Genomic DNA, 57671 nt, shown 5'->3' with positions numbered 1-57671 from the left:
GGCCCGCATCTCCTGGCAGAACGTGCGGGAAGTCCCGCTTCATCTGCACCTCGTAGCCGGACGGGCCCGTCACCCGCACGGTGATGGAGAACGACGCAGGCTCTCTCGACGTGTTGGCCGCATGGATCGCGGTGTAGACGCCCAACTCGTTCGATGTCAGCCGGACCTCGATATCGCCGAATGCGTACACCTTGGTGTCCCCGTCCATGGACGGCTCCACGGCCGGAGCGGTCGCCACAGGGGGAGACGGCATAGGGATCGTCGCAGATGGCTCCAGGGAGCGGGACGGCGTGGCCTGTGTGTGCGCCTGATCGGATACAGAGCCACCGCTCTCGGTTGGTGAAACGGTGGGGAGAGGCGGCGAGGCGGTATTGGCCTGTGACCTGCTGCATCCTGAGAGAATCAGGGACGCCACCATGAGAACTACGGCGGCTGTCGGCACATGGCGCGCTCTCACTAGTTGCACGACCCGACCGTGTGGACGCGGTCGACGACGACCCTGCCGTTCGAGTCCTTCATGTAGGAGTAGACCGTCCCGCAGTAGCCCCGGTTCTGATACACGGGGCCCGCGTAGGTGCTGTAGCGGCCGAAGTCTTGCTTGGATGCGTCGGAGGTGTAGTTGGAGCTCAGGCGTACGCCCATGTACCGAGTGGCTCCCGTGTCGTTGAAGAACACGCCACAGATCGGCTTGTCGTAGTACGAGGATCCCGTGGTCCTACCGTTGGTCCATGTGTAGGTGGTGCCGTAAGTTCCCTCGCGCCACGCGCCGGTGGAGATGTTGTAGCCGGTTCCGCACACGTTCGCGGCTGCTGCTGCAGCACCTAAGTCGGCTCTGATGATCCGTCTGGTCTCGGCAGATGCCTCCTTGTCCACCTTGACACCGCTGATGGTGACGATCTCGATCGCCTCAGCGGGCTTCGAACCTGGATCCTCCGCCCCTGCCGCCGAAGCTGACGGCGCAGCGGCGAGTAGAGCGGCGAGCAGCGCGGATATGGTGGCCGCCGCTGCGCAGGCGGTTTTGGGTAAACGCATAATCTGCCTCTTTCGATGTGTTGAGATGTGGAGGAGCGACCGGCTAGTCAGTCCGGTGTCTGCTGGACGTTGAGGACGCGGGCACCCTGGAACCTGGCCGGTGTCACGCGTCACGGACCTGCTGGCCAAGACGGCTCAGGCCACGGCGAGCGCTGTTGGCGCGAGCGCCACCAAGTTCGTCATTGACCCCCCTTTATTGGTTACCCGGTGGGGACGCGGCAACGTGGTGATGCTGTGCGCGAACGCCTCCCCACAGCGACGCGCAGGAACCAGGTGGTCAGGCCCAATCCGCCGAGCGCCGGGTCACTGTAGACACAAGGCAATCATCAGCAACAGGAACTGATCGGGACATGGCAACAATTCGGCTCCACTTGCCCACGCATCCGGAGGAAGAGCGCACCACGACTTGACGTGTGAAGTTCCTGTAGCGGGCCACAACTTGAGGTGTGAAGTTTCTGTGAAGCGGAACGATGATGGCCTAGGAGGTTCGAGAAGTAGATTGGCCGGTTCCACCACACCGGTTCACCTGTGGCGCCCGCGGCGAAGGTCGAAGTATTGGCGGTAGAGGTTGAGTTCGCGGACACGGGCGGGGGCTGTCAGTCATGGCGTAGGCCAGCTCTGGTGCTGGAGACCGAGCTCCCAGCACGTGGCGGTGAACAGTGCCCGCTCCGCTCCTCACATCGCAGGCTCCCCGCCGGACCGGGGCGGGCCGCAAGACTTCCGCCGCCTCACGGCTCTGGGCCAGGAGCTGAGCGGACCGCAGTACGGTGGAGCCGCGCAGGCCGCACACCTGAGTGAACGACTCCAGAACACGGCCGTCCTCGCGGCCTCCCCCTCCGCCCGCCCTCCGGAGCTGCCGACGTGACCGAACTGTCCGCCGCACACGACGCCGCCGTCACCGACCGGGAACGCCTCGCCGGAAGCGCCTACAGCAGCGACCGGGACCTGGCCGCCCGCCAGTCGCTCTACGAGTGGCAGACACCCCGTTACGACCTGCCCGGCATCGTCGCCGACCAGCTCAGCGGGGTGCGCGGGCGTGTGGTCGATGTCGGCTGCGGCAACGGCAAGTTCATCCAGCGGCTCCGCGAGGACCGGCCTGACCTGACCCTGTTGGGCCTGGACATCGCCCCCGGCATCCTCCGCCGGTGTCCCCGGCCCGGTCGCCGTGGCGGACGCCACACGCCTGCCGATGGTCACGGCAAGCGTCGACGCCGCCTTGGCGCTCCACATGCTCTACCACGTACCCGACATCCCCCGGGCGGTCAGGGAGCTGTCCCGGGTCGTCACCGGTGACGGGCTGGTGGTCGCCTCCACCAATAGCGACCGGGACAAGGCCGAGCTCGACGACCTGTGGCAGCGGGCCGCGGGCGAAGTCCTCGGCACCGGCCGCGGGCCGGCCCGTATCTCGCTCAGCGCCCGCTTCTCGCTGGAGAAGGCCCCGGCCTTCCTGGGGGAGGAGTTCAACCGCGTGGAGACGATCGAACTCCCCGGCACCATCACGGTCCGCGACCCGGAGCCGGTCATCGCGCACATGGCCTCTTACCAGGCGTGGGCGGACCAGCACGACGTGCCCTTCGAGGCCACCATCGAGCGGGCCCGCACGATCCTCGGCGAGCACATCGCCCAGCACGGTGCCTTCGAGGTCACGTGCTTGGGCGGCATTCTCATCTGCCGCCGCTGAGCAGCTGTTTTGAACGTCGCTTTCTCGATGCGTCGCGCATCCTCCGCCAAGTCCGTGCCCTTGTCAGGGCCGCTCGGATCTCTTTATCTTGACGTCAAGATTTCCTGGCAGGGGAGAAGATGTGCCTCAGGGAACGCTCGGTTACACCTTGGGCGGCCTGCATCACGTGCAGCTTGCGATCCCTCCAGGTGCTGAAGAACTTTGCCGCGAGTTCTGGGTGGGCGTTCTCGGTATGACAGAGCTCGAGAAGCCGCCGGTGCTGGCGGCTCGTGGCGGGTGCTGGTTCCGGGGTGGTGGCCTGGAGGTCCACTTGGGAGTTGAAGAGGACTTCCGCCCGAACAGGAAGGCGCATCCGGGCGTCCTCGTGACCTCGCTCCAAGCGCTCGCCAAACGATTGGAAGACAACGGTGTGAGCGTCACCTGGGATGACAACTTCCCCGGCCACGATCGCTTCTACGCGTTCGACAAGCTGGGCAATCGACTCGAATTCCTTGAACCTGTCCGAGATCGCTGACGTCAGGTCCACGAAGGGTCACGCAGCATGTCGCCCACCCCTCCGTCCCGTACGCGTACGCCTCCGCCTGCTCAGTGGCACCATCAACGCCGCCAGGCCCCCCAGAACCGCCGCCGCCACCCACCCCGCGAGCGGTATGGAACCCTCATCGCTCGCGTTCGCGGTGGTGGCGGACTTCGGGGCGGCGCCGGAGGCCAGGGGAGCGGTGCGGGAGGTCGCTGAAGGGCTGGGGGTGTCGGAGGTCAGGACTACGTCGTTGCCGTCGCCGCCTCGGTAGGTGATCTGGTACTCGGTCTTGCCCAGCTTGACCTTGGCGCCTTCCTTCAGGCCCTTGAAGGTGCCCTTCGTCTTCGCCTCGCCGGTGTGGTCGATGACGGTGACCGTCTTCGAAGGAGTCGCAGTAGTCGAAGAAGCCGCAGCAGTCGCAGAGGCCGGCTCGATCACGAGCTTCCCGCCCAGCCGCAGTGCGCCGCCGACCTTCAACGCCTTGTCCTTCACGGTCAGTTGAGCGCCCCCGCCCTGCGTGTAGTCCCCGGTCACCGTCACCCCGCCGGAGACCTTCCCCGTACCCGTATTCGTCACCGTCCCGACGACCTTGCCCTTGCCGGACAGGGATGAGCTCAAGTTCAGTACCCCACCCGGCGTCTTCCGCACATCCAGCCGTGCGCCCGACGCAGTGAGCCGGATCCCCTTGCTGCGCTCCACGCTCGCCCCATCCAGCGCGAGCGTGCCCTTCGTGACGGTCGTCGTCCCCGAGTACGTCACGCCACTCGTCAGCGTGGTCGTGGCGGCGCCCGACTGCGTAAGCGAGCCGCTGCCGCTGATCCTGGACAGGGTGAGCGGCTTGGCCGTGTTGCGGAGCACGAGCGAACCGTTGTTGACGAGCTTGTAGAGGTCGCCCTTGGTGTACAGGCCGCTGTCGCCGCCGGACTTGCCGCTGCCCAGTCGCAGAACCGCGCCCTTCTCGATCGTCGTCGAGCCGTTGTAGTACTGGACGGCGGCGAAGGTGACGTCGTTGCCCCGCGTCCCCTTGATCACGATGTCGCCGGCGCCGGGCGCGGACAGCGTGTCGTGGAAGACGCCGCCGCCGATCGGCGCGCCGAGCGTCACGGGGCCGTTGTAGTTGAACGTGAGCAGTGAACGGGACCTGGCCGCCAGCAGGTTGATGTATACGGTCTCGGCGGTGCCCGGCATGAAGATCTTGTTCGTGGTGCCGTCGCCCCACTGGACGTTGGCGCCCTTGATGTTGGTGCCGCGCTTGTTGATGTTCTTCCGTGCGGGCGTCCAGTTCAGGGCGGGGTCGCTGAGCGAGGGGTTGGTGTCGCCGCCCTGGTTCGACCAGCTGTACTGGCCGGTGAGGACGACTTTGCTGCCGGGCCGGGACTGGACGTTGATGTCGCTGCCGTACTCGCGCTGGTAGAAGTCCATGCGCTGGGTGACGGTCTGGCCCAGCGGGGTGTCGACGGTCCATGTGCCCTGGTTGAGGACCTTGCGCATGTTGGGCAGTGACGTCGCGTACTCCGGTCGTCCGGCGTTCGCCTGTGTGCCGTTGTCGATCACCCCGGAGAAGGGGTGAGTGCCCGAGATGTCCCAGGTGCCCCAGAGAAACCTCGGCTGGGTGATCAGCCCGGAGCCGCTGATGGTGCCCAGGTTGTAGGCGCTCGTCATGGAGAGCCGCAGGGTGCCGTCGACCCGGACGTTGTTCTGGTTGAGCCGGAACGCCGGGGTGTTGTACGGGAAGTGGCCGATCAGCCCGGTGGTGCCGCCGTTGCCGTACTGCAGGGTCGCACCGCGCTCGACCGTGATCGCGGGCGGGTCCGGGTTGGCCGTGGTGACGTACGGATGGTTGCCGCCCTGCGTCCGCACCGCTTGCCGCTGCCGGGACTTCGGCAGCGTGAAGTCGCTGTCCTTGGTCAGGATCAGGGTGCCGGAGCCGCGCACGGTGAGCGTGCCCTCGCCCCGGAACACCCCCTTGTACGTCGTCTTCCCGGCCGGGACAGTCACCACTGTGTCGCCGTCGAGCGTCACGTCGCGGCCGGCCAGCACCGCCGCGGTGACGTCGTCGGCCGCGGCCGGTGCCGCCATCGCGCTCGGCGTACTGATCCCTGTCGCGACGACGGCCAGCGCCGCGCCCGCTCCTGCTGCCCGTACACGGATGTTCTTGTTCACGCCTGTGGAGACGGGAGCAGGACGGGGCCGATAACAAAAACTTGGGCCCGACTTTGGACCGGCCGCTGGATCCGACTCCGAGGCCGACTCTGGGACGGCTCCGGAACCGCCAGTGTCCGACTTTTTCTAACCTCCCGACCCGTTGACCTCCTCGTAACACACCCTTACCGTTTCGGCGTTCGGAATGACAGATGCCGTTCGATATTGCGAATGGTCGAAGTGTGAGGGAACGCCATGAGCCGCCTTGACGAGACCCCCGACATCCCCAGCCGCAGACTCGTCCTGAAGGGCGCCCTCGCCGCGGGCGCGCTCACCGCCGTGCCCGGAATCGCCCAGGCCGCCACCCCGGACGCCGCCGGCGGGAGCCCCCGGTACGTCAACCCGCTCGTCCGCAACCGCGCCGACCCGCACATCCATCGTCACACCGACCACCGCTACTACTTCACGGCCACGTCCCCGGAGTACGACCGCATCATCCTGCGCCGTTCCCGCACCCTGCGCGGCATCGCGACCGCCGACGAGGCCGTCATCTGGCGCAAGCACGCCACGGGCGTCATGGGCGCGCACATCTGGGCGCCGGAGATCCATCACATCGACGGCAAGTGGTACATCTACTTCGCGTCCGCGCCCGCCGAGGACATCTGGGCGATCCGCATATGGGTCCTGGAGAACTCCCACCGCGACCCCTTCAAGGGCACCTGGGTTGAGCGCGGCCAGCTGAAGACGGCCTGGGAGACCTTCTCCCTGGACGCCACCACCTTCACCCACCGCGGCACCCGCTACCTCTCCTGGGCGCAGCACGAGCCCGGCATGGACAACAACACCGCCGTCTGGCTGTCGAAGATGGCCGACCCGCTGACCCTGACGGGCCCTCAGGTACGGCTCACCACACCGGAGTACGACTGGGAGACCATCGGCTTCAAGGTCAACGAGGGCGCGTCGTTCATCAAGCGCAACGGCCGCATCTTCATGTCCTACTCGGCCAGCGCGACCGACCACAACTACTGCATGGGCTTGCTCACGGTGGACGCCGACGCCGACCTCATGAACCCGGCGAACTGGTCGAAGTCGCCCACCCCGGTCTTCACCAGCAACGACACCACCAAGCAGTACGGTCCCGGCCACAACTGCTTCACCGTCGCCGAGGACGGCCGCACCGACGTCCTCGTCTACCACGCCCGCCAGTACAAGGAGATCGTCGGCGACCCGCTGAACGACCCCAACCGCCACACCCGCATCCAGAAACTGCGCTGGAAGCCGGACGGCACACCGGACTTCGGCATCCCCGTCGCCGACACCCCCGTCCGGGGTTGAGGGCGACCACCCCCAACTGACCGGCTTTGCACGTCACTTCACCGTTTTGAAGGAGAGTGTCCAGATGCCACCTGCTGGGACAACTGGGATAAGACGTGCCGCAACGAGAAGTGCTGGGACGAGACCTGCTGGGGCGAAACCTGCTGGGATGAGACGTCTGTACGCCGTCCTCGTCGCCCTCGCTCTCGCGGTCGCCGGAGCGCTCGCGACCGCCGGCCCGGTCCAGGCGGCGCCCCAGACCATCACCAACGGCACCCAGTTCACCGACAGTTCGGGCAATCCGCTGCACGCACACGGCGGCGGGGTCCTCAAGGTCGGCTCGTACTACTACTGGTTCGGCGAGAACCGGAACTCCGACAACACCTTCCGGTACGTGTCGGCCTACCGCTCCACCGACCTGAAGAACTGGGAGTTCCGCAACCACGTCCTGACCGAGGCCACCGACCCGGAGCTGGCGACCGCCAACATCGAGCGGCCGAAGGTCATGTACAACGCCGCCACCGGCAAGTACGTGATGTGGATGCACAAGGAGAACGGCGTCGACTACAACGAGGCCCGCGCCGCCGTCGCCGTCTCGGACACCGTCGACGGTGACTACGAGTGGAAGGGCAGCTTCCGTCCGCTGGGCCAGCACATGTCCCGTGACATCACCGTCTTCACCGACACCGACGGCACCGGCTACATGGTGTCCGCCGCCCGCGATAACTACGACCTGCACATCTACCGGCTGACCAGCGACTACACCGGAATCGCCGCCCTGGTCGCCGACCCCTGGCACGGCGGCCACCGCGAGGCGCCGGCCCTGTTCAAGCGCAACGGCGTGTACTTCATGCTGACTTCGGGCGCCACGGGCTGGAACCCGAACCAGCAGCAGTACGCGACGGCCACCTCGCTGGCCGGTCCCTGGACGGCGATGCGCAACATCGGCGACTCGACGACGTACGGCTCGCAGACCGCGTACGTCCTTCCCGTGCAGGGCAGTTCGGGCACCTCCTACCTCTACATGGGCGACCGCTGGGGCAACTCCCTCGGCGGGACGGTCAACGACTCGCGCTACGTGTGGCTGCCGCTGACCTTCTCCAACTCCACCACGATGTCCATGTCCTGGTATCCGGAGGTCACCATCGACACGGCCGCCGGGACGATCACCGGACGGGGCGGCCCGTACGAGACGCTGGCCGCCCGGCACAGCGGCAAGTGCGCGGACGTCACCAGCCAGTCGACCCTCGCGGGCGCCCAGATCAAGCAGTGGACCTGCAACGGAGGCGGCAACCAGCGGTACTGGTTCAAGGACCTCGGCAACGGCCACGTCCAGCTGATGGCCCGTCACAGCTCGCTGTGCCTGCGGGAGAACGCCTCCACCGTCACCCAGGAGGCCTGCTCCACCTCCGCCACCACCCAGCAGTGGTCGGTCACCACGTCCGGCGGTTACGTCACGCTGAAGTCCCGCGCCAGCGGCGAGTGCCTGGACGTGAATGGCGCGTCGACCGCCGACTCCGCCGCGATCATCACGTACGCCTGCAATGGGGCGACCAACCAGCAGTGGGCTCGGCCAGTTGAGCCCGACTCCGACTCCGGGAATGGTTCACTCCGTCTGGTGGAGGAGCAGTTCGGCTGACTCCTCCACCAGGCGGTGCAGTACCGGTACGTAGTTTTCGTCGCCGCCGAGTTCGGTGAGGAGGCGTTGGGCTTTGTCTCGGAAGCGGTCCAGGTCTGCTCGGTATTGCTGAAGAGTGGAGGGGGCGAGGAGGAATTCCGTGAGCTCCGCCCTCGCTTCCTCGGAATTTCTCGCGGCGGCGTGCAGGTCCAGGAGACGGTTCTTGGAGCCAGGTGACGCGTTCTCGAGGGCGCAGGCGAAGAGATAAGTGACCGTTCCGTTCCGCAGGTCCTCATTGCGGCCGGAGAGGATGTCCTCCTGGTCGTTGAACAGTTGCCACAGGATGCCGAAGACATCACCTAAGTCGCGCCACATCCGTATTCGTTCGTGTTCCGAGCCGGCCAATGTCGCACCCATCGCCGTGATCATGCCGAAGGGTGCGCCGGATTTGCCTCGGTAGGTCTTGACCACCGAGTCGCGCGTAGCGTCGCCGGCATCTCGGCGCAGGTCGTTCAACTGCCCTTCGGTGCCTACGATCCAGCAGGTCGCGAGCTCGGCCACCAGGGCGCCTCGCACTGAATCGGAAACCTGCTGCGACTGGATGATGTGCAAGGGAAGGCTGTTTCCGCTGATGACCGATGCGAGTAGTGCCTCGTTCCCGCCGAGTTCGCGGGATACGCTCGCGGCCTGCCCGTCTGCCAAGTCGTCGAGATAGCAGGCGGAAGTCCACCACAGCACATGGATCGCGGACAGGGGAACGGCCGGTCCGGGATCTCCCGTTTCGGCGCCGTGCACCAGGAGCGGCAGCACTTGCAGGGGATACCTGAACGTTTGGTGCCGCAGGAGTTCGGTGACCGCGTTCTGGACGGCGGTCGAGGAGGGGCCGAGCCGCTCGATGCCGGAATTCAGCTCCGCGTCGATATCCGAGGAGAACTGCCGGTACAGGTCCAGATATGAGATGGAATTCACAGTGACTTCCCTTTTGGTCGTGCCGCTCATCTCTCGATTCGATCGATTCGATCACTCCGATACACGTGTCACCAGGGCGCCTTCCAGCCACGGCTGACTTCCTTCCGGTGGTATGGAAGCGAGGTGTCACACGCCTCTAGAAAGCGCTTGCCATCGCGGGGTACCGTCCAGCGACCAGGAGAAGCCGCCCTGTTGGAGGAGCCGCGTTGAGACGACGCAGACGCACGCTGATCGCCGTATTGGCCACGCTGACCGCCGCTACGGGTTTGTCCGCCACGTCGGCTTCTGCCGCCGCCCCGGCGGAGGCGGGGACTCTGGCGCGGGCGGGCGCCCACGGCCCGGGCCTGGAGAACTGCACCGCGACGGTCTGCCACTTCGACGTCGCGCCCGGCACGTACGACGTGCACGTCCTGCTCGGCGGCGGCGACGCGGCGGCGAGTACCGGCATCACCGGCGAGACCCGCCGCACGCTCCTCCCCGAGACGGCCACGGCGGCGGGCGAGCGCGTGGCCCGTAGCTTCACCGTGAACGTCCGCACCCCCGAGGGTGAACCCACTGGCCCGGATGGCACGCCCGGCCTCGACCTCGTCCTCGGTGGCTCGGCCCCCGCGCTCGCCGGTATCCGCGTCACCCCGGCCCGGCCCCACACCCGGCAGATCTTCCTCGTCGGTGACTCCACCTCCTGTGACCAGCCCGGCGCGCCGTACTCCGGCTGGGGTCAGCAGTTGCCGCAGTACCTCCGCAAGGGGCTCTCCGCCGCCAACTACGCGGATTCCGGGGAGAGTACGGTCAGCTACCTCGACAATCCCGCGCTCTTCGCGACCGTCCAGCCGCTGATACGCAAGGGCGATCTGGTCCTCATCCAGCTCGCGCACAACGACAAGCAGACCGACGAGGCGACGTACCGTACGAACCTCGAAACGCTTGTCGCCGGCGTACGTGAACGGGGCGGCCGGCCCGTACTGCTCACGCCCATCGTCCGCCGCTGGTTCAGCGCCGACGGCACCCTCAACAACGACACGGCGCTCCTGGTCAACGGCCTTGGCGTCGACCATCCCGCCGTCACCCGCTCCGTCGCCGCCGCGCATGGCGTGCCGCTCATCGACATGACCGCCAAGACCAAGGCGCTGGTGGAGTCGCTCGGAGTCGAGGCCTCCAAGGCGCTGTACCTGTACAACGAGAAGCGGGACAACACGCACACCTCCGCGAATGGCGCGACCGTCTACGCGGACCTTGTCCGCGATGAGCTGGTCGCTCAGCGCCTGGTCCCTAGGGGCCTCGTGAGGTGATCCAAGACCCTGGGGCGTCCCGACCGGAACCGGGGCGCCCCAGGCATACACTCCGCTGGCCTAGACAGGAAGCACGACCCATGATCGCAGGCGTCCCCGACGACGATCGCACCCTCAGCCCGTACACCGGCTACACGCGCGCCCACTGGGAGGCCGCCGCTGACTCCCTGCTCGCCGCCGTGGAGCCCTACGCCTCCGAGGACCGCGCGCTGTATCACCTGCCCGGCGACCGCGAGAGCTGGTCGGGGCGGCTGTCCGATGGGCTGGAGGGATACGCCCGTACGCTCCTGCTGGCGGCCTTCCGCCGTGATGAGAAGGCCCTCGCGCGGTACGCCGACGGGCTTGCCGCCGGAACCGCGGGCGTGTGGCCGCGTATCGAGGACCGTAGCCAGCCCCTCGTCGAGGCCGCATCGATCGCCCTTGCCCTGCGCTTGACGCGGCCCCTTCTGTGGGACCGCCTTGACGACGGGGTACGGCAGCGGGCGGCGGACTGGCTCGGGGACGCGCTGAGCGCCGAAGCCTGGCCCTGTAACTGGGAGTTGTTCCCGGTTACGGTCGGTGGCTTCCTGGAGGAGATCGGGTATGAGGTCGAGTCGTCGCGGGCGGCGATCGACCGCGGTCTTGAGCGCATCGAGCAGTGGTACGTGGGCGACGGTTGGTACACCGACGGCGACGGCCGCAAGTTCGACTACTACAACGGCTGGGCGATGCACCTGTACCCGGTGCTGCACGCCTGGCTCGCGGATGACACGCGTCTGCTCGACCTGTACGGCGACCGGCTGTCGACCCATCTTGTCGACTACGCCCGCCTATTCGGCGCCGACGGCGCCCCCATGCACCAGGGCCGCTCGCTCACGTACCGCTTCGCGACGACCGCACCACTGTGGTTGGGCGCGCTCACCGGTCGTACGCCACTGCCGCCGGGCCAGACGCGACGGCTGGCCTCCGGGGCCCTGCGCTACTTCCTCGACCGGGGAGCCGTCGACGACCGAGGCCTCCTCACCCTCGGCTGGCACGGCCCCAACTCCGCCGTCCTGCAGGGCTATTCGGGCCCAGCGTCCCCGTACTGGGCGAGCAAGGGCTTCCTCGGTCTGCTCCTCCCCGCGGACCACGAGGTGTGGACGGCGCCCGAGGAGCCTGGCCCGGTGGAGCTGCAGGACGAGGTGCGGCCCGTCGGCCCGCCCAACTGGCTGCTCCAGTCGACCAGTTCGGACGGCCTGGTCCGCCTCCACAACCACGGCAGCGAGGACGTCCGCTACGACCCGTACTACACGCGGCTCGCGTACTCGACAGTGACGGCGCCTTCGGAGACGTACGACAACAGCGTGATCGTCGACGAGGACGCGAGCCGAACCGGCATCGAGCCGCTGGGAGTTGGTGACGGGTGGGTGGCGTCGCGGCATGAGGCGGGTAGCGGTGCACGGGTCACGAGCCTGGTGATGGCATCCGGTGCGGTGGAGGTGCGCGCGCACCTGGTGACGGGCGCGCCTCCCGGAACCGCGGTACGCGTCACGGGCTGGCCGACGGGGGAGGGCCAGGACGGTCAAAAGGTGCTGCGGGCTGAACTCCTCCCGGCCTTCGGCCTGTTGGGCACGTCCGCGTCCGGTCTGACGGGCGTGACGGGCGAGGAGGCGACCTTGTTCGTAGCCCTCGCCCGTCTCACCGCCGAAGCGGACCCCCTCCCGCTCCAGGCGCTGGTGTCCGTGGAGGTGGAGGGGGCGTATGAGGTGCGCGTCCGCTGGGCCGACGGGCCTGAGACGCGGTTTCGGTTCAGCGCTCCAGACGGGCTATCCGCAGGGTCTTCGTGGTCGGTGACGGTCCTGTGAGCGGCTTCGTGTAGGACGGTGTGGCGGGTGTGTACGCCCAGGTGAGGGAGCCGTCCGCGAGGGCCGCGATGTCACCGGTGATACGGGCCTTGACGACCTTGTCCGGCGTCTTGAACGTGCCGTTCCAGTCGATCAGGCGCAGATGTGTGCCGGTGAAGGTGCCCGTGCAGGTGCCGTTCGCGCACTTGGCGTTCTTGAGGGACTCCCAGGAGACGAGGAGCCGGTCCTTGCCGTATGGGGCGACGCGGACGTTGACGTGCTCGGTTCCGGGGGCGTTCGTGAGGTAGACCGGCTTGCCCGCGGGCGTGTGGCGGTTCTTGAGGAAGGCGACGGCGACCTGGTGGGTCTTCGTCTTCGGCTTCACCGTCCAGCCGCGGCCGCTCGCGTCGTCCGGGTTCGTGACGGCGGAGGCGGCGCCGCGGGAGGCGAAGGCGGTGGCGTAGCGGCCGGTGGACGACTTCACGAGGTCGCCGGTACGGCCCGGGAAGGTGCCGCCGCAGTAGCCCGCCCAGCACTGCTCGCGCTGCACGACCGGCGCGTTGTCGGGCGCGCCTATGCCGGTCGACACGAACAGGCCCGAACGCCAGTCGTCGAAGCAGAGGGAGGTGAACGCTCCGGTGGGCTCGGCGCGCAGCGCGATGCCCTCGTTGTGGCTGCAGCCCCAGCTCCAACCGCCGCTGAGCTTCGCGCCCTTGGCGCTGACGTACTGCATCTTGTCGCCGAAGTGGCCGTCGGCGAAGCCGCCGGCGCCGTGGACGACGAAGTACGCGCCGTACTTCTTCCCGTTCCAGGCGAGCTGACAGCGAGCCCGGTCGTTGCTGCCTTCGGGGCGGGATTCGCCGTGGCGGTCGCGTACCACGCACCGGCCAGTAGCGCGGCTGCCGCGAGCGGGGCCACGACGGGCTTGCGGGCGACTCGGCGGCGGCGGTGCGATGTTGTGGGTGTTGCTGGTGGTGTGGGTCCTGCAGATGCCATGCCCTCGAGTTGCCGCCGCGCCGGGGAGGGTTGCCGCGCGCTCGAGGACGAGCGGCGGACGAGTGATCAGGTACGAGTCGGCGACTTACATAGTTTTCTGTATAGTTTAGCTCTATGACGATACTGCGCGACGCCCACGAACTGACGGTGACCGAGGCATCCAAGCGTGGTGTGGCCAAGCTTGTCGCAGAAGCCGAGCAGGGCTCGGATCTGGTCGTCACACGCCGCCATCGGCCCGTGGCAGCCGTCGTCGGAATGGACCGGCTCGCCGCTCTGGAGGCTGCCGCCTCGGACTTGCACGATCTTGCGCTCGTACTGGCCCGGAGCGCCTCTGACACCGGGCAGCGAACCTCGCTCGACGACGTACTCGCCGCCTTCGGGCACACACGCGAGTCCCTCGACGCTCTGCCGGACGACGACTGAGCCATGTCTGAGATCACTTTCACGGACGCCGCCATCGACGATCTTCGGCGTATCGGCCCCGACGCCGTGCCCAAGGTGCTCAAAAAGGTTCTTCTTCTCTTGGACGACCCGGCCGCCGGATATCCGCTGGGAGGCGAGCTGACCGGCTATCGCAAGCTGATCGTTGGTCGGAACACCTGGCGAGTCGTCTATCGGGTCACCGAGGACAAGTCGGTGGAGATCTGCGAGATCTGGGCTGTCGGCGCCAGAGCCGACGCGGAGGTGTACGAGGAGGCAGCCGCACGAGTGCGGGAGGCCGAGGTGGCGCAGCCTGAGTTCGTGCAGCTCTCCGATGTTGTGGAGCGGCTCGGCCGCCTGGCCGGGGACATCACCGTACGCGTGGAGGCGGTCCGGGAGCCCGTGCCCGACTGGCTGGCCAACCGTCTGATCCACACGGCCGGCTTCCCTCGTGAGCGGGTAGCCGCGCTGGACTTGGAGGCGGCGGTCGACCTATGGGCCCAGTTCACGGCGCGCCCACGGTAGTCGCTGGTCTGATGTGGGCCGTGATCCGGCACTTGTCCGCCTGCGTGTGCGACGGTGCTTTTGCGAGCAGGGCAACTGTCACCGTCGGAACTGCTTGGTCGTGCGTACGGACGCTTCCCGGTACGAATGCTTCGGCCGGTACCGAAGCGTCCCGCTCCTAGCGTTGCCGTATGACGGATTCCTCGCAGGAACCAGCCCCGACCATCCTCGCCGGTGGGCCGGTCACCGACGGCCGCGACCCCGCCGAGGCCGTCGTCGCCATGGTCGACCACGTCCTCGCCCTCGCGGCGACCTGGACCGGCTGGGACGGGAAGCCCGCCCATGTCGACGACCGGATCTACACGCCGCACAAGGCGGTTCGACGAGTCGCCGATCATCTCGTTGACCACTTGGCCGAGTTGGAGGCGAGGCTGGTCGGCGAGCAACCGCTCCCAGACCACTGGCACGCCTCAACCGGCACCACCGAGGCGGACATGGCGCCGTTTACTCAGGATGACCTCGACGAGGCCCGCAGTCGGCTGAGCCGGCTCGCCCGGATCTGGGCGAACCGGCTCGGCGCCCTGACCCCGGAACAGCTCGACCACTCTCCCGGCGACGGCTGGACCTTTCGCCAGCTGGCCTTCCACCTCACGGAATCCACGCACTACGCCGACGCCGTGGGCGACCTCTCATGACCGCTTTCGCCGACCTCCACCACCGGGACGCATCCCTTCTCCTCCCCAACGCCTGGGACCACGCCTCGGCGGCGGCCCTCTCCGCGCAGGGCTTCGAGGCGATCGGGACGACCAGCCTTGGAGTCGCCGCGGCGGCCGGACTGCCCGACGGCGACGGCGCGGGCGCCACCCGGGACGCGACGCTGGATCTGGCCCTGCGGCTCGGGCAAGGGCCGTATCTGTTGTCCGTGGATGCCGAGGGTGGCTACAGCGACGACCCGGACGAGGTCGCCGAGGTCGCGCGCGAGCTCGCCGCAGCTGGAGCCGTCGGCATCAACCTGGAGGACGGCCTCGGGTCCGTGCGACTGCACGCCGCGAAGATCGCCGCCGTGAAGGTCGCCGTGCCAAGCCTCTTTGTGAACGCCCGCACGGACACGTACTGGCTGGGCGACGGCGACGAGCAGGAGACGTACCGGCGCCTCGACGTCTACCAACAGGCAGGCGCCGACGGCGTGTTCGTGCCGGGACTCACCGACCCGGCACGTATCGCCGCCCTTGCCACCACCCTCGACGTCCCCCTCAACATCCTCTACTCGCCGTCCGGTCCCACCGTCCCCCAGCTCGGTGACCTCGGCGTGCGCAGGGTGAGCCTCGGCTCGCTGCTGTACCGGCGGGCCCTGGGTGCGGCGCTGGAGACGGCCGCCGACATTCGGGCCGGGCGCACGCCAGGCGGGAGCGCCCCTGCGTACGCCCAGGTGGAGGCGCTGAGCCCGCGCTGAGGGGGCTGATCCTGGTACGGTTATAGCTTTCGTGGGTACGTAGCCCTGTGGACTCCGACCGGCAAGGGACCGAGGAAACCATGGATATGGACATCCCCGGCGACAAGCGACTGGCCGCCGCCGTTGTGATGCACAAAGGGCGTGTGCTGCTGGTGCGGCGTAGTGAGACCGAGCGGTTTCTGCCCCGGGTGTGGGGAGTGCCGTGCGGGAAGCTCAATCCGGGGGAGAGTCCGGAGGACGGCGTTCTGCGGGAGTTGAAGGAAGAGACCGGGCTGCTCGGCGAGGTCGTCCGGAAGGTCGGCGAGTCGTCGTTCGTGAGTGAGTATCGCGGGCACGAGGTCAAGAACTGGCAGGACAACTTCCTGGTCAGGCCCCTCTCCCGGCACATCACGCTGCCCGAGCCGGACCAGGCGTACGCCTGGCTGAGCCCGGCCGAGTTGAGCACCGTCGACATCGACGAGTACAACCTCGAGATCGTGCGCCAGGCGCTCCAGCGCCCATAACGCTCCAGCGCCCATAAGTAGAAGCAGGGCCAGGGCACAGGCCCTCGTCAGCTTCTGAGCAGCCCCGCCAGTGCGGCGAGTTCGCTCAGATACTCCTCTGCCCTCAGCGGCACCTTCGGCACCGCGCCCGGATGCGGTCCCGCCGCCGTGAACACATCGGTATGGCGGCGCCGTCCGCTGCCCGTCTCCAGGAAGAGCGTCACCGTCGGCTCCGCCGTCTCGGTCCACGCACGGTGCAGGGTGTTGGCGGGGAGGGCGTAGGTGCTGCCCGCCGCGTACTCAGCGACGTGCGTCAGATGCAGCCGGGACGGGCCCGCGGGTTCCAGGAGCCAGTCGGCGGACTCGTCGGACAGGGACTCCTGGTAGCGGTCCGCCTCGACCCCGCCGTCGGGCACGGGTGCGTACAGCTCCATCGTCAGGTGCCCGCGTACGACGTAAGAGGCAAGCGGGGAACGGTGGTTGTGGATGTCTTCCTTGCCGACCGCGCCACGCCCTGCGTGCCACAGGTGCGCACGCAGCATGTGGTGGGGGCCGCCGTCGATGAGCAGGAGTTTGTCGAAGCCGAGGACATGGCGGTACGAGAGCCGGGCGCAGCCCTCCGGGTCGCCCTCGCCGGAGGCGAGTTCGGCGGTCAGTTCCAGTAGCCGGTCGGGGGAGCCGAGTTCGGCGATCACGGAACGGGCTGCCAACACCCTTTCGTGCTCGTGCAGTTCGCCGTCCAGTGCCTCGGCCAGCAGCCGTCGCGCCGCCTGGACCTGCCGACCACCCATGCACGCTCCCTCCGACTCAGCCATGCGGCTGGTACATCCATACGGCATGAGCGCGCAGCGCCGAAAGACCTTGATAGGTCATCCACATGGGACGGCGCAGCTCACTGGTGGTGTCCTCGCGGGGCCAGGTCCAGATGCCGTCCGTCTGCGCCGCCCATACGGCGGTGGCCGCGCCGTCCAGCCGCTCGCGCCAATCCGCCTCCATGCCGTCCTCGCGCGCGATGTCGCGGGCGGCCGGGGTGAGCAGGGCGCGGACGACCCAGGAGGCGGTGAAGTGCCGTACGTTCAGGACCTCGTGGCGGGACGGGTCGTCGGGGCGCGGGCGGCGCACCTCCTCGCGGAGGCTGGTCAGGTCGAGGCACTCGTCGTGCGGGGCGTCCGGGCAGGCCAGCAGCCAGCGGATGCCGTCCTCGCGGGCGGCGCGCGCGTTGGCGCTCTCGCCCACGACGCGGGCCGTGCGGTCCAGGGCGACCACGGCCTGCGAAGTGTGCAGCGGGGAGGGCGGTCCGTGCCGGGGCGCCAGTCGGTAGCTCCAGCAGCGGCGGTGCTCGCGGCGCGGGTCGGTGATGGCGCCGTCGACGAGGGCCTCGCGGAGCAGCGGCAGTACGTCCGAGCGGGGTGCGGCGCGCAGCAGGCCGCGCAACACGGTCGTCACGACATGCGTCAACTCGCGCCCCGCGCGGTCGAGTTCGAGAGTGAACCCGGACTCGCAGCGCTCCACCTCCGCGGCCACCCGGTCCGGTTCCGCACCGGCCCTGGCCAGGGCGCCGAGTACCAGCGCGGTCACCTCGGGCCGGGCCACCGTCCCCTGCGAGCGCGCCGACCAGCCGCCGTCGGGCAGGCGCAGCCGCCACAGGGTCTCGACGAGGTCGCCCGTGCTCAACCGCCCGTCGGGGGCGCCGAGATCGAGCGCGGTGTGCAGCCCGTACGCCGTACCGACCGGCGTCGGCCGGCCCGCGCTCTCGCCGAGCGAGTGGGGCCAGCCGGTGAGCCGCCCGCACTCCGGATCGTCGACGACGCAGAGCTGCCCGGTGAGCGTGTCGTACGCCGACGAGAACAGCTGGGGGAGGGGCCCTGGCCCGGACAGCGACGCCGATCCCGCGGTGAACTGCACGGTCCCGGCAGGCGCGTTGCGCTCCGACCGGGACCGCAGCAGCTCCGCCGCCAGCCAGGCCGAGAGCGCCGTACCGAGTCCGGCGACCCCCGCGATCGCATACCGCGCGGCGTGCCCGTCGATGCTGTCCGGCAGCAGGCCGAACAGCGCCTGGAACACCGCGTAACCGGCGGCCGCGCAGCCGAAGCCGCCCAGCCACCGTACGAAACGGGGTGGCCGGGGACCGTCCGGCACGGGCGGCCCGGGGTCCGTTCTCAACGGCCCCCGTCCCAGCTGCTGTTGTGTCAAGGCGCGCTCCCTCCCCAGGGGCGGCACATGTGGGTCATGGCGAAGCTTCCAGTCTAAGTGGTCAGCGGGACGCCTGGTGTTGGGACCGGAAGCAGTCTCTCCATCGGTGACGCATCGGTACGCATCGGTGATACCCAGGTGATACCCGGTGGCCTCAGGAAGACTTCCTCTCCTCCGGGTCTGCCTCCTGATCTTCCTCTTGGTCTTCCTCCTGCTCCTGCTTCTGGTCCTCCTTGGGCCAGTGCTCCAGGAGTACGTGCAGAGCGTCCAGGGCCCGCTCCCAGGACGCCTGTACGTCGCGTGGGGCGCTGAAGCCGCCGCTGGCCTCGAGGCTGCAGTAGCCGTGGAAGGTGCTGCGCAACAGGCGTACGGCGTCTGTGAGATCGGGCTCCGACAGCCCGTAGCCGCGCAGCATTCCGTACGTCACCTCGGCGGTCCGCCGCAGTACCTCGGAGTCGGCGACCACGGCCGGGTCGACCCGGATCTGCGTGGCCGCGTACCGTCCCGGGTGCGCCAGCGCGTACTCCCGGTAGGCGCCGGCGAACGCGACCAGCGCGTCCTTCCCGGCCCGCCCGGCCACGGCGAGCTCGATCCGGCCGATCATCTCGCCGCCCGCCAGCAGCGCGAGCCGCGTATGCAGCTCCCGTACGTTCTTGACGTGCGAGTACAGACTCGCGTCCTTCACCCCGAACCGCCGCGCCAGCGCGGTGACGGTGACATTTTCGAACCCGACCGCGTCCGCGAGCTCGGCGGCGGCCTCGACCACGCGGGCGGTCGTGAGCCCGGCACGGGCCATGGGGCGCCACCTCCGGCAGAAAGAACCTGGATAGAACCTAGAGGCCCTAGGTTTTACCACCATGAACCCCATGGACGACATCGCCGCGGATGGAGCCGACTTCACCGCGTTCATCAATGGTCAGGAATGGCACGTCGCGTGGTATCCGCCGCCTGATCCACCACCGGGTACGCCGCACGGCGCGGAGGCGGTGTGCCGCGCCGGTGACCGGATTGTCGTGGTCAGTCCGGACGGACAGCGGTGGGGGCTGCCTGCCGGTCGTCCCGAGGGGCGGGAGCAGTGGGCCGACACGATGCGCCGCGAGGTGCGTGAGGAAGCCTGCGCGGAGGTGAGGGAGTGCCGGCTCCTCGGGTTCAGCCGGGGTGTCTGCGTGCGAGGTCCGCAGGAAGGGCTGGTGCTGGTCCGGTCGATGTGGCGGGCAGAGGTGCGGCTGGACGCGTGGGAGCCGCGCTTCGAGATGGCCCACCGGCGTCTCTTGCCGGCCGAGGAGGTGTTCCGATTCCTGACCATCCCCAGGGGCCTCGGCCCCTTCTACCGCCGGCTGCTCGCCGAAGCCGACGTCGCTGGAGGGTGATGGGGTGACGGGGAGGTGACCTCCGCCCGGACGGAACGCAGAAAAGACCGGGCGGAGTCACGCACATGAACTGCGGCCGTCAGCGGATAGGTGCGTACAGCACCCCCAGCTTGTCGATCTCCGTGCCCGCGCGGCCCGTGAAGCCGACGATCTGCCAGCCGGCGGGGGCCGTGTACGTCACGGTGTTCGAGGTGGGTGAACCGGCCGACACCGTACGGGACTTGTCCGTGGTGAAGGCAGCCGAGAAGATGCGCGTGTGGCCGTTCCTCTGGCCGCTGGTGAGCTTCACCGAGGTGAGGTGTTCGTCGGCGCCCAGGGTGAGGGACGTGGCCGTGCCGCCCGTACCGCCGCGGGTGAGCGACGTACCGCCGTCATGGGTCAGCGATACACCGTCCAGGCGGGAGGCGCCGCGCAGGGTGAGCGTGCGGGGTGCGGGCGTGGCCGGGAGGTCGTCCGCGTCGTTGAAGGCGGTGCCGTGCGGGCCGCCGAAGACGTCGCTGGCGCGGAGGTTCGAGGGCAGTTTCCAGGAGAAGTCGACCGCGTGCGGGAAGTGGTCGGAGAGGTTGCCGCCGGCCTCGTCCAGGAACTTGGACCAGTCGTTGTTGTAGCGGGTGGCGTCGAGGTCCACCAGCTCACTGCCGCGGTAGAGGATCTTGTCCACCACCTCGCAGTCGTTCGTCGGCTCCTTCTCCGGGCAGACGAGCGCTTCGCTGCCCTGCGCGGGGGCGTTGCCGCCGCGGACCAGGTCGACCCAGGGGTCGCTCAGGCCGTTGTCGTTCACGAGCGTGCGGATGTTGTCGCCCGCGCGCGTGTAGCGGGTGTTGGTGTCGCCCATGACGATGACCGCGTTGCCCGCCGAGTTCGCCTTGATGAAGTCGGAGAGCTGGCTGATGTTGGCGCGGCGGGCCGCGAGGGCGGCGTCGTCGGAGTCGGCGTTGGTGTGCACGTTGTACAGGTCGACGAAGACGCCCTCCGCGAGCCGGACCCGGGCCAGTGAAAAGCCCTTCGGGGTCAGGCAGTTGGTGCCGGTGCACTTGTTCCACTTCACCCGCTGGAAGTCGTCGAAGGCGTAGTCCGAGAGGGTGTTGAGGCCGTCGCCGAACGGGACCCCGCCGCTGGTCGCGGTGCGGTGGGGATGGTCATCACCCGCGTACAGCGCCGCGTGGTAGTTGAAGTCCTCCTGCACGTTGACGAGGTCGTACGCCCCGAGTCGCGGGGAGATCAGCGGGGTGTTCTTCGCCGGGTTGCCGGAACTCAGGCCCTCCGGGAGGCCCGCGACGTTGTACGCGAGGACGTTGAACGTGCCCGACGAGGGGGCGGCGGCCGCCGCGGATCCCGTGGAATCGGCGGTGGCGGGTGCACCGGTCGCGGCGGGAGCGCTTGCCGTGGCGGTGGTGGCGAGACCGGTCATGGTCAGCGCGCCCGCCACAAACGTTCCGATGAGCCTCTTCATGGGGGGTGTCTCCTGGGGACGGAGGAACGGGAGAGGGAGATCAACGGTGCTCAGGGTCGAGGCCAACTCAGGCGCTGTACAGGGGTAGTTGGGAGAACGCTGTGAAAATTGTGAAACGTGGAACGAGTTGATGCGACCAAGTCACCTGCGAATCACGATGTGGTTGAGCATTGTTCATGTTTCGCGCAGAGTCTCGCACCCGCGCGGTCATACCGACAGCGCGAAGGCGAAGAAGGCATAAGAAGGCAGGCCGACATGGGTCACGGGCACGGGCACGGTCACGCGCATGGACATGGGCACGGACATGGGCATCACCACCACGAGCACGACCACCAAGGGCCCGATCTCCCGGCCGCCTTCGACACCTCCGTACCCGACGAGGCACTGACCCCCGAACAGCACTCACGCCGCTCCATGCTGCGGCGCGCAGGCCTGCTGGGCGCGGGCCTGACGGCGGCCGGAGTGCTCGGCGGAACGGCCGCCGCGCAGGTGACCGATTCCGGGCAGGCCGCCCCCAGCAGCCGGAAGCGCAAGGGCTTCCTCTGGCTGGCCGGCGACCACCACATCCACACCCAGTACAGCAACGACGGCAAGTACCGCGTCGTCGACCAGGTCCGCCAGGGCGCCCGGCACGGCCTGGACTGGATGGTCATCACCGACCACGGCAACGAGACGCACGCCAAGATCGGTGTGGAGAAGGTCAACCCGGACATCCGCGAGGCCCGCGACGCGTACGAGGACACCCTCGTCTTCCAGGGCCTGGAGTGGAACATCCCGGCCGCCGAGCACGGCACCGTCTTCGTCCACCCCGGCAGGAACGAGGTCTCCGTCCTCAAGCAGTTCGAGACGGACTACGACGGCGGCGTGAAGAAGGCGACGGACTCGACGCCCGCCAACGAGGCCCTCGCCATCGCGGGCCTCAACTTCCTTGCGGAGCAGGTCCAGCGGCGCAAGGTCAAGGACATCCTGATGCTCGCCAACCACCCCGCGCGCAAGGGCATCGACTCGCCGCACGAGATCCGCGCCTGGCGCGACGCCACGTCCCGACGCCACCAGATCGCGGTCGGCATGGAGGGCGCCCCCGGCCACCAGGCCGCCGGCATCGAGAAGTCCGTCGGCATGGGCCGCGCCCGCGGTCTGTACGACGGCAGCCCCGGCGCCAACTCCTTCTCCGGTTACCCGCTGGAGAGCTACCGCACCTGGGGCGGCTTCGACTGGATGACCGCCACCGTGGGCGGCCTCTGGGACAGCCTCCTCGCCGAAGGCAAGCCCTGGTGGATCACCGCCAACTCCGACTCCCACAACGTCTACACGGACACCGCCAAGCGCGGCGGCCCCGACAGCGAGTACACCGCCAACGGCAAGCACGCCGACCCCGTCTACAGCGGCAAGATCGACCTCACCGAAGGCGACTACTGGCCCGGCCAGTACAGCCGCACCCACGTAGGCGCCGACGGCTTCACCTACGCCGCCGTCATGGACGGCATCCGCGCCGGCCGCGTCTGGGTCGACCACGGCCAGCTCATCAGCGGCCTCGACGTACGCGTCTCGGGCGGCAGCCGCTGGGCCACGCTCGGCGGCGCACTGCACGTCAAGAAGGGCACGCGCGTGACGCTGACGGTCGAGGTCGCGCTCGCGGGCGGCCCCAACTGGGCTGGTTACGTCCCCGAGTTGGCCCGAGTCGACGTCATCCAGGGCGACGTCACGGGTGCGGCGAAGGACAAGGACACCTTCACCGCGCCGACCGCGAAGGTCGTCAAGTCGTACGAGGTCGGAAAGTCCTCCGGCAGGGTCAAGCTCACGTACGAACTCGGCCGCGTGGACCGCCCGCTGTACGTCCGCCTGCGCGGGACGGATGGGAACCGCTCGGCAACGGGCCTGATGGGCAAGGCGGTTGACCCGGCGGGCCCGGCGATCGATGTCGTCGGCGACGCTGACCCGTGGATGGACCTGTGGTTCTACTCGAACCCCGTGTGGGTCCTCCCGTCGTGACGACGCCGGGGCAGGAGCCTGGCGAGGCCTTCTGGGCCGACACCGAGGCGACGACGCTACGCGAGGCGGACCACCTGCTCCAGTCGCTGGCCGCCGAACTCGCCCTCCCGGAGGGCGTGTTCGGCTGCACGCATCTGGTACGGGGGGAGCGGCCGCGGGTTGTGTTGTCGTTCACGGGGGCGCCGGAGGAAGCGCGGCGGGGATTGGCGGAGAAGGGGTACGAGGTGACGGCCGGCGTTCCTGATGCGGCGGGCCGTGCCGTCCTCTACCCCGGGGTCGCGGGGCTGACCGGGACGGTGACGGTTGGCGAGCTGGTGTCGGGCTCGGCGATCGACCGGGTCGCGGTGTTGGGTGGGTCGGGCGAACCCGGGCCGGAACAGCGGATCGTGACGAGGGATCACGTACGTCCGGAATGGCGGGACGGGGAGTTGGTCATGACCGCGATGCCGGCTGCGGGCGGGGTCCTGGTCCCGTTCGAGGTACCGGACCCTACGCCTTGCTGCGCGGATCACTGAACGATCACTGCACGCCGCTCAGCCGCGGGCGGCGGCGTACGTGACGAACTCTGTCCAGGTGGTGGGGGAGAAGGCGAGTTGGGGGCCCTGGGTGTTTTTGGAGTCGCGCACGTGGATGGTGGTGGGGCAGGTAGCTACCTCTATGCAGTCGTCACCTGAGTCGCCGCTGTGGCTGGACTTGTGCCAGGCGGGGGCTACTTCGATGCAGTCGCCGCTGGAGCCGCTGCTGTAGCTGGACTTGCGCCAATCCAGGGCCACTTCGAGGCAGTCGCCGCTGGCGTCGCCGCTGTAGCTGCTCTTGAACCAGGACAGTTCGTCGGTGCTCATAGCGCTCCTCGCAGTTGCTTCAACAGGCTCGCGGAGTCCTCGGGGGTGAGGGCCTGCGAGCGCAGTTTCGCATACCGCATCTGGAGCACGCTGATCGTTTTCGGGTCAGAGATGAGCTGGCCGGTCTCCTGGCCTTCGATGTAGCCGTACCACTGGTTCTGCGGGGTTTCCAGCAGCATCATCGGCCCGTTCAGCCCGGCATGCACACCGCGAGAAAGCGGCAAGAGCTGGATCTCGACATTCCTCAACGAGCCCAACTCCAGGATCTGATCGATGAGTTCACGGGTGATTTCCGGCCCTCCCGTGCAGCGCTTGAACATGTGCTCATCGAGGATGAAGCTGAACGCAGTGTTCTGCCGCTCCCGCAGCATCCGTTGCCGGTCCTGGCGGGCGGCCAGCCGGTCCTCGATCCCTTGTCGGTGAACACCCCGCCCCGTGGCGTAGCCGCCGGCGCCGGCTCCGGTCCGGTCCGGTCTCCCAGCGGGATGGGAATTGGAAGCTTTGAGACAACGGCAGTTGGGAAAGCCCCTGGTCAGGGTGTGGGCGGGCGATGGTCGCGCGTCCCAAACCTTCCAATCGCCGGCCCCCCACGTAATCCGGTGGTGGGCGGAAGTCCGGTCCCGGCACAGTGACTGCATGCCGACACCACCTCCCACACCCAACGCCGCGTTCCTCCCCGGCCTCGAGCTTTCCAGGATTCTGTACGAGGAGGCCGTGCGGCCGATCCTCGCCGAGGCGTATCCGGGGCTGCGGTACACGGCCGCGCGGATCGGCTCCGGTTCGGAGGTGTTGGGCTTCGACACGGCGCGGTCGGCGGACCATGAGTGGGGGCCGCGGCTGAACCTGTTCCTGTCGGCCGAGGACGTCGCCGAGCATGGTGAGCGTATCCACCGGCTGCTGGCCGAGTGCCTCCCCAAGGAGGTGCGCGGCTGGCCCACGCACTTCCGCCGCCGGGACGACTACGCGCTGGACCCGGTGTCCGGCCACATGGAGCTGGTCGACGGGCCCGTCGCCCACAGGGTGTCCGTGGACGGGCTCGGGCCGTGGCTCGTGGCGCAGCTCGGCGTGGACGCGCTCGCCGCCCCCGAACTGACCGTGCAGGACTGGCTTTCCCTGCCCCAGCAGCGGCTCCTCGAGGTGACCGCGGGCGCCGTCTTCCACGACGGACTCGGTGCGCTGGATGCCGTACGGCGGCGCCTCGCCTGGTTTCCCGACCAGGTTTGGCGCCATCTGCTGGCCTGCCAGTGGCAACGGCTCTCCCAGGAGGAGGCGTTCGTCGGCCGCTGCGCGGAGGTCGGGGATGACCTCGGCTCGGCGGTAGTCGCCGCGCGCCTGGTCCGCGACCTGATGCGGCTGTGCCTGCTCCTTTCGCGGACCTACGCCCCGTACAGCAAATGGCTCGGCAGCACCTTCGCCCGATTGCCGGTGTCGGCTGACCTGACCCCGTCGCTGCGCGGGGCGCTCGCCGCGACGGAGTACGCGGATCGGGAACGGCACGTGTGCGACGCGTACGAGAAGGTCGCCACCCTCCAGAACGAGACCGGCCTCACCGATCCGGTCGATCCCACCCGCCGCCGCTACCACAACCGCCCGTTCCTGGTCCTCCACGCCGAACGCTTCGCCCAGGCCCTGAGCGACACGGTCACCGACCCGGAGCTGCGCTCCCGCCCACTGATCGGCAGCGTGGATCAGTGGGCGGACAGCACCGACTTCTTCGGCCTTGTCGGTCAGGTCGACGGACCGACCGCCGGGTTGATGCGGTTCGACAGGCCGGGGCAGGTCCTGTAGCCCGCCCCGTGGCGGGCATTCAGTCCAGTGTGGCGAGGTGGTCGGTGGCGCCCCCGCGCCACTCGATCAGAAAGAGGGTCGCGTCGTCGCTGGTGCGTCCGCCGCGTTCCTCCTTCAGCGTGTGGGACAGCCAGCGAACCTCCGCCCTCACCCCCTCTTCGACCTGCTCCATGCGGTTGACGCAGCGGATGAGTTGTTCTTCCCCGAACAGCTCCGCGCCCTCCTCGTGCTCCTCGATCACGCCGTCGGTGTAGCACAACAGCCGGTCACCGCGTTGCAGCCGGTATTCGCTGACCCGGGGCTGGTCGCCGCCGAACCCAACCGGCAGCGTGGTCGGTCCCTCCAGCAACCGTACGACCTTGTGGTTGCGGATCAGCAGCGGTGGGGGGTGGCCGGCGTTGACCCAGTCCAGGTGCCCTGTGGCAACGTTGAGCTGCATCATCTGCGCGGTGACGAAGTGTTCGGGCCCGAACTGCCGGGCGATGGCCTGGTCCATGAACGCGTACTTCTCGGCGAGACTGATGTCGGCGCGGCGAGCGTGGCGGTAGGCGCCGACTGCGACGGTGGCCATTGTGGCGGCGTCCAGGTCGTGGCCCATCGCATCGACGACGGCCACATGCAGGATGTTGTCGTTGAGGGCGTAGTCGAAGCTGTCGCCGGCGACGTTGTAGGCGGGCTCCAGGATCCCGGCCACCCCGACCTGAGGCACGGACATCGACAGCGGCGGCAGCAGGGACCACTGCATCTCCGCGGCCAGGCTCATCGGCTCGCGCCGTCGGGCCTGGAAGAACTGGTCGGTATAGGAGTTCTTGGTCACCAGCAGGTCGGCGACCAGGCCGGCGAGCCTGCGCAGCAGACGTCGGTCGTCGTCGTCGACGCTGTCCAGGGTGAGCGCCATGACACCGACCTGGTCACTGCCGTCGAGCAGCGGCAGGTGCATCCGCACGGCGTCGGCATGTGGCACCTCGATGACTTCCATCCGCAAAAAGGACCGTCCGGCCGGGGAGCCAGTGATCGGTTGGGGCTCGCCGACGCGCAGTTTGCTGCCCGGCAGCGGGACCAGCAGTTCCTGCCCGTAGTCCTGCAGCAGGATGGAAACCTCGCGGCCGCCGATCCTGGCCACCTCCTCCGCGATCAGCGGAGCGATCAACTGCGGCGGCATCTGCTGCGCCCGGTCCAGCAGCAATCCCAGCAGCCGCTCGCCGAACCCCTCCGACCGGTCCACCGCGCTGTCCTTCACTGCCCGTCCCCTCTTCGCCTCCTGCCACGCCGCGCAATTCCCGGCAACCCGGGGTCCGCCACCGGAACAGCCGGCCACCGCACAGCGACTGAGGCCACCAGCCCGTCCGAGCCGCAGGACACGGCATGCCGCGGTCACCGCGCGCACGGCATCAGTCAAGCCGCTGGATGGAGGACGGTGGCCTGACGCTTCGGCGTGGGGCCGTTTTTCACCCGTGCAGTCGCGAAGTCGCCGCCAGAGCTGTGGGGTCCCGAACGAGGGGGGGGACAACATGCTCCTCAACCCGTACCGGCCCGACCAGACGGTCCTCAAGCAGACAGTCCCGGTGGCCCCCGACCTCACCCCGTCGCTGCGCGATGCGCTCGCCGCGACGCAGTACGCGGACCGGGAACGACACGTGTGCGACGCGTACGAGAAGGTCGCCACCCTCCAGAACGAGACCGGCCTCACCGCCCAGATCGACCCCACCCGCCGCCGCTACCACAACCGCCCGTTCCTGGTCCTCCACGCCGAACGCTTCGCCCAGGCCCTGAACCAGACGGTCACCGACCCGGAACTGCGCTCCCGCCCACTGATCGGCAGCGTGGATCAGTGGGCGGACAGCACTGACTTCCTCTCTGGCCAGCCCCGTGGGATCGCCGGCCCACACCCCTATTCGTGAAAAGCGTGAACAGTCACGGGGGAGATGTCCTTCGGGCGCTCAAACGAGCCGTACGTGAACACCGTGGGGGGAAGTGCTCACGCTTTGCGACACAGCACCCCCCGGGGGCCCGGAATCTTCGTCATTCCCGGGGCCGTTCAAGTCCACTACAGTGCGACGTGGACCGTGACTGGCGCTGAGGTGGAGCACCACCGGGGAGCGGTCTGACGAATCGGTCGATGCCGTGCGCCTGGGCGAGTGGTCAACTACGCCTGGGAGACGGCCATGTCCCCGACACAGACGGCCCAGCTCATGAACGGCACCGGCCTCGCCCGGCGCATCATCGAGGAGACCGCCGCTCGTGCGGCGCGGATCTCACAGCGCACCAACGTGGTGCCATGCCTGGCGACGGTACTGGTGGGCGAGGACCCCGCATCCGTGACGTACGTCCGTATGAAGCGGGCCCGCTGCGCGAAGGCCGGCATCACCTCCCGACATGTCGGTCTGCCCGCCACCACCACGACCGCCGAGCTCGTCGACACGCTTGCCGCTCTGTCCCAGGACCCTGGGGTGCACGGCATCCTGCTTCAGCACCCTGCGGGTGAACACATCGACGAGCGCACGGCGTTCGAGGCCATCGCCCCGGAGAAGGACGTCGACGGCGTCACGATGCACTCCTTCGGCGCGATGAGCTTCGGGCTACCCGGCTTCGTATCGTGCACGCCCGGCGGGATCGTGCGGCTGCTGGACGAGTACGACGTCGACCCGGCGGGCCGGCACGCCGTCGTCGTCGGCCGCAGTGCGATCCTCGGCAAGCCGATCGGGATGCTTCTGCTCGCCGAGGACGCCACGGTGACGTACTGCCACTCCCGCACCGCGGACCTGTCCGCGGTCGTCCGGGAAGCGGACATCGTGATCGCAGCCGTGGGCAGGCCCCGGCTGATCCGCGGAGAGGACATCAAACCCGGCGCGGTGGTGATCGACGCCGGGTACAACCCCGGTAACACCGGTGACGTGGACTTCGACACCGCCCGCAGCCGCGCCCGCCTGATCACCCCTGTTCCCGGCGGGGTCGGGCCGATGACCATCGCCGTCCTGCTGGCACAGACCGTCGACGCCGCCGCGAGGCAACTCGGAGTCCAGGGACGCTGACACCGTCGTCAACCCGAAGGCACCGTCACTCCCGTACCCACCCCGCCAGCACCGCCGCCCCCAGCGCCGACACGATCAGTGTCACCAGTGCCAGGCGCAGGTCGGCCGCGCCCGCGAGGAGGCCCACGGCTGGGCCGGCGAGGAGGAAGCCGGGCCACTGGCCGATGGTGATGACGGAGACGCCCTCGCCGGGCGGGACTCCGGGCTGCCGGCCGGCCAGGCCGATCGCCGCCGGGAGGACGCAGGCGATGCCCAGCCCGATGACGGTGAAACCGGCCAGAGCGAGCGGCAGACCGGGCCGGATGAGGACGAGGGCCGTACCCAGGGCGGTCGTCAGCAGTGAGAGCCGTACGAACGCGCGTTGGCCCAGGCGGGCCACGAAGCGGTCGCCCAGCAGCCGTTGCACCAGGATCGCCACGGAGAAGCAGGTGTATGTCGCCGCACCGAGCGCGGAGCCCTCGCCCAGGTAGTCGGCCGTGTAGACCGAGCTCCACTGGGACGCCGCGCCCTCGACGAAGGACGCCAGGAAGGCGACCGAGGCGAGCAGGATCAGTTGGGGGGTGAAGCGCTGTCGTACGGACCTGCGGCGTTCCTTGCGGATCTCCTCGTCCGGCAGCCAACCCGCGGACACGAGCAGCAGCGTTCCGAGGACACCGCTGCTCACCGCCATCTGCACGCCCGGCGACACCCCGGTGGCCGCGGCGAGCGTGCCGAGGGCGCCGCCGGCCAGCACCCCGCAGCTGTAGGCGGAGTGGAAGCTGGACAGCAGGGGCCTGCCGTAGCGGCGTTCCACCGCGACTGCCAGCGCGTTCACAGGCGTGGCCAGGAACGTCGCCGCGACACCCCACAACGTCAGTCCGGTCACCAGGGCGGGGACGGTGGACGCCCCCGCCAGCAACGGCGCGTTGAGCAGGATGAGGGCGGCTGCCGAGAGGCCCAGCAGGCGGGTGCTCACCCGCCCGATCAGCACGGTGATCAGTACGATCGCGATGAGGTCCCCGGCGGCGGACGTACTGCTCAACAGCCCCCACTCGGACACATCCACGCCGACCGCACCCCGGATCGCCGGGATGCGCGCCATCCAGCCGCCCTGGGTCGCGCCCAGGATCACGAAGACCAGGCAGACCGAGAGACGGGCCCGTAAGTCGGAGGAGGACGGGGACGAGGATGACGATGTCGTGGCCGTCCTCATCCGTTCACCCCCGTGTAGTGCCGCAGACTCCACCTCCACAGCAACCTGGTGCCCAGGTACGCCACCGCCCCCAGCAGCGGCGAAGCCGCCGCCAGCCAGTACGGCACGCCGGTGTCGTGGCCGTGCCCGGTCAGTACGGCTGCCGGGAAGTACGCCACGAACGCCAGCGGAAGCGCGAACGTCAGGAAGCCGCCCACTGCCTTCGGCAGGACGTTCAGGGGGTAGCTGCCGAAGGTGCCCAGCAGTTCCTCCAGCCAGCGGCCCCAGTAGTCGGCGGCCGGGAAGCGGAGGGAGGCGCAGGCCACCACCGTGAACAGGGCCGCTTCCAGGAGCATTCCGCCGAGTACGCAGATGATGAGGTACGTGATCCGGCCCGCCGTCCAGTCCAGTTCGCTGCGGGTCAGGGCGCCGACCATCAGGCCCGCCGCCACCGTCAGGTCGCCGATCGCGTTCGTGGGGAAGTACTGGAGCTGGAGCTGGCGGTAGACCGGCATCGGGCGGACGAGGTACGTGTCGATCACGCCCTCCTGGATGTGCCGGCTCAGACCGTGCACCCGCCCGAGGAAGAGCACGAACAGGCCGTGGGCCAGCATCCGGATCGCCGCGATCAGCAGTACGTCCGCGCTCTCCCAGCCGCCCATCCCGGCGAACCGGGTCAGCAGCACTGTCGCGAACACGATCACCGACACCTGCCAGATCGCACCGATCGCGATCATCATCAGGAACTCGGAGCGATACTCCAGCTGCGAACGGAAGTTGAGCTTCGTGATCCGCCAGACGGTCAGCCAAGGCTTCAAGGACAACATCATCAGCCTCCCTGGGAGATCACGCGCCGGGCGGCCCGTCGCCACACCAGCCGGGTGAGCAGGGCGAGGACCACCACCCAGGCAGCCTGAATCGCCAACTGCGCCCAGGCGGCGGACAGTTCGATCCGGCCCACGTACAGCGACAGCGGCACGCTCAGCGTCGCCTGGAAGGGCAGGAAGCCGCTGAGCGTGATGAACCAGTCCGGGAAGAACCACAACGGCGCGTACACCCCCGACAGCAGGTTCTGCGCGAAGATCAGGATCAGCATCGCGGCACCGTTGCGGAGCGTGAAGAAGCACAGCTGGTCGATGGCGAGCATGATGTAGTACAGGACCCACTGGCCCAGCAACAGGCTCACCATGAACACCCCAGCCACGGCAGCCGACTTGGGCAGCTGTACGACCCCGGCGGCCACGCACACCGCGTAGCCGACGATGGCCCACGCGAAGCCGTAGATCTGCTCGCCCAGGGCCCGCAGGGCGTAGTAGCGCTGCGGCGGCAGCGGGCGCAGATACCAGTACACGATGGTGCCGAAGTGCATGTGCTGGAGGACCGTGTCGCGGCCCGAGTACTGGTCCAACTCCCGTACGCGCGTGGCCAGTACGGCGAGTACGGCGTACGTGACGGCCTGCTCGCGGTCGAGCCCGGCGGTGGTGCCGGTCGCCGCGTACAGGCCCCGCCACAGCGAGGCGACCAGCACCACCTGGACGGCCAGTCGCACCAGGGCGGCGGTCATACGGGGCGGGGTGTGCAACTCGCCGAGCGGGGTGACCCGGGCGGCCCGCCAGGCACGCAGGGCGGAGGGCGCGGAGGGCATCGCCACGGGTTCAGCCTCCCTGCGTCTGAGCCGGTGCCTGGGCTGCCACGTCACCAGCCACGTCGCGCGCCATGTCCGCAGCCAGGTCGTCGCCCGCCTGGGCGTACGCCGCCCGCATCACGTCCTCCAATTCGGCCTCGTCCAGGGCGATATCGGTCACCTCATACCGCTCGATGACCTGCTTCAGCGCCTGGTGCACCGTCGGCGCGGCCGGCCCGTCGGGGCCGAACACCACCTGAGGACCCTCCCGCCGTACGAGTACGACCCCGGGCCACGGCTCGACGGCGGCGTGCGCGTCGGCGAGCGTGGCCCGCACCTGCCAGGTCCAGCCGAACTTCCGGCGGATCTCGTCCAGCGAGCCGTCGAGGACCAGCCGCCCGTGGTTGATCAGCACGACGCGCTCCGCGAGCCGCTCGACCTCCGTCATGTCGTGCGTCGTCAGCAGCACCGTCCGCCCGCGCTCCTCCACCTGGTATCGGAGGAACTCCCGCACCTGCTCCTTCACGACCACGTCCATGCCGATGGTCGGCTCGTCGAGGAACACCACCGGCGGGTCGTGCAGCAGGGCGGCGGCCAGGTCGGAGCGCACGCGCTGGCCGAGCGAGAGGTGCCGTACGCGCGTGTCCCAGAAGGAGGACAGGTCGAGCAGCTCGTCGAACTCCCGCAGTCGCGAGGCGTGTTCGTCCGCCGGTACGTCATAGATGTCGCGCAGGATCGCGAAGGACTCCCGCACGGGCAGGTCCCACCACAGCTGGGTGCGCTGGCCGAACACCGCCCCGATGTTGCGCGCGTTGCGCTCCCGCTCCTCGTACGGGACGACGCCCGCGACCCGCGCCTCACCGGCCGTCGGCGTGAGGATGCCGGTGAGCATCTTGATGGTGGTGGACTTGCCCGCGCCGTTCGGCCCGAGCAGGGCGAGCAGTTCGCCGGGCTGCACCTCGAAGCCGATGTCGATGACGGCGTGCTTGGCGACCCGCTCCGGGTTGATGAGCGATCTGACGGCCCCCAGGAAACCCGGGCGGCGCACGGTCGTGTGAAAGGTCCGGGAAAGGCCCCGTACCTCGATGCTGCCGCTCATGCAGCGGACCTCCTGGTCAGCCTGATCAGCCATACGGTTGCCGCGAGACCGGCCACCGACAACGCTGTCAGCAGCCATGGCACCGCGCGGATGCCGGAGACCTCGATGCCCATCCCGAGGAGTGGCGGCGCTGCCACTCCGCCGATCATCGACGCGGCGATGACCCAGGCACCGGCACGCTTGGCCTGGGGGAGAGCCCGGTTCAGCCAGGGGAGGCCGGTGGGGAAGACGGGCGCGATGAACAAGCCAACACCCGCATAGGCCACCGGCGCCACTCCTTTTACGAGCGACAGCAGCAGGCACACCGTCATCCCGGCCGCGCACACCGTGAGGATGCGCTCGGGCGAGTACCGCAGCGTGAGGGGGACGACGAGGAAGCGGCCGACGGTCATCATCAGCCAGTACACGGAGGTGGCGGAGGCCGCGACGGTGGCGCTGTAGCCGACGGTCTCCAGATGCGTGGGCTCCCAGCCGCCTACGCCCGTCTCAACGGCGACGTTCAGAATGTAGAGGGCGAGGAAGCCGATCAGTACGCGGGAGAGGAGGCCGCCGGTGGCGGCAGGTTTTTCAGCCGCCGAAGCCGCCGAAGCCGCCGAAGCCGCCGAAGCCGATGACACGGATGGCGCCGGTGCCTCCCTGCCCACGCCGCCCGTACACAGGATCAGCGCGCCCGCCAGCACCGCACACGCCCCGAAGGCGTACGCGTACCCGTCCGGGCCCGTCCACGCGATGAGTGCCGGGCCGAGTACGGCGCCGATGCCGAAGTGGGCGTGGAGAATGTTGAGCATCGCCGTCGACCGCTCGCCGAAGCCGACCGCGAAGAGGTGGTTGAGGCCGTAGTCGATACCGCCGAAACCGAGGCCGGCGAGGAAGGCCGCGGCGAGCGCGAGCGGCCAGTTCGGGGCGAGGGCGAAGCCCGCGCCGCCGGCCGCCATCAGGGCGTAACTCGCCCCGAGCAGCGCCCTGTTGCTGATCCGGGAGTGGATCGCGTTGAAGGCCAGTACGCCCGCGACGCCGCCCGTGAAGTGCAGGCTGAGACCGAGTCCTGCCCCGGAGGGGGAGAGGCCGAACTCCTCGCGCAGGCCCGGGACGGCCGGGCCGTAGAGCGACTGGAGTATGCCGATGAGGACGAAACCGACGCAGGACGCGACCGCGGCCGGACGGCTGAAGATCCGTCCGGCCGCGGTCGGTACGACCATGTTCGTGTCAGTCACGAAGGTCCGAGAACACGAACGAGAACTCGGCGGGTGCCGCCCGCAGTTGGTACTGCGGCAGCGCGCCCGGACCACAGGACTGCGAGCCGATGCCCTGCTGGCCGTGGTCGAGGTTGACCCACACACCCGCGGCGGAGCCGCTGTCGGATGCAGTGCCGGGGGTCAGGTCCGTCAGGTGCTGAGCCGCGTCCAACTGCTCGTTGGTCCAGCGCCTGGCCGAGAACCAGAACTCCGGGTCGCCCTCGATCCTCAAGCCCCCGAGCTCCGCCCAACGGACGTCGGCCCGCGCCCCGTTCTCCTGCGGACGCACGTACGGAGTCTGCAGCTCATCCACCGAGGAGTGCCAAAGACCCAGCATCGAGGCCGACTTGGTGTCCGGATACGCCTCACCGGGCCCGCCGCCGAACCACTTCACCTGGCCCGCCTGCGCGAGCCCGAACCGGATACCGAGCCTGGGCAGTGGCACCGTCCAGTCACCCTCGGGCGCCACGGACACGGTCAGCTTCAGCCGCTTGCCGTCGGATGTCCACCGGTACACCGTGCGCAGGCCCACCTCCCAGGCGGCGGGCGCCACCCGGGTCCGTACGGTCAACGCGTCGTCGTCCAACTCGACGCCGTCCAGGCGGTGTCGCATGCGGTGCAGGCCGTACTTGCGCCACAACGAAGCCCAGCGGATGTCGTCCTGCCAGGAGGCGCCCTCGTCGTTGTCGGTCGGCGCCCGCCACACGTCGAGACGCAGGTCCGTCACGTTCAGCCTGCCGATCGTCTTCAGCGCACCGGTGCGTACGTCGAAGGACGCCGGGCCGACGTAGATCAGGCGATCGCTCGCAGAAGGCCTGTCACTTGCCACGACAGACGGCAACGACCGTGCATTGACCGGCAGTTGGGCCCACGCGACCTCGTGGTCCTTCCTGCCCCACGCGGTGTCCTCCGCCAGCAGAGCCCGCACTGTCCACTGCGTCTCGGCCCCACGCCCGTCGCCCGACGGCGCCTGAGGCAGCTTCACCTCCGCTGACTCGCCCGGCGCCAGCGCGGGCACCGACAGGGAACCGTGCTCGACCGTCTTGCCGTCGACCTGGTAGGACCACTCGAAGGCCAGCGCCGACAGGTCGGCGAAGTCGTACGCGTTGGTGACCCGTACGGTCCCGTCCGCGCCGTCGCCCTCGATACGGACCGGCTCGATCACCTTCTTGAACTCGATGAGCCCCGGCGAGGGCTTACGGTCGGGGAAGAGCAGCCCGTCGCAGACGAAGTTCGAGTCGTGCAGCTCCTCCCCGAAGTCACCGCCGTAGGCGAAGCCGAACCGGGCGTCCTTGATCCCGTGGTCGATCCACTCCCAGATGAAACCGCCCTGGAGCCGCTCGTACGCCTCGAAGATCCGCTGGTAGTCGGCGATACCACCGGGACCGTTGCCCATGGCATGCCCGTACTCGCACAGGATGAACGGCAGCCCGCGTCGCCTATGCGTGCCGCCGTCGAGGTCCCGGCCGATCTGCTCGACCTCGTCATGGGAGGCGTACATGCGTGAATACATGTCCGTGTCACGGCAGTTGATGTCGCCCTCGTAGTGGATCAGGCGCGAGCCGTCCCGGCCGCGGATCCACTGGGCCATCGCGGTCAGGCCGCGGCCGGTGCCGGCCTCGTTGCCCAGGGACCAGATCACCACGGAGGGGTGGTTCTTGTCGCGTTCGACCATCCGGGATGCGCGGTCGATCAGCGCCGGGGTCCAGCGGTCGTCGTCGACGGGGTTGTCGCGCCAGGCCTGCTCGACGAAGCCGTGGGTCTCCAGGTCGCACTCGTCGATGACCCACAGTCCGTACTCGTCGCACAGGTCGAGGAAGGCCGGGTGCGGCGGGTAGTGGGAGGTGCGCACGGCGTTGATGTTGTGCCGCTTCATCAGCAGCACGTCCTCGCGCATCGTCTCCAGGTCGAGGGCACGGCCGCGCTCGGGGTGCCACTCGTGCCGGTTGACGCCCTTGAACAGGAGCGGCTTTCCGTTGGCCTTGATCAGGCCGTCCTCGAGTACGACCGTACGGAAGCCGATCCGCAGCGGGACCTGCTCGCCCTCGGTGGCCAGCACGCCGTCGTACAGGCGGGGCGTCTCCGCGGTCCACGCCTCGACCGGAACCGTCACCGACTCACCCGTGGCGACATCGATGTCCAGCGCGGGCACGGTGACCCGGCCCTCCACATCGGAGTCGACACGCAGGGTCCCGAGACCGTCCACGTGGTCGTAGGAGGCGTGCACGAAGAAGTCCAGTGCGCTGCCCGCCGGACGGTGCAGCAGCGTGACGTCCCGGAAGATGCCGGGCAGCCACCACTGGTCCTGGTCCTCCAGGTACGAGCCCGCCGACCACTGGTGGACGCGGACGGCAAGCACGTTCCCGGCGGGCTTGAGCAGATGGCCGACCGCGAACTCGTGCGGCAGCCTGGAGCCCTTGAACTCGCCGATGTCGGTGCCGTTCAGCCAGACGCGGGCACAGGACTCGACCCCGTCGAAGCGCAGTACCGAGCCGCCGTCCGTGAGAGCGGGCCAGTCGTCGGGCAGGTCGAAGACCCGCAGATGGTCACCGGTCGGGTTCTCGGTCGGCACGCGCGGCGGGTCGACCGGGAAGGGGTAGAGGTGGTTGGTGTAGATCGGCGAGCCGTGGCCTTGCAGGACCCAGTGGCCGGGCACGGCGACCTCGGCCCAGTCCCCGGCGTCGTACCCGTCCGCCGCGAACGAGTCGTCCTCGGCATCGGCGGTCGCCGACAGCCGGAAGCGCCAACTCCCATTCAAGGAAAGGGATTTGGCGTCCGAGGACGCGTACCAGGCGCGGGGCGGCAATGCCCCGCTGCCCGGCGAGACGTCCTCGACGTAGTCGACATCAGTAGTGGTGCGGAATGACATCGGTCTCCAGCGTCCTGAGAGAAGGTGTCAGCCCTTGATGCCGGTTTGTGCGACCCCCTGTACCAGCCAGCGCTGGAGGAAGAGGAACACGAGCACCAGGGGCAGGATCGAGATGGCGGTGGCCATGAAGATCAGATGGAAGTTGACGGTCTGGTTGGTCATGTACGAGGAGAGCGCCACCTGGACCGTCCATGCTTCCTGGTCCTGGCCGATGACCAGCGGCCACAGGAAGGCGTTCCAGCCCTGGATGAAGGTGATGGTGGCGATGGCCGCGAAGAAGTTCAGCGAGTTGGGCACGACGACGCGCCAGTACGCGCCCCAGTAGCCGAGTCCGTCCACACGTGCCGCCTCCTCCAACTCCTTGGGGAACCCCAGAAAGTACTGCCGGAACAGGAAGCAGGTGAAACCACTGAAGAGCCCCGGAATGATGAGACCGCGGAAACTCGACACCCAGCCGAGCGACGAGACCAGCACGAAGCTCGGTACGAAGGTGACGGCGGCCGGCACCATCAGGGTCACCAGGACCAGGTAGAAGATCTTGTTGGCGTGCTTGTACGGGATGCGCGCCAGGCCGTACCCCGCCAGCGAACACACCAGCAGGACGCCCACGGTGTGCGCGACGCCGACGACCGTGGAGTTCCACAGGGACGTCGCGTACGGCACGGTGTTGTCGGTGAACAGTTCGCTGATGTTGCCCCACTGGATGTCGGTGGGGAAGAACTTCCACTTCTCGCCGGTGATCTCGGCGTCCGTGGAGAGTGCGTTGCGGACGATCAGATAGAAGGGGACCAGGAAGAGGAAGGCCGCGACGCCGGTGGCGATATAGAGGCCGGTGTTGCCGATGACGTTGCCGCGCTTGATGCGTTGCGGCTTGTCCGCCCGGGGCGCGGTTTCCTTGATCTCAGGCGTGGTGGTGGTCACTTGTTCTCGTCACCCCTTCCGAGGCCCATGAACCTGCCCTGCAGCAGCGTCACCGTGCAGATCAGGATGGTGAGGATCATGGCGCCCGCGCTGCCGGCGCCGTAGTCCTGATTTTGCCCCAGGGCGGTGTGGTACAGCTCGACGAGTGGTGGCCGGCCCCATGTCGTCTTCGGGAGCAGGTTGAAGAACTCGTCGAACGCCTGGTACGCGGCCACGAGCAGCAGCAGGATCACGGCGGTCGAGGTCGCCCGCAGCTGGGGCAGCGTGATGTACCAGAAGGTCTGCCAGCCCGGCTTGGCGCCGTCGATGGCGGCGGCCTCGTACAGCGACGGCGGGATGTTCTGCAGTGCCGCCAGGAACAGGATCATGTAGAAGCCGGACTGCAGCCACAGTCGCAGAGTGAGGATGACCAGCCAGTACCAGGGCGGATTGGGGTCGGCCAGCCAGGCGACGTTCTCGATGCCGATCCAGTCGAGGACGGTGTTCATCAACCCGAAGCGCACGCCGCTGAAAATGGACATCTTCCAGATCAGCGAGGCCGCGACGAAACTGACCGCCGTCGGCAGGAAGAAGACCGACCGGAAGAACGCCTTCATGAAACGCAGCCGGTGCACCATCAGCGCCAGGCCCAGCGACAGCGCCCAGGTGATCGGCACGACGATCGCGGCGAAGACGGTGAAGGTCCCCAGCGAGCCGACGAAGTCGCCGTTCGTCAGCATGTACTCGTAGTTGTCGAAGCCGACGAACTTGTCCGGCGTGACCGTGTACCGCGCTTCGTAGAAGCTGAGCCAGGCGCTCCAGAGGATGGGGATGTAGACGAAGATCAGCAGACCGATGAGGAACGGTCCGGTGAAGAGCCAGAAGTTGAACGTGGTGCCCCGCACACCCCGCCGCGGCTTGGTCTTGGAGACCTTGGCCGGGGCGGGGCGCGTGGCGTCACGCGTAGTCGTGGTCGACATGTCGTTACCTGTCCGGCGGCCTATCCGAAGAGCTTCTTGAGTTCGCGGTTGACCTTCGCATCCGCGGTGTCGAGGGCCTTCTCCGGCTCCACGCCCTTGCGCACGACGTCGGCGATCAACTCTTCGAACGCGGTGATCATCGCCTGCGTCCAGGACGGGTTCTCGAACCGTCCGTACTCGTTGAAGAACTTGACGCCCTCAGCCGGCAGACCCGACTTGAGCTTGTCGGCGGTCTCGGCGATCGACTGGCGCGGCGGGACGTGGAAGCCGTAGCTGAGCGCCCAGTCCTCCTGGTGCTCCTTCTGGTCGATCCACAGCCACTTCACGTACTCCTTGGCCAGGTCGACGTTCTTGCCCTTGGCGTTCACGAACATCGACCAACCGCCGTTGAAGACGGACGGCTTGGCCCCGTCCGCGGCGACGGGGTAGGGGAAGATGCCGAGGTCGTCGCCGAGCGCCTTCTGCAGCGCGGGCATGGCCCACATGCCGGACCACTGGATCGCGCAGAGGCCCTGGATCAGGGCGGAGGGGTCCCAGGAGTCGGCGGGCGCGCCGGTCAGCAGATGGCCGGCCTTGAACATCGTGCGGTACTTCGACAGCGTCTCGGCCACGGCGTCCGTGTGGTACGCGATCTGGTTGTCGGCGGTGAGCTGGTCCGCGCCCGAGGACCACACCAGGGGGTACTGCGTCTGGACCATGTCGTTGCCGATGAACAGGCCCTTGACCTTGTCGGTGGTGAGCTTGGCGGCGGCCTCGACGAGTTCGTCGAGGGTCTGCGGCACCTCGACGCCCGCCTTCTCCAGCATCGACTTGCGGTAGTAGAAGAACTGCGGGTCGTCGATCATGCGGACGCCCCATATCTTCCCGTCGATGGTGTGCGACTTGATGTCGGCGGGGTTGAAGTCGTCCTTGACGGGGTTGACGAGGTCGCTGAGGTCGGCGACCTGACCGCTCCTGATCAGCTGGAGCTGCGGATGGAACTCGAAGACGTCGGGCGCGTTCTTGGTGAGCAGGGACGAGAACAGCTTGCTCTCGAAGTTGTCGCCGGTGATCCACTGCGTGGCCACGTTGGCCCCGTCGAAGTCCTTGGCGTAACGCTTGATGGCCTCCTGCGTGCCGGCCTCGCCGTACGCGTGGAAGTACTGCGTGAGGCTCTTGCCCGAGGCGCCTCCCTCGGAGCGGCCGGTGTTGCCGCCGCACGCGGCCAGCCCGCCGGTGGCGGCCAGGCCCATGGCGGCCCGCAGTACGGTGCGACGGTCCCAGTTGTTGCTGTTCAGTGCCGACATGCTGACGTCCTTGTCTCTCAAGTGCGGCTGCGGCGCAATCGCTCAGTGAGCCGGTGGCTCAAAACTCAGGTGCGGTGCGGGACGTTAACCTTCGGCTAAGGCTTCGGCAAGGGGTTGGACGAAGCCTGTGCGAAGCGTTGTACAGGGTTCGGAATTCCGAACGAATGGGACCGGCGAGGGGGTTGACCCGGGGCCGGTTACTGCTTGGACCAGGTACGTCGGTTGGACCTCTGGTTGGCCTTCTGCGTGATCGAGGACAGGGCGCCCTCGAGCGCGAATGTCGCCGCGCCGAGGCACACCGGATCGGTGGGAATCGGGGACAGGACGATCTCGGTGGCGGCCAGCGGCCGCTGCAGCGCATGCCGGGCCACCGCCTCGCGGACCTCCTCGAGCAGGGGTTCGCCGAGGGCGGCCGCGACCCAGCTGCTGAGCACGACAACCTCGGGGTTGAGCAGATTCACCAGATCCGCGATGCCGGCACCGAGGTAACGGGCCGTGTCCCGGACCACCTTGACCGCCACCGGATCCTGGGCGGCGACTCCACGGGCCAGGGCGTCGATGGTCGCCGTCTGGTCCTCGGGGTGGAGCAGCGGGCTGCGCGGGCTCAACTCCCTTAGGTTCAGCATGATTCCGGGCGCTCCCACATACGTCTCCACGCACCCGTGGTTGCCGCAGTGACAGAGCCGCCCGTCCAGTACGAGCGTGGTGTGGCCCCATTCGCCCGCGCTGTTGCTGACCCCGCGATGGAGCCCGCCACCGAGGGCGAGCCCGGCGCCCACCCCCGTACCGAGATTCACCACCACGGCGTCCCCGCGCCCGCGGGCCGCACCGAACCACAGCTCGGCGACCGCGCAGGCGCGCAGCGGATTGTCGAGATACAGGGGGTGCGAGATCTGCTCGGAGAGCAGACCGAGCAGGGGCACGTCGTGCCAGTCCCAGTTCGGCGCGTACTCCGCGATGCCGGTGGCGCGGTCCACCTGCCCCGGCACGCTGACCCCGACCCCGAGCACGCGCGCACACTCGACCCCGGCCTGCGCGACGACCGAGTCGACGGCCGTGGCGACATGCCCCACGACCTGCGCCGGACGGCTCTCACCTGGGCGCATGTCCTCGTCCGCGCGAGCCAGCACATTCAGCGCGAGGTCGAACAGCTCGACGCGTACGTACGTCTCCGCGATGTCCACGCCGATCAACGCGCCCCCCGACGCGTTGACGGCCACGAGGCCCCGCGGGCGGCCCCCCGCCGAGTCCTCGAACCCGACCTCGGTGAGCAACCCGAGATCCAGCAGCTCACCGACCAGCGTCGCCACCGTGGCCAGACTCAGCCCCGTGGCGGCCGCCAGCTCCTGCCGGGAGGTGGGCGACTCGGCGATGATCTGGCGCAGCACCTCATAGCGGTTCGCGGTGCGTATGTCGCGGGATGTGCGCTTCACCGGGTGGCCCCCCTTGATCCCTTCAGACCCGTGCCGAGCCACGTCGGCCCCGGCGCGGCGCAAGGCTATGGCCTGCAACGGACTTTCGACAAGGGGTTAGGAAAGGGGTTGTAGAAAGAGGGGCTCGGCTACGGGCATGCCTGGACGTCAGGTGCCGAGCACCTCGCGGACGAAGGTGTTCCGGAATGTGCCCGCCGGGTCCAGTTCCTCCGCCAGCGACGTGAACGCGTCGATCCGCGGATAGCGTTCGCGCAGCGTAGCCGGTGCCGCGGTGAACACCTTGCCCCAGTGCGGGCGCGGATCGAAGGGGGCGAGTGCCTCCTCGATACGCCGCACCACGGGCAGCACGGCCGCCGTGTCCGGGACCCAGGTGAAATGGAACGCCACGGTGTCCCGCCCGTACGTGGGGCTCAGCCATTGGCTGTCGGCGGCGACCGTGCGGACCTCGCAGATCTGCAGGACCGGCGCGATCGTCGCGCGGATCGCGTCGAGAGCGTGCAGGGCGTCGAGCGCGTACGGGCGTGGAAGCAGGTACTCCGACTGGAGCTCGGCGCCACTGCTCGGCGTGAACTCGGCCCGGAAATGCGGCAGTCGCTCATGCCAGGGGCCCGGCACGCCGAACTGCTGCGTGCAGTTCTGGGCGGGCATGCCCGGCACGGGGTGCATGGCCTCGGTGGCGGGCACGGCCCACGGGAAGTCGTGCTGCGGCTGGTCGGTGCGCCGCTTCACCCAGGCCTGTACGAAGCCGGACTGCCGCCAGTCGGTGAACAGGCTCACGCTGTACGCCGCTGCCGACACCGTCTCGAAGTCCAGCCCAGCGAGGGGGAGTTGGCTGTACACCTGCTGGGCGGCCTCGAAGTCCGGTTCCAGGTCGAGCGTGAGCGCGGTGACCACGCCGAGCGCGCCCAGGGAGGTCACGGTGCCGTCGAAGCGGGCGTCGCCGCGGCCGATCGTCAGCAACGAACCGTCGGCGGTGACCAGTTCGACCTCGCGTACGGCCGAGGCCAGCGAGCCGTTGGTGTTCCCCGAGCCATGCGTGCCGGTCGCCACGGAGCCCGCCACCGAGATGTGCGGCAGCGAGGCCATGTTGTGCAACGCGAGCCCGCACTCATGCACGCGCCGCGCCAGCTCCGCGTACCGCACGCCGCCGGCCACCCGCACCGTACGCCCTGCCGTGTCCACCTCGACCGACGGCGGCAGCGCGGTCAACGAGACCAGCACGCCCTCGCTGCCCGGGTCGGCGACCTCGTTGAACGAGTGCCCGCTGCCCAGCACCCGCACCCGGGCACTCTGCGCGACGAGCGTGCGCAACGCGTCGAGCGAGTGCGGGCGGTGCAGCTCCTTGGCGGAGTAGGTGATGTTGCCCGCCCAGTTGGTCACGCGCTCTTTGGCTACGGGTTCTGTCGTCCCTGCCATCCGTGTCGTCCCTCCCCAGGAAGCCCTCTGTTGTAGAGGGAAGCTACCTTGACGGGCGGATGGGCTGGCGGATGGGCTTCCTCTGCGGGGGCGAGTGCTTGGGGCGAGTGCTTGGGGCGAGTGCTTGGGGCGACGGCGGACGCCGCTCGCCGTTTTGTGAGCGCCAGTGCGCGAGAAGGTCTCGGCCGACGCGCTGCGCCCACGGTGACAACTGCCGTGCGTCTCCCCGCCGATAGTGCCTCTCTGAGCAAGTGCTCCCCTGATCCGAGTACGTAAGGGATCATGAAGCATGCTCCCGGATGACTGGCAACTCACCGAAGACGTCGACGACTTCCTCGCCCAAGCCGGAGATTTCCTGCGCTCTCGGCCCGCCCTCCACAACACGCCGCTGACGGACATCGAGAAACTGCGTACCCGCGGGGCGCACGCGCACGGTGCCGAAGCCGCCGTCTTCGGCAGACTGGAGTCAGAAGGCGAGGTCCGCGCCATCTTCTATCGCACTCCGCGCGGCCGTCTGGGCCTCACCCCCCTCTCGGCCAAGCAGGCCGGCCACCTCGCCGCTCAACTGGCCGAGCTCGGCCTCTTCCCCGCCAACGTCATCGCAGACAACGACACCGCCACCGCTTTCGCCGAGACATGGCAACAGCACGCGGGCGCAGCGCCGGAACCCTTCTGGCGGACTCATCTCTACCGTCTCGGCACCCTCACCCCACCGCAGCCGCGTCCAGAAGGCCAGGGTCGCCTCGCGGGCGGGAAGGACCACGAGCAAGTCGTGCGCTGGTGCCGTGAGTTCTGTGTCGACGTCGGGGAGCAGCCTTCCATCGACTTGATCGACGCCGGCTCCTGGGCCGACTCGCGCTTCGGAGACAGGCACTTCACGTTCTGGAAGACCCCAGACGGCACACCCGCCTCCATGGCGGCCACGACCTCGATCGTCGGCGGCATGGTCCGGGTGGACCCTGTCTACACACCGGCCCACCTCCGGGGCCGCGGCTACGCGGGCGCCGTGACGGTCGAGGTGAGCCGTGCCGCGCTGGCGGCGGGTGCGACGGACGTCGTCCTGTTCACGGACCCGGCCAACCCCACCAGCAACGCCCTCTACCAGCGGATCGGATACGTCCACGTCGCCGACTTCGCCGGGTACAAGTTCTCCTACGGCGCGCCAGAAGCCGGTTAGGGGAGGGAATCGGGGAGGGAAGATTGTGCAGTGGTCCGAGCGGTACACCGCCGCTCGGCCGACGTAGGCGAACCCTCGCGGCAGTGCGGGCACATCGGCCGATGGTGCCGGACCCCGGTAGGCTGTCGCGGCAAAATGTGACAGTCGGGTGCCGCACTGTCACATTTCGCGTCGTCACGCTGCCGCGGTCACAGCGTCACGCACGTGGCGGGATCGCAGATAGCCGCAGGACGCATGGTTGTTCGGCGAGGGGTTGTCCACCCTGATGTCGGCGATCACCTTCGCCGCGCCCCTGAAGTCGTCGGCCAAGGTGGTGTCCAGCGTGACGAGGTCAAGCGGGTCGGCAAAGTTCGTCCACAATCGGACCGGGGCGGGAATGCGCAATGGCCGGGTGATGACGTCCTGGATCTCGGTGTAGCCCAGGGGCGAGCCCAGCGTGATGAACAGCGGGACGTCCTTCTGAGCAAAGCCGGCCTCGCTGAGCACGTCGTAGGCAACGACAGTGCCAAGGCTGTGGCTGACCACCACGACGGGCCCGGCCACGGCGTTGAGGGTCGTGCGCAGTCGGTCCTTGATCTTTCCTTGAGTGTTGGTGAAGAAGTACCCGTTGGCGTCCGGGATGAGGTGCCGCAGCAGTTGCCGCAGCAAGAAGCGGCGCAGCGGTCCGGGCAGTGGCAGCAGCTCGGCGACACCGGCGGCGGGGCGGACGTCTGTGGTCGGGGCGCTGCGGACGCCGCCTGATCGGCCCTTGGCCTTACGCGCCACCCGTGTGCAGCCCGGCCGGAGGTCTGCGCACTGCCAGGCGTCAGAAAGCGCTTTCATGTGCATTGACCCTCTTGCTCAACCACCCATACCGTAGAGACCGGTTGCCATAGGCCGTGCGCCATATCCACCTCACCGAGCCGGAGGCCAGTTCGTTGCCCGAGCATTCCCCGGGAAGCTCCTCACCCCAACGTGAGCGCCCCGTCGCGCTGTTCGCCATGAGCGCCGAGAACGTGCCGCACGTCTTTCCGGCGGAGGTGCTGGCGCGCCTGCGTGACGCCGTGGAAATCGATCCCACTCTGGTGGTCGAGAACAGCTTCGCCGACCCGCGCGTACGGGACGTGCTCGCCAGGACCGAGGTCCTCGTCACCGGCTGGGGCTGCCCCCGCATCGACGAGGCGGTGCTCGAGGCGGCGCCGAAGCTGCGGGCGATCCTGCACGCCGCGGGCTCCGTGAAGGGCTTCACCACGCCCGCCGTGTGGGAACGCGGGATCGCCGTCTCCTCGGCCGCCGACGCGAACGCGCTGCCCGTCGCCGAGTACACGCTCGCCATGATCCTTCTCGCGGGCAAGGACCTCTTCACGAGCAGGGAGCGCCTCAGAGCCGAACGGGCCCACCCCGGCTGGGGGATCGTCCCCGGCATCGGCAACTACGGCCGACGCGTCGGCGTCATCGGCGCCTCCCGCATCGGCCGCCGCCTCATCGAGTTGCTGCGCCCCTTCGACCTGCGGCCGAGCCTCACCGATCCGTACGTCGACGAGGCGGGGGCCGCGGCGCTCGGCGTACCCCTGCTGCCGCTCGACGACCTGCTGCGGACCTCCGACATCGTCACCGTCCACGCCCCGGACACACCCGAGACCCGCCATCTGATCGGCCGCCGCGAACTCGCCCTGATGCCAGACGGATCCGTGCTCATCAACACCGCGCGCGGCGCGCTCCTCGACCACGACGCGCTCATCGACGAACTGCGCACCGGGCGGATCAGCGCGATCCTCGACGTCACCGACCCCGAGCCGCTGCCCGCCGACTCGCCGCTCTTCGACCTGCCGAACGCGTTCATCACCCCGCACCTCGCGGGCTCGCAGGGCAACGAGGTGGCGCGTCTCGGGCTCACCGTCGTTGAGGAGGTGGAGCGGCTGCTTGCCGGGCGCGGCCTCGCCCACCGCGTTGACCAAGCGGAGTTGGGGCGCGCCGCGTGACGATCGCCGTACGCGCCCTTGCCGCCGCCCAGTTCGCGTCGCCTTGGTCGGTGGGGCTCGTACGGCAGGAGACGCCGGGGTGAGCCGGTGGTGCACGTCGCAGCTGGGTGCCCTGGGGTCGGACCACGCCGGGTCTCGTAGGGTGACCTGCACCAAAAACGGGGAGGTGGCCGAGCGGTGGCCAAAAGGTCGGGACCGGAGGCGAGCAGGGGCGCGCCCACGGGCAGTGACGCGTCCACCGTCAGGGACGTTGCCGCGCGAGCGGGCGTCTCCGCCTCCACGGTCTCCCGTGTCCTGGGCGGTACCTACCCGGTCGCCGCCGGCACGCGCGCCCGGGTGCTCAAGGCCATGCGCGAGCTGGACTACGTGGTCAACGCGCATGCCCGGGCGCTCGGCGGTTCGACGAACAAGACCGTCGCGTTCGTGGTCGACGATGTGACCGGGCCCTTCTACGCCCATATCGCGCGCGGAGTGGAGGAACAGGCCTCCGAGGAGGGCCGGTTGTGCATGCTGTGCACCACGCACGGCGACCCTAAGCGTGTGCTCGCCGTCGTCGAGACCATGCGTGAGCAGCGCGCCGACGCCGTGATCGTGGTCGGCGGGGCCTGGGAGGACAAGGCGTACCAGGAGCGGATGACGCACTTCGCGCACGGCCTGGACCGGGTGGGTTCGCGGCTCGTGCTGGTCGGCAGGCCGCCGCTCGGGCCGGGCATACCGGCCACGGTCGTCGACTACGACAACGAGGGCGGCGCCTTCGCCATGACCACCCACCTGTTGTCGTCGGGGCACCGGCGTATCGCGTACGTGGGCCGGATGCCTGGGCTGTCCACCAGTGGGCAGCGGATCAGCGGTTTCACGCGGGCCCATGAACTGCTCGGTCTCACGCCTGATCCTGAGCTGATCGTGGACGGTGCCTTCTCTCGGTCGGTCGGCTATCAGCTGGCGCGTCAACTCCTCGCCGCTGGGCGGGAGTTCACGGCGGTTTTCGCGGCCACGGACATGGTTGCGGCCGGGGTGATCCAGGCCTTGCGGGAGGGTGGGCGGCGTATCCCGGATGACGTCGCCGTCGCAGGATACGACGACATTCCCGTGGCCCGGGACGTCTACCCGGCGCTTACCACCGTCAACGTTCCGCAGGAGGAACTGGGACGTGCTGCGGTCCGGCTGGCGCTGCACCGGGATGAACTCCCTGACAGTCAGCACCTGGTGCTTGGTACGCATGTGGTGCTGCGTGACTCGACCCGTCGGCGCGGCCGTTGAGTTTGGCCGAGCCAAGCCCCCTGAGCCCGGCTCGGCCAAGCCCTCATCTCCGGCGCTTCAGGACAACCGGTCTCTAAGATCACGTTCGCCACTTCCCGTAGTGGCTTCTAGCTTCAATAGGGACCGATTTCTCTTGCTCCTTCGGATGCGCCCTGAGCGGTGGCTGGTGGCGGGCTGCCGCATCACCGGGGCCAGTCGGGTGACCTTTGAGGGCCTCGCTCGTTCTTGTGAGTGTCGGGCGAACTATCGAGGGGGCGCGTGTTGTGAGTCAGGGCACCTTGGTCACACGGCAGTTCGGGCACCGTGCCCGACTTGCGCTGTCGCCCACCGAGGTGTCGAAGGCCGATGCCCGGGCGCATGCGGCCCGCACCCTGTGGAACCTGCTGCACGCCTGGTGGCAGATGATGCCCAAGGACCAGCGGACCCTGGCCAACGCGGACGCCGCGATCCGGCAGGCCCGCCAGGCCCTCGATTTCCTCGCCGTGCTGCCCGCCCAGGCCGCCCAGGCGGTGTTGAAAACGTACTTCCAGGCGTGGAAGAACTGCTGGGAGGGCCGGGCTCGGGCACCAGAGTTCAAGGCCCGCTTCCGCACCAGGATGAGCATCGACATCCCGCAGGGCCGCGACCTGCACGTGGTGCGGGTGCACCGCCGCTGGGGCATGGTCAACCTGCCCAAGATCGGCCGCGTGAAGTTCCGCTGGACCAAAGACCTCCCCGCCGGCAGGCACGCCGGCACCGAGAACCGGATCACCGGAGCCCGGCTGATCAAGGACGCGCTCGGCTGGCACATCGCCTTCCGCGTGACGACCGGGGAAGCCACGCCCGAGCCTCACACCGGCCCGGAGGTCGGGATCGATGTGGGCGTCACCGTGCCGCTCGCCCTCTCCGACGGGACCACGTACGAGCACGGGCAGTGGCTGACCGAGCAGGAACAGGCCAAGCTCCTGCGCCTGGAACAGCGCGCCGCCCACCGCAAACAGCACCGCGAACCCGGCGAGCGCACCTCGCGCCGCCTGCAGCACACCTTTGACCAGATCGCCCAGCTCCGAGCGAAAGCCAAGCGACGAGCCGCCGACTGGCAGCACCAGACGACCACCGCCATCGCCCGCACCTACGGCACGGTGGCGGTCGAAGCACTCACCATCACGAACATGGTCACGTCGGCCCGGGGCACCGTCGAGGTGCCGGGGAAGAATGTCGCCCAGAAGGCCGGGCTGAACCGCGCCATCGTCGCCGAGGCGTGGGGACGCACGGTCACCATGCTGGCGTACAAGACCGCCCGGCACGGCGGCGCCCTGGTCAAGGTCCCCGCCCCCGGCACCTCCCGGCGCTGCTCGGCCTGCGGATGCACCACGCCCGGCGGCCGAGAGTCCCAGGCCGTGTTCGTGTGCAAGAACCCGGACTGCGGCTGGTCGGGCAATGCCGATCACAACGCGGCGCGGAACATCTTGCATCTGTACCGGATCGGCCTCGCGGCGATCCCGGCTGCCGGGAGGGCAGTCGTTAGGCGCGCTCGTCGCGTCGCGTCAAGCCCGCCGCCGCAAGGTAGGTGGGAATCTCCTTCCCGAGCTTGCGAAGGGGGGAGAGCACTCCAAAACCAGGTCATGTACACCTATGAAGGCGCCTGGGAGGCCCACGAGGGCCTGCGGGTCATCGGGTCGCGTTTCTACGAGGGCAAGGCGCGCAGCCACCGCATCGTGGGGGAGTCCCTGGGCTGGGAGCCGTTCCTCGGCGAGGAGGTCCTGGTCGGGCCGGACGGCCAGGAACTGGACCTGTTCCACTCGCTCTTCTACCGTATCGCGCTTCGCCCGGCCGTGTCCGTGTGCCGGGGCGCTGGCGCGGTGCCATATCTCTTCTGTCGTACGGGAGTTGGATTTCAGTGGTCGGCTGATCCACCGCCATGAGAGGTTCTTTCCGCACTGTTCGATGTGTCGTCACAGATGTCCGGAGTTACCGGGCGGGATGGAGCAGCGATGGCGGTCAGCGGCGTACGCAGCGGGCGCAGAGGGCGGATCCGGAGGGCGGTGGCCGTCGCCGCGTGCGTCGTGGCGGCCGGTGTGGTGCCCTCGACGGCGCTCGCGACCCCCGGCAGCGGGGTCAGCGGAACCATCCTCGCCAAGGGGACGTCCGAGGACGGTCTGAAGATCAAGACCCGTGGACGCACCGACGTAGTGGTCCGCACGATCACGGTAGCGCCGGGCGGCTCCACCGGCTGGCACTACCACCAGGGTCAGCTGATCGCCGTCGTCCAGTCCGGCACGCTCACCCGCACGATGCACGACTGCACGGTGGAGACCACCACGGCCGGGAAGTCCTTCGTCGAGCCCGCCGGACCTCACCATGTGCACATCGGCCGCAACCTGGGCACCGAGCCCGTCGTCCTGTACGTGACCTACCTGCTGCCCGAAGGGGCACCGCTGTCCGTCGACGCGCCCGACCCCGGCTGCGACGTCTGAGGGACCCGGCACCCATCCCGTCCAGCCGGGGGCATACCGTGAGGAGTGGAGCACAACCGCCGCCGGGAGCGAGGAGTTACGGGATGGGCAGCCGCACCGCGCTGGTCGAGGATCTGATGGAACGGTTCCCGCACGTACCGCGGGAGGCCGTCTTCAAGGAGGACCTGCTCAGGGGTGGTGTCGCTTTCGACGCGTCGGCCCTCAGCGACAACGAGGACGGCGAGGTGAAGCCGAAGTCGTACTTCATCTTCTCCTTCGACCACGGCACCCTGCCGGAGCTCGGCGAGGCCGCGCTCCGGCGCCCGCCCGAGGAGATCATCCTCACCGGGGGGCCGTACGACCTGCGGCGCACCGTCGTCTCCGTACGCGTCAATCCGTCCTCGCCGTACCGGGTGGCCGCCGACGAGGACGGTGTGCTCGGGCTCTATCTCGACGGGAAGCGGATCTCGGATGTCGGGGTGCCGCCGATGCCGGAGTACTACCGGCACACCCTCGCGAGTGGGAAGTCCGTGATGGAGGTGGCCCCGACGATCCAGTGGGGCTACCTCATCTACCTCACCGTCTTCCGGGTCTGCCAGTACTTCGGCGCCAAGGAGGAGTGCCAGTACTGCGACATCAACCACAACTGGCGCCAGCACAAGGCGGCGGGGCGCCCGTACACCGGGGTGAAGGACGTCGAGGAGGTCCTCGAGGCCCTCGAGATCATCGACCGGTACGACACCGCCAAGGCGTCCACCGCGTACACGCTCACCGGAGGCGCGATCACCAAGACGGTCGCCGGGCGGGACGAGGCCGACTTCTACGGGCACTACGCCAAGGCCATCGAGGAACGCTTCCCCGGGCGGTGGATCGGCAAGGTGGTGGCCCAGGCGCTGCCGCGTGATGACGTGCAGCGCTTCAAGGACTACGGCGTGCAGATCTACCACCCCAACTACGAGGTGTGGGACGAGTACCTGTTCAAGATGTACTGCCCGGGCAAGGAGCGTTACGTCGGCCGCGACGAGTGGCACAAGCGCATCCTCGACTCGGCGGAGGTCTTCGGCGCGCGCAACGTCATCCCCAACTTCGTGGCCGGCGTCGAGATGGCCGAGCCCTTCGGCTTCACGACCGTCGACGAGGCGATCGAGTCGACGACCGAGGGCCTGCGCTTCTTCATGTCGCACGGCATCACGCCCCGGTTCACCACCTGGTGCCCCGAGGTGACGACACCGCTGGGCAAGGCCAATCCGCAGGGCGCGCCGCTGGAGTACCACATCCGGCTGCTCGAGGCGTACCGCTCGACGATGGAGGACTTCGGGCTGTCCTCGCCGCCCGGATACGGCCCGCCCGGACCGGGTAATGCGGTCTTCTCGGTCAGCTCGTTCATGGACAGCTTGCCTGCGAACGAGGAGGCGCCGGCGATCCGAAAGGTCTGAGGTAGGTGCGGGGCGGGGAGCGGGGAACGGGTGTTTGCGCTGGTGGGGATGGGGTTGGCGTGAACTTTTGAGGTGGCAGAGGCGGACGCATATGCATGTGACGCTTGTCAGTTGTGCGAGTCGCGTGAAAAACTCTGGCCCCCTTGAGTTGTCCCCGCTCAACTGCCGTATTCCCCTCATGAGTTGACTCCCCTCTTTTGCGGATGCAGGTGAAGTCCCCGCCCATGCCCGACCTGCCGACCCCTGAAGACGCCGCCGAGGCCACTCTGTTCTCGGAGTGCTGGGACGCGGTGCTGTCGTACGCCGATCTGTGCACCGCGGGTTCCTCCGGTGCCCGACAGCTGGCCTCCGAGGCGTTCTCCCATGGCATACGTGAGGTGCGCGCCTCCGAGGACAGCGGTGGCAAGAGCTTCGGGCGTCGGTCGCGGACGCCCAGGCTGCCGCGTATTCCGCTGTTACTGACGTCCGTACGCAAGACGGCTGCCCGCTGGGAATCGCAGGGCCATGGCGAGCGCCTCGATGCCGATCTGCGGCTGTGGCTCAACTCCGAGAAGGCGGAGCGTTATTCGGGACCGCCGTTGCAGCGGCCGCTCGCGTTGCGTGCGCTCAGGGACATGCAGGAGGCGGACGCGGCGCTGCTCTGGCTGGCCGAGGTCGAGGCGATACCGCTGCCCGCCGTGGCCGGCCGGCTCGGTCTCGATCCGGAGGGCGCCGCCGAGGAACTCGACCAGGTGCGCCGTGTGTTCCGCGACCGCTGCCACCGCAACCATCTCGACACCCCGCTCGACGCGGAGTGCCGCCGTTATGCCCGGCTCCTCGACGGGGTCACCCGTTCACCCGCTGCCGACACCCCTGAGGACCTTTCCCGTCACCTCGCGCGATGCGTGGAGTGCGCGGAGGCCGCCGCCTGTCTGCGGCCGACCGGCGGCGGGGTGCCCGCGGCCCTCGCGGGCGGCGTGCTCGGCTGGGGCGGACTCGCGTATCTGGAACGGCGGCGCAGAGCCGTGGAATCGGGGCTCAGCCGGTCGAGCACCGACCCGGACGAGGTGGCGGCGCCGCCGGATGCCGAGGAGGGCAAGGCCCGGTTCGGGCGCGCCGGGCTGCTGGTCGCGGCCGTCATCGTGTCCCTGCTCGCGCTCGTGGTCTCGCTCGGGGCCTTCAACTCCGACTCCGACAGTGACCCCGTCGCACAGGACGAGTCGGCGTCGGGCCGGGAGCCGGTGGGCGACCAGGTGCCCCCGCCGAACGCCCTGCCGCCCGCCACCACGTCCCCCACGCCGGAGCCCTCGGACTCCGACCCCTCGGATCCGGGGGCGGGCTCCGACGGCGACAAGGATGACGAGAACGACGAGAACGACGCGGATGGCGACAAACCGCCGGGCCAGAAGCCCCAGGGCGAGGCGACGAACTCCCACGAGTCCGACCCCGAGCCCACGAAGTCCGCGTACTGCAAGGCCGGTTACGACCTGGTCAACCAGTGGCCGGACGGCTTCCAGGCCACTGTCACCGTCACCACCACCAAGGCTCTCGACGACTGGCGCGTCGGCTGGAAGTTCCGCGACGGCCAGCGGATCACCCAGATGTGGGACGGCAAGGCCGACCAGGACGGCTCCCGGGTGACCGCCACCCCCGCCGACTACAACAAGGCCGTACCCGCCGGCGGCAAGCTCGCGGTCGGCTTCCTCGCGTCGTGGGAGGGCGAGAACTCGGCGCCGTACGACGTCACGCTGAACGGGCACAGCTGCACGGATGTGAGTTGAAGGGCTGACGGCTCGCGCCCGACGGCCGGGCCCGCTGGGGCCCCGGGCCGGCCTGGACGGCCGCTTATGTGGCTGCGCGTCCTGGCCATGTCGTCCGCGACGGGGCGCCGGTTGACTCGTAGACATGACACAGAACAACGCAGGGCGGCGTACGACCGCCGGAAGTGTGCTGGTCGCGGCTACGGTCGCCATGGGTCTGATCGCCGGGACGTTCTACATCTTCGCCTGCGCCGTGATGCCGGCGCTGGCCCGCAGCGACGACCGCGTCTATGTCGAGGTCATGCAGAACATCGACGACGTCATCCAGAACCCGGTGTTCTTCCTGAGCTTCATCGGCGCGCTGATCCTCGCGGGAGTCTCCGCCTGGCAGCTGCGCTCTTCCGAGAGGCTGCGCTGGTGGGTGTGGGCCGCCCTCGTGGCGTACGCTCTCGCGTTTCTGTTCACCGTCATGGTGAACATCCCGCTCAACACCGATCTCGTCGACGCCGGTGATCCGGCGAGGATCGCCGATCCGGCCGCCGTGCGCGAGGAGTTCGAGGATCCGTGGGTGGCCTGGAACATCGTACGAGGGGTGCTGTCGACGATCGCGCTGGGCTGCCTGGCCCGGGCACTCGTGCTGTACGGACGAACGGCGCGCCGGACGCCGGACCTCTTGCCGTCGGCTGCCGGGTCCGCTTGACTCCGGCCCGCCAGGATGCCGATTCAGCGGCGGAGGACACCATGGAGATCTCTCGCAGACAGCTGTTGTCCGCCCTCTCGGCCGCCGGTCTGGTGGCCGTGATCCCCTCGGAGCCGGCGAGCGCGGCGGAGGTCGCCGAGGGCAGCGCACGTCTGCTGGCGAACACCGTGGCGGTGTTCGCCGGGACCGTCGAGTCCAACGCCCGGCCGGAGACGGCCGCCAAGCTCGCCGCCATCGACACGGCCGCACGGACGAATCTGACGTTGATGGATGGGGCGGGCGCGGACGAACTGTTCGCCGGTCTGGTGCTCGGCACCGACGAGGCCAACCTCAACACGGCCTTCCGGTGGCTGTACGAGATCGCCCTCGCCACCCGCACACCGGGCGGCCCGGCCTCCGGCCTGTACGAGAACACCGTCGTGCAGCGCCGGGTGATCGACGGTCTCGGCTGGCTGCACGAGCGCTATTACGGCGACCAGGCCACGGGCTACTACGGCAACTGGCACCACTGGGAGATCGGTCTCTCTCAGCACATCAGCAAAACCCTGGCCTTGCTCGCCGACGAGGTGAAGGCGTACCGCCCCGACCTCATCCGCACCTACGTCGTCTCGATGGACGCCTACCTCCGCAACGGCGTCGACGGGGACGTGAACCTCGACTCGCGCTTCCACACCGGCGCCAACCTCGCCGACATCACCACCAACCGGATCCTCCAGGGCGCGCTCCTCGGCGACGACGTACGCATCCGCAAGGCCCTCACCGACCAGCTGACGGTCTTCGTCACCATCGACCCGTACCACCTCAACCACGGTGTCACGGACGGTCATTACGCCGATGGGTCGTTCATCCAGCACGCCTCTGTCGCGTACACCGGCTCCTACGGCAAGGCCCTGCTGACCCGTGTCGTCCAGACCCTCAAGATCCTCGACGGTACGGGTTTCGCGCACGGCGGGGAACTGGTGCCGACCGTGCACGGCTGGGTGAGGAACGGCTTCGCGCCGCTGATCTTCGAGGGCTGGATGATGGAGATCGTCAAGGGGAGGGCGGTCGCGCGGACGGACACCGGCTACACCGATGTCGCGGTGGTCGTCGAGGCCATCGTCGATCTCGCCTCACTCACGACCGGCGCCGATGCAACCGCCCTGAAGAGCTACGTCAAGTACATCCGGTCGACCTCGCGCACCGCTCTCGACCCGGCCGGCTTCGTCTCCCCGGTCAGCATCGTGCGCTACGCCGACATCATCGGCGACGCCACCGTCCCGCCCGCGGACCTCAACCCCGCCTCCCGCAGCGTCGCCTTCAACGCCATGGACAGGACCGTGCACCGCAGACCGGGCTACGCCTTCGCGCTCGCCCGCAGCTCCGACCGGATCAGCAAGTACGAGTACATGAGCGGCGAGAACCTCATGCCCTGGTTCCAGGGCGAGGGCGCGTACTACCTCTACCTCTCCGGACAGGACCAGACCCAGGCGTACGGCGTCGACTACTTCACCACGGTCTCGCCGTACGGCCTCGCCGGTGTCACCGCGCCGGTCGAGCGGCGGCGCACCATCCCCGAGCTGTACGGGAAGCCGTACTACGACAACCCCGGCCACCCGCTGAACTTCACCTCGTCGTCCGAGTCGCAGAACACGTACGTCTACTTCCCGCGCGGCACCCATCGGCACTCCGGCGGCGCCGTTCTCGGGGCGTACGGCGTGGCCGGGATGGTGCAGTCCGACGACGTCGCCCACCGCGACAAGGGCGCGGGGCTGCTGCCGGACGACTTCGTGGCCTACCGCAACGCGCGGGCGACCAAGTCGTGGTTCCTCCTCGACGAGGAGATCGTGGTGCTCGCGGCCGGGGTCGGCGACAGTGCCGGTCGGGCCGTGACCACGACGGTCGACGCCCGTACCGCCGCACCGGACGATCAGGTCTCGGTCACCGGGATGCTCCGCGATGGCAGTCCCTGGACCGGCCCGGGCCTCGGCGACCTGCGCTGGCTGCGCTACGCCAATGCCACCCAGCGGACCGCGGTCGGCTATGTCTTCCTCGACACCCCGCCGGTGAGGATCACCCTGGACAGGGTCACCCGCAGCCGCCGGGTGGTCCGCACCGCGAACCCGGACACCGCCGTGACCCGCACGGTGCTCGGTGTGACGGTCGAGCATGCTCGCGGAGCCCAACCAACCCGCTTGGCCTACGCGTTGGTGCCGAACGCCGGGGAGGCCGGCCTGCGTTCGTACCTGCACGACGGGCCATTGAAAGTTCTGGCGAACACCCCACGTCTGCAGGCCGTCACCCACACCGGCCTCGGCCTGACGGCCGCCAACAGCTTCACACCCGGCATCCATGAGGCCCCAGGGATGCGCATGCGTATCGACGGCCCCGCCTCGGTGATCGTCCGGCGCGAACGCCGCGGCCTGACCACCGTCGCCGTGTCCGACCCGACCATGCACCGCGACACGGTCAGTGTCCTGCTCCCCGGCCGCCCTCTGCGAGAGGTCACCTCGGACGACGGGGTACGCGTACGCGCGACCCACGGCGGAACCCGGCTGGACTTCGACACCCACCACGCGTACGGACGGAGCTTCAGGGTCACGCTGCGCGGCTGGGCCTGATATCGAACTGGTCGACCTGGAGGCGCTCTACGGACTGGCGTGACGCTTTCCCGTCGCGCAATGGGCCGGCGTTCATGGGGTGCCGTAATTCGATGGCGTCGTGGCTCAGGTGCCTCTAGTGTCAGTGCTGTTCGAGCGGTGGCCGGAGGGTGCCGCGGGTGACTTGGCTTGGTTGGGAGGTGTGACCGATGGCTGTCTTCGTGATGGGCGCTGCCCGCATCCGGAAGTTCATCAAGTCCACCTCAGTGGCCGCCGGCTGACATCCTCCCGGGGCCACCCTTCGAAGGGTCACCCCCTTGTCTTTCTCTTCTCGTTCTGTCTCTTCTCGTTCTGTTTCTCCGCATCCGCTCGCTCCCTACGGCTGGGACCAGGCGTGGGCGGACGAGTTCGCCCCTTACGACGCCGAAGGGCTCGTCGCCGGACGGGTGGTCCGGGTCGACCGGGGGCAGTGCGACGTGGTCACCGCAGACGGGGTCATGCGCGCCGATACGGCGTTCGTGACACCGCGAGACCCGCTGCGCGTCGTGTGCACCGGCGACTGGGTCGTCGTCGAACCCGCGGGCAACCCTCGCTACGTACGGACGTATCTGCCACGCCGTACCGCCTTCGTGCGCTCCACTTCCTCCAAGCGGTCCGAGGGGCAGATCCTCGCGGCCAACGTCGACCACGCGGTCGTCGCCGTGTCGCTCGCCCTGGAGCTCGACCTCGGGCGCGTCGAACGGTTCCTGGCGCTCGCCTGGGAGTCCGGCGCGCAGCCGGTCGTGGTGCTGACCAAGGCCGACCTCGTACCGGACGCGGTGACGCTCGCGCACCTGGTCCAGGACGTGGAGACGACCGCGCCGGGTGTGCCGGTGCTGACGGTCAGCGCCGCGCTCGGAGAAGGCCTGGATGTTCTCGCGGCGGTGGTCTCCGGGGGGACGTCTGTGCTGCTCGGGCAGTCCGGTGCGGGTAAGTCGACGCTTGCCAACGCGTTGCTCGGCGAGGACGTCATGGAGGTGCGGGCCGCGCGTGACGTGGACGGCAAGGGGCGCCACACCACGACGACGCGCAATCTGCTCGTCCTGCCTGGTGGTGGTGTGCTCATCGATACGCCCGGGCTGCGGGGAGTTGGGCTCTTCGATGCCGGGAGCGGGGTCGGGCAGGTGTTCTCGGAGATCGAGGAGCTTGCGGGTGGCTGCCGCTTTGATGACTGCGCGCATGTGGCGGAGCCGGGGTGTGCGGTCCTTGACGCGGTCGAGTCCGGTGTGTTGCCGGAGCGGCGGCTGGACAGCTACCGCAAGCTGCTTCGTGAGAATGAGCGGATTGTGGCCAAGACGGATGCGCGGGCTCGGGCGTCGCGTCCGCGATCCAGGCACCGTCGCCGGAAGGGTCGATGACGCCCTCCTCCAGCCAGGTGTACGTACCGCCGAGAACGCCCTTGACCACCTTGTGGTCGAGGTCGTCGGTGTTGCTCCA

49 protein-coding genes, 2 pseudogenes and 1 riboswitch (1 of these 52 running past the window's edge) are annotated in these 57671 nt (G+C 68.8%); of the genes and pseudogenes, 27 read left to right on the top strand and 24 right to left on the bottom strand.

Annotated elements, in window-relative coordinates; all coding sequences use genetic code 11:
* Nucleotides 1-208 carry the 5' portion of a hypothetical protein gene (locus G6048_RS00865; protein ID WP_165337448.1) on the bottom strand. Its footprint begins 92 nt before the window's first position, so only the first 208 of its 300 coding nucleotides appear in the window; it begins with the start codon at nt 206-208; its stop codon lies off the left edge, out of view.
* 248 nt (nt 209-456) lie between these two features.
* Nucleotides 457-1032 (bottom strand): hypothetical protein, encoded by a 576-nt coding sequence (locus G6048_RS00860; RefSeq protein WP_206341012.1) that lies wholly within the window; start codon nt 1030-1032, stop codon nt 457-459.
* A gap of 861 nt (nt 1033-1893) precedes the next feature.
* Here G6048_RS00860 and G6048_RS00855 point away from each other — a divergent pair.
* Nucleotides 1894-2713, top strand: a pseudogene (locus tag G6048_RS00855) (class I SAM-dependent methyltransferase).
* 121 nt (nt 2714-2834) lie between these two features.
* Nucleotides 2835-3227, top strand: a complete 393-nt coding sequence (locus G6048_RS00850; protein ID WP_165337447.1) for a VOC family protein — start codon at nt 2835-2837, stop codon at nt 3225-3227.
* An 18-nt stretch (nt 3228-3245) separates the two neighbouring features.
* On the opposite strand, the gene G6048_RS00845 is transcribed toward G6048_RS00850, so the two are convergent.
* Nucleotides 3246-5396, bottom strand: a complete 2151-nt coding sequence (locus G6048_RS00845; protein WP_165337446.1) for an autotransporter — start codon at nt 5394-5396, stop codon at nt 3246-3248.
* A 234-nt stretch (nt 5397-5630) separates the two neighbouring features.
* On the opposite strand from G6048_RS00845, the gene G6048_RS00840 reads away from it, so the two are divergent.
* Together G6048_RS00840 and G6048_RS00835 are read left to right on the top strand one after the other, a co-directional pair.
* Complete coding sequence (locus G6048_RS00840; RefSeq protein ID WP_165337445.1) at nt 5631-6710, top strand: glycoside hydrolase family 43 protein; 1080 nt, start codon at nt 5631-5633, stop codon at nt 6708-6710.
* A gap of 148 nt (nt 6711-6858) precedes the next feature.
* The gene (locus G6048_RS00835) at nt 6859-8328 is read left to right on the top strand and encodes an RICIN domain-containing protein (RefSeq protein ID WP_165337444.1); all 1470 of its coding nucleotides are present in this window, start codon (nt 6859-6861) and stop codon (nt 8326-8328) included.
* Here the strand turns inward: G6048_RS00835 and G6048_RS00830 are convergent.
* Nucleotides 8296-9276, bottom strand: coding sequence for a polyprenyl synthetase family protein (locus G6048_RS00830; RefSeq protein WP_165337443.1), 981 nt, complete (start codon nt 9274-9276; stop codon nt 8296-8298). The genes G6048_RS00835 and G6048_RS00830 overlap by 33 nt on opposite strands.
* Nucleotides 9277-9482: 206 nt before the next feature.
* Between G6048_RS00830 and G6048_RS00825 the strand changes: the two genes are divergently transcribed.
* Nucleotides 9483-10565 (top strand): rhamnogalacturonan acetylesterase, encoded by a 1083-nt coding sequence (locus G6048_RS00825; protein WP_165337442.1) that lies wholly within the window; start codon nt 9483-9485, stop codon nt 10563-10565.
* 80 nt (nt 10566-10645) lie between these two features.
* Nucleotides 10646-12391 (top strand): DUF2264 domain-containing protein, encoded by a 1746-nt coding sequence (locus G6048_RS00820; protein WP_165337441.1) that lies wholly within the window; start codon nt 10646-10648, stop codon nt 12389-12391.
* On the opposite strand, the gene G6048_RS00815 is transcribed toward G6048_RS00820, so the two are convergent.
* The gene (locus G6048_RS00815) at nt 12336-13250 is read right to left on the bottom strand and encodes a hypothetical protein (RefSeq protein WP_235989396.1); all 915 of its coding nucleotides are present in this window, start codon (nt 13248-13250) and stop codon (nt 12336-12338) included. The two genes, G6048_RS00820 and G6048_RS00815, sit on opposite strands and share 56 nt — an antisense overlap.
* 230 nt (nt 13251-13480) lie before the next feature.
* On the opposite strand from G6048_RS00815, the gene G6048_RS00810 reads away from it, so the two are divergent.
* The 5 genes from G6048_RS00810 (at nt 13481) to G6048_RS00790 (ending at nt 16246) form a co-directional block, all read left to right on the top strand.
* Entirely contained in the window at nt 13481-13789 is a 309-nt protein-coding gene (locus tag G6048_RS00810) for a type II toxin-antitoxin system Phd/YefM family antitoxin (RefSeq protein WP_165337440.1), read from the top strand.
* Between the two features lie 3 nt (nt 13790-13792).
* The gene (locus G6048_RS00805; RefSeq protein WP_165337439.1) at nt 13793-14311 is read left to right on the top strand and encodes a type II toxin-antitoxin system RelE family toxin; all 519 of its coding nucleotides are present in this window, start codon (nt 13793-13795) and stop codon (nt 14309-14311) included.
* A 170-nt stretch (nt 14312-14481) separates the two neighbouring features.
* Complete coding sequence (locus G6048_RS00800; RefSeq protein ID WP_408056105.1) at nt 14482-14985, top strand: hypothetical protein; 504 nt, start codon at nt 14482-14484, stop codon at nt 14983-14985.
* A complete protein-coding gene (locus tag G6048_RS00795; RefSeq protein ID WP_165337438.1) occupies nt 14982-15743 on the top strand; it encodes an isocitrate lyase/PEP mutase family protein in 762 nt (253 codons plus the stop codon). Before G6048_RS00800 ends, G6048_RS00795 begins: the two co-directional genes overlap by 4 nt.
* Before the next feature lie 80 nt (nt 15744-15823).
* Nucleotides 15824-16246, top strand: coding sequence for an NUDIX hydrolase (locus G6048_RS00790; protein ID WP_165337437.1), 423 nt, complete (start codon nt 15824-15826; stop codon nt 16244-16246).
* A gap of 47 nt (nt 16247-16293) precedes the next feature.
* Here the strand turns inward: G6048_RS00790 and G6048_RS00785 are convergent, their stop codons facing one another.
* From G6048_RS00785 to G6048_RS00775, 3 genes are all read right to left on the bottom strand, one after another.
* Nucleotides 16294-17016: a hypothetical protein gene (locus G6048_RS00785; protein WP_165337436.1), complete on the bottom strand. Its 723-nt coding sequence runs from the start codon at nt 17014-17016 to the stop codon at nt 16294-16296.
* A gap of 16 nt (nt 17017-17032) precedes the next feature.
* Nucleotides 17033-18418 (bottom strand): hypothetical protein, encoded by a 1386-nt coding sequence (locus G6048_RS00780; RefSeq protein ID WP_165337435.1) that lies wholly within the window; start codon nt 18416-18418, stop codon nt 17033-17035.
* Between the two features lie 154 nt (nt 18419-18572).
* Complete coding sequence (locus G6048_RS00775) at nt 18573-19214, bottom strand: TetR/AcrR family transcriptional regulator (protein WP_165337434.1); 642 nt, start codon at nt 19212-19214, stop codon at nt 18573-18575.
* A gap of 70 nt (nt 19215-19284) precedes the next feature.
* Between G6048_RS00775 and G6048_RS00770 the strand changes: the two genes are divergently transcribed.
* Nucleotides 19285-19788 (top strand): NUDIX hydrolase, encoded by a 504-nt coding sequence (locus tag G6048_RS00770; protein ID WP_165337433.1) that lies wholly within the window; start codon nt 19285-19287, stop codon nt 19786-19788.
* 79 nt (nt 19789-19867) lie between these two features.
* Here G6048_RS00770 and G6048_RS00765 read toward each other — a convergent pair whose 3' ends face one another.
* On the bottom strand, nt 19868-21241 hold the full coding sequence (locus G6048_RS00765; protein ID WP_165337432.1) for a jacalin-like lectin: 1374 nt from the start codon (nt 21239-21241) through the stop codon (nt 19868-19870).
* 255 nt (nt 21242-21496) lie between these two features.
* Here G6048_RS00765 and G6048_RS00760 point away from each other — a divergent pair, with 255 nt between their 5' ends.
* A complete protein-coding gene (locus G6048_RS00760) occupies nt 21497-23233 on the top strand; it encodes a PHP domain-containing protein (RefSeq protein WP_165337431.1) in 1737 nt (578 codons plus the stop codon).
* Nucleotides 23230-23748, top strand: coding sequence for a hypothetical protein (locus G6048_RS00755; RefSeq protein WP_165337430.1), 519 nt, complete (start codon nt 23230-23232; stop codon nt 23746-23748). Before G6048_RS00760 ends, G6048_RS00755 begins: the two co-directional genes overlap by 4 nt.
* Before the next feature lie 18 nt (nt 23749-23766).
* On the opposite strand, the gene G6048_RS00750 is transcribed toward G6048_RS00755, so the two are convergent.
* Both G6048_RS00750 and G6048_RS00745 read right to left on the bottom strand, forming a co-directional pair.
* The gene (locus G6048_RS00750) at nt 23767-24075 is read right to left on the bottom strand and encodes a DUF397 domain-containing protein (protein ID WP_165337429.1); all 309 of its coding nucleotides are present in this window, start codon (nt 24073-24075) and stop codon (nt 23767-23769) included.
* Nucleotides 24072-24713 carry a DUF5753 domain-containing protein gene (locus G6048_RS00745; protein WP_268978543.1) on the bottom strand — a complete coding sequence of 214 codons (642 nt, stop codon included), beginning with the start codon at nt 24711-24713 and terminating at the stop codon, nt 24072-24074. Before G6048_RS00745 ends, G6048_RS00750 begins: the two co-directional genes overlap by 4 nt.
* Here G6048_RS00745 and G6048_RS00740 point away from each other — a divergent pair.
* On the top strand, nt 24712-25863 hold the full coding sequence (locus G6048_RS00740) for a DUF4037 domain-containing protein (RefSeq protein WP_165337427.1): 1152 nt from the start codon (nt 24712-24714) through the stop codon (nt 25861-25863). The genes G6048_RS00745 and G6048_RS00740 overlap by 2 nt on opposite strands.
* 19 nt (nt 25864-25882) lie before the next feature.
* Here G6048_RS00740 and G6048_RS00735 read toward each other — a convergent pair whose 3' ends face one another.
* On the bottom strand, nt 25883-27103 hold the full coding sequence (locus G6048_RS00735) for a PP2C family protein-serine/threonine phosphatase (RefSeq protein ID WP_328825640.1): 1221 nt from the start codon (nt 27101-27103) through the stop codon (nt 25883-25885).
* 271 nt (nt 27104-27374) lie between these two features.
* Between G6048_RS00735 and G6048_RS00730 the strand changes: the two genes are divergently transcribed.
* Nucleotides 27375-27764 (top strand): hypothetical protein, encoded by a 390-nt coding sequence (locus G6048_RS00730; RefSeq protein WP_165337426.1) that lies wholly within the window; start codon nt 27375-27377, stop codon nt 27762-27764.
* A gap of 155 nt (nt 27765-27919) precedes the next feature.
* Nucleotides 27920-28006: riboswitch (ZMP/ZTP riboswitch) on the top strand.
* 22 nt (nt 28007-28028) lie between these two features.
* Nucleotides 28029-28895 carry a bifunctional 5,10-methylenetetrahydrofolate dehydrogenase/5,10-methenyltetrahydrofolate cyclohydrolase gene (locus G6048_RS00725; protein ID WP_165337425.1) on the top strand — a complete coding sequence of 289 codons (867 nt, stop codon included), beginning with the start codon at nt 28029-28031 and terminating at the stop codon, nt 28893-28895.
* 25 nt (nt 28896-28920) lie between these two features.
* On the opposite strand, the gene G6048_RS00720 is transcribed toward G6048_RS00725, so the two are convergent.
* From G6048_RS00720 to G6048_RS00670, 11 genes are all read right to left on the bottom strand, one after another.
* Entirely contained in the window at nt 28921-30087 is a 1167-nt protein-coding gene (locus G6048_RS00720; protein WP_165337424.1) for an MFS transporter, read from the bottom strand.
* Nucleotides 30084-30893 (bottom strand): ABC transporter permease, encoded by an 810-nt coding sequence (locus tag G6048_RS00715; RefSeq protein ID WP_165337509.1) that lies wholly within the window; start codon nt 30891-30893, stop codon nt 30084-30086. The genes G6048_RS00720 and G6048_RS00715 overlap by 4 nt, the downstream gene beginning before the upstream one ends.
* A gap of 2 nt (nt 30894-30895) precedes the next feature.
* A complete protein-coding gene (locus tag G6048_RS00710) occupies nt 30896-31711 on the bottom strand; it encodes an ABC transporter permease (RefSeq protein WP_165337508.1) in 816 nt (271 codons plus the stop codon).
* A gap of 10 nt (nt 31712-31721) precedes the next feature.
* Nucleotides 31722-32789, bottom strand: coding sequence for an ABC transporter ATP-binding protein (locus G6048_RS00705; protein ID WP_165337423.1), 1068 nt, complete (start codon nt 32787-32789; stop codon nt 31722-31724).
* The gene (locus G6048_RS00700; protein ID WP_206341015.1) at nt 32786-33988 is read right to left on the bottom strand and encodes an MFS transporter; all 1203 of its coding nucleotides are present in this window, start codon (nt 33986-33988) and stop codon (nt 32786-32788) included. Before G6048_RS00700 ends, G6048_RS00705 begins: the two co-directional genes overlap by 4 nt.
* Nucleotides 33989-33995: 7 nt before the next feature.
* A complete protein-coding gene (locus tag G6048_RS00695; protein ID WP_165337422.1) occupies nt 33996-36893 on the bottom strand; it encodes a glycoside hydrolase family 2 TIM barrel-domain containing protein in 2898 nt (965 codons plus the stop codon).
* A gap of 27 nt (nt 36894-36920) precedes the next feature.
* Entirely contained in the window at nt 36921-37814 is an 894-nt protein-coding gene (locus tag G6048_RS00690; RefSeq protein ID WP_165337421.1) for a carbohydrate ABC transporter permease, read from the bottom strand.
* Nucleotides 37811-38773: a carbohydrate ABC transporter permease gene (locus tag G6048_RS00685; protein ID WP_165337420.1), complete on the bottom strand. Its 963-nt coding sequence runs from the start codon at nt 38771-38773 to the stop codon at nt 37811-37813. The genes G6048_RS00690 and G6048_RS00685 overlap by 4 nt, the downstream gene beginning before the upstream one ends.
* A 20-nt stretch (nt 38774-38793) precedes the next feature.
* Complete coding sequence (locus G6048_RS00680; RefSeq protein WP_165337419.1) at nt 38794-40059, bottom strand: ABC transporter substrate-binding protein; 1266 nt, start codon at nt 40057-40059, stop codon at nt 38794-38796.
* A gap of 197 nt (nt 40060-40256) precedes the next feature.
* Nucleotides 40257-41492, bottom strand: coding sequence for an ROK family transcriptional regulator (locus G6048_RS00675; protein WP_165337418.1), 1236 nt, complete (start codon nt 41490-41492; stop codon nt 40257-40259).
* A gap of 147 nt (nt 41493-41639) precedes the next feature.
* The gene (locus tag G6048_RS00670) at nt 41640-42908 is read right to left on the bottom strand and encodes an FAD-binding protein (protein ID WP_165337417.1); all 1269 of its coding nucleotides are present in this window, start codon (nt 42906-42908) and stop codon (nt 41640-41642) included.
* Between the two features lie 289 nt (nt 42909-43197).
* Here G6048_RS00670 and G6048_RS00665 point away from each other — a divergent pair, with 289 nt between their 5' ends.
* Complete coding sequence (locus G6048_RS00665; protein WP_165337416.1) at nt 43198-44085, top strand: GNAT family N-acetyltransferase; 888 nt, start codon at nt 43198-43200, stop codon at nt 44083-44085.
* Between the two features lie 174 nt (nt 44086-44259).
* On the opposite strand, the gene G6048_RS00660 is transcribed toward G6048_RS00665, so the two are convergent.
* A complete protein-coding gene (locus G6048_RS00660) occupies nt 44260-44907 on the bottom strand; it encodes a hypothetical protein (protein WP_165337415.1) in 648 nt (215 codons plus the stop codon).
* A 158-nt stretch (nt 44908-45065) separates the two neighbouring features.
* Between G6048_RS00660 and G6048_RS00655 the strand changes: the two genes are divergently transcribed.
* From G6048_RS00655 to rsgA, 9 genes and pseudogenes are all read left to right on the top strand, one after another.
* Nucleotides 45066-46046, top strand: coding sequence for a hydroxyacid dehydrogenase (locus tag G6048_RS00655; RefSeq protein WP_165337414.1), 981 nt, complete (start codon nt 45066-45068; stop codon nt 46044-46046).
* Nucleotides 46047-46223: 177 nt separating this feature from the next.
* Complete coding sequence (locus G6048_RS00650; protein WP_165337413.1) at nt 46224-47306, top strand: LacI family DNA-binding transcriptional regulator; 1083 nt, start codon at nt 46224-46226, stop codon at nt 47304-47306.
* 317 nt (nt 47307-47623) lie between these two features.
* Nucleotides 47624-48829: pseudogene (locus tag G6048_RS00645) on the top strand (RNA-guided endonuclease InsQ/TnpB family protein); the annotation flags it as partial.
* Nucleotides 48830-49279: 450 nt separating this feature from the next.
* On the top strand, nt 49280-49762 hold the full coding sequence (locus G6048_RS00640; RefSeq protein WP_165337412.1) for a cupin domain-containing protein: 483 nt from the start codon (nt 49280-49282) through the stop codon (nt 49760-49762).
* A gap of 83 nt (nt 49763-49845) precedes the next feature.
* Nucleotides 49846-51177 carry a radical SAM protein gene (locus G6048_RS00635; protein WP_165337411.1) on the top strand — a complete coding sequence of 444 codons (1332 nt, stop codon included), beginning with the start codon at nt 49846-49848 and terminating at the stop codon, nt 51175-51177.
* A gap of 224 nt (nt 51178-51401) precedes the next feature.
* Nucleotides 51402-52937, top strand: a complete 1536-nt coding sequence (locus G6048_RS00630; protein ID WP_165337410.1) for a cellulose binding domain-containing protein — start codon at nt 51402-51404, stop codon at nt 52935-52937.
* Nucleotides 52938-53061: 124 nt separating this feature from the next.
* On the top strand, nt 53062-53616 hold the full coding sequence (locus G6048_RS00625) for an anthrone oxygenase family protein (protein ID WP_165337409.1): 555 nt from the start codon (nt 53062-53064) through the stop codon (nt 53614-53616).
* Nucleotides 53617-53657: 41 nt separating this feature from the next.
* Nucleotides 53658-56216, top strand: coding sequence for a polysaccharide lyase family 8 super-sandwich domain-containing protein (locus G6048_RS00620; protein ID WP_165337408.1), 2559 nt, complete (start codon nt 53658-53660; stop codon nt 56214-56216).
* A gap of 296 nt (nt 56217-56512) precedes the next feature.
* Nucleotides 56513-57592 (top strand): ribosome small subunit-dependent GTPase A, encoded by a 1080-nt coding sequence (gene rsgA / locus G6048_RS00615; protein ID WP_165337407.1) that lies wholly within the window; start codon nt 56513-56515, stop codon nt 57590-57592.
* Nucleotides 57593-57671: the final 79 nt, after the last annotated feature.

The sequence above is a fragment of the Streptomyces ureilyticus genome (genome assembly GCF_011045025.1).
Taxonomy (GTDB): domain Bacteria; phylum Actinomycetota; class Actinomycetes; order Streptomycetales; family Streptomycetaceae; genus Streptomyces; species Streptomyces ureilyticus.
This window is presented reverse-complemented; position numbering and strand designations above follow the sequence as displayed.

Coding starts and splice junctions, on each gene's coding strand:
- G6048_RS00860 (WP_206341012.1), bottom strand. CDS start 1,032: ATGCGTTTACCCAAAACCGCCTGCGCAGCGGCGGCCACCATATCCGCG.
- G6048_RS00840 (WP_165337445.1), top strand. CDS start 5,631: ATGAGCCGCCTTGACGAGACCCCCGACATCCCCAGCCGCAGACTCGTC.
- G6048_RS00835 (WP_165337444.1), top strand. CDS start 6,859: ATGAGACGTCTGTACGCCGTCCTCGTCGCCCTCGCTCTCGCGGTCGCC.
- G6048_RS00820 (WP_165337441.1), top strand. CDS start 10,646: ATGATCGCAGGCGTCCCCGACGACGATCGCACCCTCAGCCCGTACACC.
- G6048_RS00810 (WP_165337440.1), top strand. CDS start 13,481: ATGACGATACTGCGCGACGCCCACGAACTGACGGTGACCGAGGCATCC.
- G6048_RS00805 (WP_165337439.1), top strand. CDS start 13,793: ATGTCTGAGATCACTTTCACGGACGCCGCCATCGACGATCTTCGGCGT.
- G6048_RS00800 (WP_408056105.1), top strand. CDS start 14,482: ATGACGGATTCCTCGCAGGAACCAGCCCCGACCATCCTCGCCGGTGGG.
- G6048_RS00795 (WP_165337438.1), top strand. CDS start 14,982: ATGACCGCTTTCGCCGACCTCCACCACCGGGACGCATCCCTTCTCCTC.
- G6048_RS00790 (WP_165337437.1), top strand. CDS start 15,824: ATGGATATGGACATCCCCGGCGACAAGCGACTGGCCGCCGCCGTTGTG.
- G6048_RS00785 (WP_165337436.1), bottom strand. CDS start 17,016: ATGGGTGGTCGGCAGGTCCAGGCGGCGCGACGGCTGCTGGCCGAGGCA.
- G6048_RS00775 (WP_165337434.1), bottom strand. CDS start 19,214: ATGGCCCGTGCCGGGCTCACGACCGCCCGCGTGGTCGAGGCCGCCGCC.
- G6048_RS00770 (WP_165337433.1), top strand. CDS start 19,285: ATGGACGACATCGCCGCGGATGGAGCCGACTTCACCGCGTTCATCAAT.
- G6048_RS00765 (WP_165337432.1), bottom strand. CDS start 21,241: ATGAAGAGGCTCATCGGAACGTTTGTGGCGGGCGCGCTGACCATGACC.
- G6048_RS00760 (WP_165337431.1), top strand. CDS start 21,497: ATGGGTCACGGGCACGGGCACGGTCACGCGCATGGACATGGGCACGGA.
- G6048_RS00750 (WP_165337429.1), bottom strand. CDS start 24,075: ATGAGCACCGACGAACTGTCCTGGTTCAAGAGCAGCTACAGCGGCGAC.
- G6048_RS00740 (WP_165337427.1), top strand. CDS start 24,712: ATGCCGACACCACCTCCCACACCCAACGCCGCGTTCCTCCCCGGCCTC.
- G6048_RS00745 (WP_268978543.1), bottom strand. CDS start 24,713: ATGCAGTCACTGTGCCGGGACCGGACTTCCGCCCACCACCGGATTACG.
- G6048_RS00730 (WP_165337426.1), top strand. CDS start 27,375: ATGCTCCTCAACCCGTACCGGCCCGACCAGACGGTCCTCAAGCAGACA.
- G6048_RS00725 (WP_165337425.1), top strand. CDS start 28,029: ATGTCCCCGACACAGACGGCCCAGCTCATGAACGGCACCGGCCTCGCC.
- G6048_RS00720 (WP_165337424.1), bottom strand. CDS start 30,087: ATGAGGACGGCCACGACATCGTCATCCTCGTCCCCGTCCTCCTCCGAC.
- G6048_RS00715 (WP_165337509.1), bottom strand. CDS start 30,893: ATGTTGTCCTTGAAGCCTTGGCTGACCGTCTGGCGGATCACGAAGCTC.
- G6048_RS00710 (WP_165337508.1), bottom strand. CDS start 31,711: ATGCCCTCCGCGCCCTCCGCCCTGCGTGCCTGGCGGGCCGCCCGGGTC.
- G6048_RS00705 (WP_165337423.1), bottom strand. CDS start 32,789: ATGAGCGGCAGCATCGAGGTACGGGGCCTTTCCCGGACCTTTCACACG.
- G6048_RS00700 (WP_206341015.1), bottom strand. CDS start 33,988: ATGGTCGTACCGACCGCGGCCGGACGGATCTTCAGCCGTCCGGCCGCG.
- G6048_RS00695 (WP_165337422.1), bottom strand. CDS start 36,893: ATGTCATTCCGCACCACTACTGATGTCGACTACGTCGAGGACGTCTCG.
- G6048_RS00685 (WP_165337420.1), bottom strand. CDS start 38,773: ATGTCGACCACGACTACGCGTGACGCCACGCGCCCCGCCCCGGCCAAG.
- G6048_RS00680 (WP_165337419.1), bottom strand. CDS start 40,059: ATGTCGGCACTGAACAGCAACAACTGGGACCGTCGCACCGTACTGCGG.
- G6048_RS00670 (WP_165337417.1), bottom strand. CDS start 42,908: ATGGCAGGGACGACAGAACCCGTAGCCAAAGAGCGCGTGACCAACTGG.
- G6048_RS00665 (WP_165337416.1), top strand. CDS start 43,198: ATGCTCCCGGATGACTGGCAACTCACCGAAGACGTCGACGACTTCCTC.
- G6048_RS00660 (WP_165337415.1), bottom strand. CDS start 44,907: ATGAAAGCGCTTTCTGACGCCTGGCAGTGCGCAGACCTCCGGCCGGGC.
- G6048_RS00655 (WP_165337414.1), top strand. CDS start 45,066: ATGAGCGCCGAGAACGTGCCGCACGTCTTTCCGGCGGAGGTGCTGGCG.
- G6048_RS00640 (WP_165337412.1), top strand. CDS start 49,280: ATGGCGGTCAGCGGCGTACGCAGCGGGCGCAGAGGGCGGATCCGGAGG.
- G6048_RS00635 (WP_165337411.1), top strand. CDS start 49,846: ATGGGCAGCCGCACCGCGCTGGTCGAGGATCTGATGGAACGGTTCCCG.
- G6048_RS00630 (WP_165337410.1), top strand. CDS start 51,402: ATGCCCGACCTGCCGACCCCTGAAGACGCCGCCGAGGCCACTCTGTTC.
- G6048_RS00625 (WP_165337409.1), top strand. CDS start 53,062: ATGACACAGAACAACGCAGGGCGGCGTACGACCGCCGGAAGTGTGCTG.
- G6048_RS00620 (WP_165337408.1), top strand. CDS start 53,658: ATGGAGATCTCTCGCAGACAGCTGTTGTCCGCCCTCTCGGCCGCCGGT.